This is a genomic window from Microbacterium sp. zg.B48, from assembly GCF_024623505.1.
In the GTDB taxonomy this organism is placed as follows: domain Bacteria; phylum Actinomycetota; class Actinomycetes; order Actinomycetales; family Microbacteriaceae; genus Microbacterium.
The window spans coordinates 113,744-169,287 of the sequence record NZ_JANJFE010000005.1 but is presented as its reverse complement, the minus strand read 5'-3'; the positions used below and the strand labels follow the sequence as shown (position 1 = coordinate 169,287).

Annotated in this window: 55 protein-coding genes and 1 pseudogene (2 of these 56 running past the window's edge); 12 read left to right on the top strand and 44 right to left on the bottom strand. The window is 69.5% G+C overall.

Translation table 11 applies throughout. The features are described from left to right. The 3 genes from NQ152_RS04780 to NQ152_RS04770 all read right to left on the bottom strand — a co-directional run. Positions 1-1,368 carry the 5' portion of a sugar ABC transporter ATP-binding protein gene (locus NQ152_RS04780; protein ID WP_257501032.1) on the bottom strand. Its footprint begins 150 nt before the window's first position, so only the first 1,368 of its 1,518 coding nucleotides appear in the window; the start codon lies at positions 1,366-1,368; its stop codon lies off the left edge, out of view. Further along, entirely contained in the window at positions 1,365-2,366 is a 1,002-nt protein-coding gene (locus tag NQ152_RS04775) for an ABC transporter permease (protein WP_257501031.1), read from the bottom strand. The genes NQ152_RS04780 and NQ152_RS04775 overlap by 4 nt, the downstream gene beginning before the upstream one ends. Before the next feature lie 73 nt (positions 2,367-2,439). Continuing rightward, positions 2,440-3,531 (bottom strand): sugar ABC transporter substrate-binding protein, encoded by a 1,092-nt coding sequence (locus NQ152_RS04770; RefSeq protein WP_257523181.1) that lies wholly within the window; start codon positions 3,529-3,531, stop codon positions 2,440-2,442. A 223-nt stretch (positions 3,532-3,754) separates the two neighbouring features. Between NQ152_RS04770 and NQ152_RS04765 the strand changes: the two genes are divergently transcribed. Then, the gene (locus tag NQ152_RS04765) at positions 3,755-4,795 is read left to right on the top strand and encodes a zinc-binding dehydrogenase (RefSeq protein ID WP_257523180.1); all 1,041 of its coding nucleotides are present in this window, start codon (positions 3,755-3,757) and stop codon (positions 4,793-4,795) included. Between the two features lie 58 nt (positions 4,796-4,853). Here NQ152_RS04765 and NQ152_RS04760 read toward each other — a convergent pair whose 3' ends face one another. Together NQ152_RS04760 and NQ152_RS04755 are read right to left on the bottom strand one after the other, a co-directional pair. Then, positions 4,854-5,768, bottom strand: a complete 915-nt coding sequence (locus NQ152_RS04760) for a MurR/RpiR family transcriptional regulator (RefSeq protein ID WP_257501028.1) — start codon at positions 5,766-5,768, stop codon at positions 4,854-4,856. 58 nt (positions 5,769-5,826) lie between these two features. Further along, complete coding sequence (locus NQ152_RS04755) at positions 5,827-6,465, bottom strand: glucose-6-phosphate isomerase family protein (protein ID WP_257523179.1); 639 nt, start codon at positions 6,463-6,465, stop codon at positions 5,827-5,829. Between the two features lie 120 nt (positions 6,466-6,585). Between NQ152_RS04755 and NQ152_RS04750 the strand changes: the two genes are divergently transcribed. Beyond that, positions 6,586-7,614, top strand: a complete 1,029-nt coding sequence (locus NQ152_RS04750) for a zinc-dependent alcohol dehydrogenase family protein (RefSeq protein WP_257523178.1) — start codon at positions 6,586-6,588, stop codon at positions 7,612-7,614. Positions 7,615-7,616: 2 nt separating this feature from the next. After that, on the top strand, positions 7,617-8,132 hold the full coding sequence (locus NQ152_RS04745) for a VOC family protein (RefSeq protein WP_257523177.1): 516 nt from the start codon (positions 7,617-7,619) through the stop codon (positions 8,130-8,132). Positions 8,133-8,234: 102 nt separating this feature from the next. Here NQ152_RS04745 and NQ152_RS04740 read toward each other — a convergent pair whose 3' ends face one another. The 4 genes from NQ152_RS04740 to NQ152_RS04725 form a co-directional block, all read right to left on the bottom strand. Beyond that, positions 8,235-9,887 carry a thiamine pyrophosphate-binding protein gene (locus NQ152_RS04740; RefSeq protein ID WP_257523176.1) on the bottom strand — a complete coding sequence of 551 codons (1,653 nt, stop codon included), beginning with the start codon at positions 9,885-9,887 and terminating at the stop codon, positions 8,235-8,237. Positions 9,888-10,060: 173 nt separating this feature from the next. Continuing rightward, on the bottom strand, positions 10,061-10,900 hold the full coding sequence (locus NQ152_RS04735; RefSeq protein WP_257501019.1) for a class II glutamine amidotransferase: 840 nt from the start codon (positions 10,898-10,900) through the stop codon (positions 10,061-10,063). 140 nt (positions 10,901-11,040) lie between these two features. Continuing rightward, positions 11,041-11,997: a DMT family transporter gene (locus tag NQ152_RS04730; protein WP_257501141.1), complete on the bottom strand. Its 957-nt coding sequence runs from the start codon at positions 11,995-11,997 to the stop codon at positions 11,041-11,043. A gap of 10 nt (positions 11,998-12,007) precedes the next feature. Then, a complete protein-coding gene (locus tag NQ152_RS04725) occupies positions 12,008-13,300 on the bottom strand; it encodes a serine hydrolase (RefSeq protein ID WP_257523175.1) in 1,293 nt (430 codons plus the stop codon). A gap of 79 nt (positions 13,301-13,379) precedes the next feature. Between NQ152_RS04725 and NQ152_RS04720 the strand changes: the two genes are divergently transcribed. After that, positions 13,380-13,691, top strand: coding sequence for a DUF2470 domain-containing protein (locus NQ152_RS04720; RefSeq protein ID WP_257523174.1), 312 nt, complete (start codon positions 13,380-13,382; stop codon positions 13,689-13,691). A gap of 66 nt (positions 13,692-13,757) precedes the next feature. Next, on the top strand, positions 13,758-14,414 hold the full coding sequence (locus NQ152_RS04715) for a heme oxygenase (biliverdin-producing) (protein ID WP_257523173.1): 657 nt from the start codon (positions 13,758-13,760) through the stop codon (positions 14,412-14,414). A gap of 126 nt (positions 14,415-14,540) precedes the next feature. Here NQ152_RS04715 and NQ152_RS04710 read toward each other — a convergent pair whose 3' ends face one another. Next, positions 14,541-15,899, bottom strand: a complete 1,359-nt coding sequence (locus NQ152_RS04710; RefSeq protein ID WP_257523172.1) for a DEAD/DEAH box helicase — start codon at positions 15,897-15,899, stop codon at positions 14,541-14,543. 9 nt (positions 15,900-15,908) lie between these two features. Beyond that, on the bottom strand, positions 15,909-16,397 hold the full coding sequence (locus NQ152_RS04705; protein WP_257501014.1) for a MerR family transcriptional regulator: 489 nt from the start codon (positions 16,395-16,397) through the stop codon (positions 15,909-15,911). Between the two features lie 6 nt (positions 16,398-16,403). Between NQ152_RS04705 and NQ152_RS04700 the strand changes: the two genes are divergently transcribed. Together NQ152_RS04700 and NQ152_RS04695 are read left to right on the top strand one after the other, a co-directional pair. Beyond that, entirely contained in the window at positions 16,404-17,303 is a 900-nt protein-coding gene (locus tag NQ152_RS04700) for an NAD(P)/FAD-dependent oxidoreductase (protein ID WP_257523171.1), read from the top strand. A 72-nt stretch (positions 17,304-17,375) separates the two neighbouring features. After that, complete coding sequence (locus NQ152_RS04695; RefSeq protein WP_374113560.1) at positions 17,376-18,503, top strand: hypothetical protein; 1,128 nt, start codon at positions 17,376-17,378, stop codon at positions 18,501-18,503. 25 nt (positions 18,504-18,528) lie between these two features. Here NQ152_RS04695 and NQ152_RS04690 read toward each other — a convergent pair whose 3' ends face one another. The 17 genes from NQ152_RS04690 to NQ152_RS04610 form a co-directional block, all read right to left on the bottom strand. After that, on the bottom strand, positions 18,529-20,511 hold the full coding sequence (locus NQ152_RS04690) for a bifunctional copper resistance protein CopD/cytochrome c oxidase assembly protein (protein ID WP_257523243.1): 1,983 nt from the start codon (positions 20,509-20,511) through the stop codon (positions 18,529-18,531). A 155-nt stretch (positions 20,512-20,666) separates the two neighbouring features. After that, on the bottom strand, positions 20,667-20,954 hold the full coding sequence (locus NQ152_RS04685) for an HU family DNA-binding protein (RefSeq protein WP_257501011.1): 288 nt from the start codon (positions 20,952-20,954) through the stop codon (positions 20,667-20,669). Between the two features lie 338 nt (positions 20,955-21,292). After that, a complete protein-coding gene (gene rpsN / locus NQ152_RS04680) occupies positions 21,293-21,598 on the bottom strand; it encodes a 30S ribosomal protein S14 (RefSeq protein ID WP_257501010.1) in 306 nt (101 codons plus the stop codon). Between the two features lie 3 nt (positions 21,599-21,601). Next, a complete protein-coding gene (gene rpmG / locus NQ152_RS04675; protein ID WP_005051772.1) occupies positions 21,602-21,772 on the bottom strand; it encodes a 50S ribosomal protein L33 in 171 nt (56 codons plus the stop codon). Next, the gene (rpmB, locus tag NQ152_RS04670) at positions 21,772-22,008 is read right to left on the bottom strand and encodes a 50S ribosomal protein L28 (RefSeq protein WP_257501009.1); all 237 of its coding nucleotides are present in this window, start codon (positions 22,006-22,008) and stop codon (positions 21,772-21,774) included. The genes rpmG and rpmB overlap by 1 nt, the downstream gene beginning before the upstream one ends. Positions 22,009-22,184: 176 nt before the next feature. Then, on the bottom strand, positions 22,185-22,880 hold the full coding sequence (locus NQ152_RS04665; protein WP_257523170.1) for a DNA-3-methyladenine glycosylase: 696 nt from the start codon (positions 22,878-22,880) through the stop codon (positions 22,185-22,187). Beyond that, complete coding sequence (locus NQ152_RS04660; RefSeq protein ID WP_257523169.1) at positions 22,877-24,289, bottom strand: hypothetical protein; 1,413 nt, start codon at positions 24,287-24,289, stop codon at positions 22,877-22,879. The genes NQ152_RS04665 and NQ152_RS04660 overlap by 4 nt, the downstream gene beginning before the upstream one ends. Continuing rightward, positions 24,279-25,136 carry a TIGR03943 family protein gene (locus NQ152_RS04655; RefSeq protein ID WP_257523168.1) on the bottom strand — a complete coding sequence of 286 codons (858 nt, stop codon included), beginning with the start codon at positions 25,134-25,136 and terminating at the stop codon, positions 24,279-24,281. The genes NQ152_RS04660 and NQ152_RS04655 overlap by 11 nt, the downstream gene beginning before the upstream one ends. Next, on the bottom strand, positions 25,129-26,073 hold the full coding sequence (locus tag NQ152_RS04650; protein WP_257523242.1) for a permease: 945 nt from the start codon (positions 26,071-26,073) through the stop codon (positions 25,129-25,131). The genes NQ152_RS04655 and NQ152_RS04650 overlap by 8 nt, the downstream gene beginning before the upstream one ends. A gap of 127 nt (positions 26,074-26,200) precedes the next feature. After that, positions 26,201-26,614: a Fur family transcriptional regulator gene (locus NQ152_RS04645; RefSeq protein ID WP_257501005.1), complete on the bottom strand. Its 414-nt coding sequence runs from the start codon at positions 26,612-26,614 to the stop codon at positions 26,201-26,203. Positions 26,615-26,761: 147 nt separating this feature from the next. Next, complete coding sequence (locus NQ152_RS04640) at positions 26,762-27,622, bottom strand: metal ABC transporter permease (protein WP_257523167.1); 861 nt, start codon at positions 27,620-27,622, stop codon at positions 26,762-26,764. Next, entirely contained in the window at positions 27,619-28,425 is an 807-nt protein-coding gene (locus NQ152_RS04635) for a metal ABC transporter ATP-binding protein (protein WP_257523166.1), read from the bottom strand. The genes NQ152_RS04640 and NQ152_RS04635 overlap by 4 nt, the downstream gene beginning before the upstream one ends. Then, positions 28,422-29,417: a metal ABC transporter solute-binding protein, Zn/Mn family gene (locus NQ152_RS04630; protein WP_257523165.1), complete on the bottom strand. Its 996-nt coding sequence runs from the start codon at positions 29,415-29,417 to the stop codon at positions 28,422-28,424. The genes NQ152_RS04635 and NQ152_RS04630 overlap by 4 nt, the downstream gene beginning before the upstream one ends. Before the next feature lie 128 nt (positions 29,418-29,545). Beyond that, entirely contained in the window at positions 29,546-30,901 is a 1,356-nt protein-coding gene (locus tag NQ152_RS04625; RefSeq protein WP_257523164.1) for a dihydrolipoamide acetyltransferase family protein, read from the bottom strand. A 46-nt stretch (positions 30,902-30,947) separates the two neighbouring features. Next, complete coding sequence (locus tag NQ152_RS04620; RefSeq protein WP_257523241.1) at positions 30,948-31,913, bottom strand: alpha-ketoacid dehydrogenase subunit beta; 966 nt, start codon at positions 31,911-31,913, stop codon at positions 30,948-30,950. A gap of 50 nt (positions 31,914-31,963) precedes the next feature. Then, positions 31,964-33,106: a thiamine pyrophosphate-dependent dehydrogenase E1 component subunit alpha gene (locus NQ152_RS04615; RefSeq protein WP_257501137.1), complete on the bottom strand. Its 1,143-nt coding sequence runs from the start codon at positions 33,104-33,106 to the stop codon at positions 31,964-31,966. 2 nt (positions 33,107-33,108) lie between these two features. Beyond that, the gene (locus NQ152_RS04610) at positions 33,109-34,248 is read right to left on the bottom strand and encodes a histidinol-phosphate transaminase (RefSeq protein WP_257501000.1); all 1,140 of its coding nucleotides are present in this window, start codon (positions 34,246-34,248) and stop codon (positions 33,109-33,111) included. A 136-nt stretch (positions 34,249-34,384) separates the two neighbouring features. Here NQ152_RS04610 and NQ152_RS04605 point away from each other — a divergent pair, with 136 nt between their 5' ends. Continuing rightward, positions 34,385-34,777: a phage holin family protein gene (locus NQ152_RS04605; protein WP_257500999.1), complete on the top strand. Its 393-nt coding sequence runs from the start codon at positions 34,385-34,387 to the stop codon at positions 34,775-34,777. Here NQ152_RS04605 and NQ152_RS04600 read toward each other — a convergent pair. Next, positions 34,749-36,122, bottom strand: a complete 1,374-nt coding sequence (locus NQ152_RS04600; RefSeq protein ID WP_257523163.1) for a hypothetical protein — start codon at positions 36,120-36,122, stop codon at positions 34,749-34,751. The two genes, NQ152_RS04605 and NQ152_RS04600, sit on opposite strands and share 29 nt — an antisense overlap. Further along, entirely contained in the window at positions 36,119-36,403 is a 285-nt protein-coding gene (locus tag NQ152_RS04595; protein ID WP_257523162.1) for a hypothetical protein, read from the bottom strand. The genes NQ152_RS04600 and NQ152_RS04595 overlap by 4 nt, the downstream gene beginning before the upstream one ends. A gap of 114 nt (positions 36,404-36,517) precedes the next feature. Between NQ152_RS04595 and NQ152_RS04590 the strand changes: the two genes are divergently transcribed. Continuing rightward, positions 36,518-37,033 (top strand): low molecular weight protein-tyrosine-phosphatase, encoded by a 516-nt coding sequence (locus tag NQ152_RS04590; RefSeq protein ID WP_257500996.1) that lies wholly within the window; start codon positions 36,518-36,520, stop codon positions 37,031-37,033. Here NQ152_RS04590 and NQ152_RS04585 read toward each other — a convergent pair. Then, complete coding sequence (locus tag NQ152_RS04585) at positions 36,985-39,765, bottom strand: ExeM/NucH family extracellular endonuclease (protein WP_257523161.1); 2,781 nt, start codon at positions 39,763-39,765, stop codon at positions 36,985-36,987. The genes NQ152_RS04590 and NQ152_RS04585 overlap by 49 nt on opposite strands. 276 nt (positions 39,766-40,041) lie before the next feature. Here NQ152_RS04585 and purB point away from each other — a divergent pair, with 276 nt between their 5' ends. Next, complete coding sequence (purB, locus tag NQ152_RS04580; RefSeq protein WP_257500994.1) at positions 40,042-41,421, top strand: adenylosuccinate lyase; 1,380 nt, start codon at positions 40,042-40,044, stop codon at positions 41,419-41,421. A 14-nt stretch (positions 41,422-41,435) separates the two neighbouring features. Here the strand turns inward: purB and NQ152_RS04575 are convergent, their stop codons facing one another. The 3 genes from NQ152_RS04575 to NQ152_RS17230 form a co-directional block, all read right to left on the bottom strand. Continuing rightward, complete coding sequence (locus tag NQ152_RS04575) at positions 41,436-41,798, bottom strand: amino acid transporter (RefSeq protein ID WP_257523160.1); 363 nt, start codon at positions 41,796-41,798, stop codon at positions 41,436-41,438. After that, a complete protein-coding gene (locus NQ152_RS17235; RefSeq protein WP_257500992.1) occupies positions 41,795-42,511 on the bottom strand; it encodes an acyl-CoA synthetase in 717 nt (238 codons plus the stop codon). The genes NQ152_RS04575 and NQ152_RS17235 overlap by 4 nt, the downstream gene beginning before the upstream one ends. A 144-nt stretch (positions 42,512-42,655) precedes the next feature. Then, on the bottom strand, positions 42,656-44,011 hold the full coding sequence (locus NQ152_RS17230; protein ID WP_257523159.1) for a hypothetical protein: 1,356 nt from the start codon (positions 44,009-44,011) through the stop codon (positions 42,656-42,658). Positions 44,012-44,230: 219 nt separating this feature from the next. Here NQ152_RS17230 and NQ152_RS17225 point away from each other — a divergent pair. After that, positions 44,231-45,088, top strand: a pseudogene (locus tag NQ152_RS17225) (aldo/keto reductase). A 44-nt stretch (positions 45,089-45,132) separates the two neighbouring features. Here NQ152_RS17225 and NQ152_RS04555 read toward each other — a convergent pair. From NQ152_RS04555 to rpsF, 7 genes are all read right to left on the bottom strand, one after another. Next, the gene (locus tag NQ152_RS04555; protein WP_257523158.1) at positions 45,133-46,497 is read right to left on the bottom strand and encodes a S9 family peptidase; all 1,365 of its coding nucleotides are present in this window, start codon (positions 46,495-46,497) and stop codon (positions 45,133-45,135) included. A gap of 241 nt (positions 46,498-46,738) precedes the next feature. Continuing rightward, complete coding sequence (locus NQ152_RS04550; RefSeq protein ID WP_257523157.1) at positions 46,739-47,275, bottom strand: DUF1697 domain-containing protein; 537 nt, start codon at positions 47,273-47,275, stop codon at positions 46,739-46,741. 116 nt (positions 47,276-47,391) lie between these two features. Next, positions 47,392-48,759, bottom strand: coding sequence for a replicative DNA helicase (gene dnaB, locus NQ152_RS04545; protein ID WP_257500987.1), 1,368 nt, complete (start codon positions 48,757-48,759; stop codon positions 47,392-47,394). A gap of 658 nt (positions 48,760-49,417) precedes the next feature. Then, positions 49,418-49,870, bottom strand: coding sequence for a 50S ribosomal protein L9 (gene rplI / locus NQ152_RS04540; protein ID WP_257523156.1), 453 nt, complete (start codon positions 49,868-49,870; stop codon positions 49,418-49,420). A 12-nt stretch (positions 49,871-49,882) separates the two neighbouring features. After that, entirely contained in the window at positions 49,883-50,137 is a 255-nt protein-coding gene (gene rpsR / locus NQ152_RS04535) for a 30S ribosomal protein S18 (RefSeq protein ID WP_257500985.1), read from the bottom strand. A 145-nt stretch (positions 50,138-50,282) separates the two neighbouring features. Then, complete coding sequence (locus NQ152_RS04530; RefSeq protein WP_257500984.1) at positions 50,283-50,798, bottom strand: single-stranded DNA-binding protein; 516 nt, start codon at positions 50,796-50,798, stop codon at positions 50,283-50,285. Positions 50,799-50,803: 5 nt separating this feature from the next. Beyond that, on the bottom strand, positions 50,804-51,187 hold the full coding sequence (gene rpsF / locus NQ152_RS04525; RefSeq protein ID WP_257500983.1) for a 30S ribosomal protein S6: 384 nt from the start codon (positions 51,185-51,187) through the stop codon (positions 50,804-50,806). 257 nt (positions 51,188-51,444) lie between these two features. Between rpsF and NQ152_RS04520 the strand changes: the two genes are divergently transcribed. After that, positions 51,445-52,659, top strand: a complete 1,215-nt coding sequence (locus tag NQ152_RS04520; protein ID WP_257523155.1) for a hypothetical protein — start codon at positions 51,445-51,447, stop codon at positions 52,657-52,659. A gap of 25 nt (positions 52,660-52,684) precedes the next feature. Here NQ152_RS04520 and NQ152_RS04515 read toward each other — a convergent pair whose 3' ends face one another. The 3 genes from NQ152_RS04515 to NQ152_RS04505 form a co-directional block, all read right to left on the bottom strand. Continuing rightward, complete coding sequence (locus NQ152_RS04515) at positions 52,685-53,314, bottom strand: TMEM175 family protein (protein ID WP_257523154.1); 630 nt, start codon at positions 53,312-53,314, stop codon at positions 52,685-52,687. A 97-nt stretch (positions 53,315-53,411) separates the two neighbouring features. Continuing rightward, on the bottom strand, positions 53,412-54,857 hold the full coding sequence (locus NQ152_RS04510) for a CCA tRNA nucleotidyltransferase (protein WP_257523153.1): 1,446 nt from the start codon (positions 54,855-54,857) through the stop codon (positions 53,412-53,414). A 115-nt stretch (positions 54,858-54,972) separates the two neighbouring features. Next, on the bottom strand, positions 54,973-55,544 hold the end of the coding sequence (locus tag NQ152_RS04505) for a methyltransferase (RefSeq protein WP_257523152.1). The gene runs 955 nt beyond the window's last position; only the last 572 of its 1,527 coding nucleotides appear in the window; its start codon lies off the right edge, out of view; it ends in the stop codon at positions 54,973-54,975.

Below are 55,544 nucleotides of genomic sequence, written 5' to 3'. Positions count from 1 at the left end.
CATGCCCTTCGCGCACTGTTCGCGCACGAACGTGTAGACGTCTTCCTTGGCGCCGACGTCAAGTCCGCGTGTGGGGTGATCCAGGATCAGCAGGCGGAGTTTCGGCGAGTTCAGCCATTTGGCCAGCACCACCTTCTGCTGGTTGCCGCCGCTGAGGTTGCCGATGTTCGCCCGGCCATCGGGGGTGCGCACCCGCAGCCGCGCGATCCACTCCTTCGCGGACTTTCTTGCCGCGCGGTGCTTGAGGAACGGCCCCCAGCTGACCGGACCGGGGTCGACGAGGAAGATGTTCTCCTCCACGCTCATGCCGTCGGCGATTCCCTCGATGCGGCGCTCGGCGGGGATGTAGCCGATGCCTGCTGCGACGGCATCCACCGGCGAACGGAACCGAGTGGTCTTGCCGTCGTAGACGATGCGGCCCGAGGTGGACGGCTCGGCGCCGAAGAGGACCCGGCTGAGCTCTTCGCGGCCGGAGCCGAGAACGCCGGCGATTCCGAGCACCTCGCCCGCCCGGACCTCGAAGGACACGTCTTCGAAGGCGCCGCGTTTGCCCAGGCCGTCGACGGAGAGGATGACGGGGTTGCCCGCGACGGGGAGCTGCTCGTCCTCGTGATAGAACTCCGCGGAGCTGGCGCGCCCGACCATCAAGTGGTGCAGAGCGTCAACGTCGGCGTCGGCGGCGGCCATCTCGCCGACGGAGTGACCGTCTTTGAGGACGTACACGCGGTCGGAGACACGCAGCACCTCGTCGAGCCGATGCGAGACGAACACGACCGAGGCGAACGCGCGGAGCCGCTCGATCTCCTCGAAGAGCGTCTCCAGTTCGGCACCCTCGAGCACGCTGGTGGGCTCGTCCAGGACGATGACGGGCTCGATGCTCGCCACCTCCTCGACGTACAGCGCCTTGGCCAGCTCGACCATCTGCCGCTCGGCGAAACTCAGGGTCTCGACGATGGCGGTGGGCGAGATCGGCGAAGAGATCTTGTCGAGCTGGCGCTGCGCGATCGCGTTCAGGCGCGGCCAGTTGTAGATGCCGAAGCGGACGGCATCGCCCTCTGCGCCGAGCAGGATGTTCTCGGCGACGGTCACCGTGGGGATCAGCGACTGCTCCTGATGCACCATCCCGATGCCCGCTGCTGCGGACTGGCTGGGCGTGCGGAACGTCACGACGTTGCCCGAGCGCAGGATCTCTCCCTCGTCCGGCTGGTACACGCCGGCGAGGATCTTCAGCAGCGTCGACTTTCCTGCGCCGTTCTCGCCGATGAGGCCGACGACTTCGTGCCGCCGCACTTCGAAGCTCACGCTGTCGAGCGCAACCACGCCGCGGAAGCGCTTGGTGACGTTTCTGATTTCCAGTGCGGCACTCATTTGATGACCCTCACCCGTGTGCGTAGGCGCCATCCGGTCGCAATGACGGCGGCGATGATGACGAGTCCCTGGACGGCGATCTGGACGTAGGAGTCGACGCCCATGAGGATCAGGCCGTTGCCGAGGACGATGATGATGGCCACGCCGACCAGGCTGCGGATCACGCCGCCTCGGCCGCCGGTCAGCAGCGTTCCGCCCAGCACGACGGCGGTGATCGAGGTGAACAGGAAGCCCTGGCTGATCGTCGGAGAGCCCACACCGAGCTGGGCTCCCACGAGCACGCCGGCGATGCCCGCGGTCGTCCCGCCGATCGCAAACGCGGCGATCTTGTAGCGCGAGACCTTTACGCCGGAGAGCTTGGCGATGCCCTCGTCCCCGCCGATGACGTAGCCGTAACGGCCGATCTTGGTGAAGCGCTGGATGAGGTAGCCGATGGCCAGGACGATGACCGCGATCAGGAAGATGTTCGCGATCCCGAAGGTGTTGCCGGTGCCGATCGACTTGAGCGCGGGATCGAGCAACCGGGGTGAGCGCCCGCCGAACAGCACGGTGGCGATTCCGATGCCGATCGCGCCCATGCCGAGGGTGACCATGAAGGAGGGGATGCCGAAGCGCACGTTGAGCACGCCGTTGGCCGTTCCCATGGCGGTGCCGGCCAGGATGCCGAGGACGACGGCGCCGACGCCGAGCGAGATGTCGTTGCGATCGTTCGCCGCGGTGAGGACGAAGACCAGGGAGGAGGTCGCCATGACTCCCTCGATCGACAGGTCGATTCCGCCGAGCAGGATCACGAAGGTCAGCCCGGTCGCGATGACGAGGGGGATGGCCAACTGCGAGAGCAGGATGCCCATGTTCCCGGGGCTCAGGAACGCCGGATTCCCGACGGCGAAGATGAGGATCAGGGCGACGAGCGCGACGAGCGGCCCGCCGTCGAGCAGTCGACGCTTCCAGGCGGCCGCGAAGCGCGGCGCCGTCGGCGGTGCGGCGGTGTGAGTCATGGGGCTTCCTGGTGCGGGGGTGGGAGCCACCGTCGGCTGCCCGCGATGCGCGGACAGCCGACGGTGAGGGGTTCTACTTGATGGCGCCCTGGCTGCGCAGCCAGGGGTTCTCGAAGTCCGGAACGAGCTTGTCCAGCGGCGGCGCCTGCAGGTAGTCGGCGACGTTCTTGACCGTCACGACCGTCTGGCTGCCGTAGAAGGCACGCTGCTCGTGCGAGAGCTTGGCGACGTCGATCTCGCCCGTCGCAGCCTGATAGGCGATCGCCAGTCCGGCGCCGCCCTGCCACCACGGGTCCGTCGAGACGGTCGCGATGTAGCCGGACGCGGGGTCTTCGATCGCCTCGAGCGCCTCGGGGACGGCATCGAAGCCGACCACCGGGATCTGACCTTCGAGGCCCGCGGCACGCAGTGCCTCGATCGCGCCGAGCGCCATCTCGTCGTTGGCCGCCCAGATGCCGTCGATCTGTCCGCCGTGCTTGGCGAGCAGCGTCTGGGTGACGGTGAGCGCCTCGGAACGGCTGTAGTTGGCCGTCTGTTCCTCGAGGAGGGTGATGCCCGGCGCGTCCGCCAGTGCGTTCTGGAGGCCTTCGAAGCGCTGCTTGGCCGGCACGTTGTCCAGGATTCCCTGCAGCGCGATGATGTTGCCTTCGCCGCCGATCTCGTCGAACAGCGCCTCGGAGACCTCTTGGCCGCTGGTGCGGCCATCGAAGCTGATGTGGGCGACCCAGTTGTCGCTGACGTCCCACGGGAACAGGTCGTCGGGCTTGTTCCACTGCGTGACGACGAAGCCGCCGGCATCCGTGACCGCGTTGACGATCGCCTCGGTGTCGGAGGACGTGTTCGGGTCGACGTTGAGTGCGAAGACCTTGCCGGACGCGCCGAGGGCGCGCACCTGCGAGAGCTGGCGCTGCGAGTCGGACTCGTCGGTGATCGTGATGACCTCGAGGTCGGCGAACTCACCGAAGAGGTCTCCGCCGTCCACCCAGTTCGCGTGGTACGCGTTGGAGAGACTGCGAACCCCCTGGATAAGCTCGACATCCGACGATGTGACGGGGGCGGCGTTTCCTGCGTCCTCCGCGGCAGAGGAGCAGCCGGTCAGGGCAGCTCCCGCCATGAGGGCCGCGATACCCGCGCCGATGATGCGTTGATTGGATTTCCGGATCATTCCTGAAATCTCCTCACTCCGTTGTGCATTGCTGCTGCTGATGATGCCGACGGGACACTCGGCTTCGTAGCGATACTACACATGCAGGCCCGAAGTCGGCCAATTTGACCCCGTCGCTCCCGACCTGGTGGCTAAATTCGTAGTTGCACTACATCTATAATCAAGACAAACCAGCGGGGTTTGCGTTCGCGACCCCTGCCGCAACGCGAAGGAGCAGGCCATCATGACCACCACTTCCTCGGATCAGCGCTGGCGGATCCTCGTGTCGGCGCCGGGCGTCGTTGATGTCGTCACCGAACCCGCCGTCGAGCTCGGCGCAGGTGAGGCGCTGGTCTCGATGCGCATCGCCGGGGTCTGCGGTTCGGACACGCACGCGCTCCACGGCAAGCACCCTCAGATGAAGCCCCCGTACTACCCCGGCCACGAGGTCGTCGGAGTCGTCGAAGCGGTCGCCTCCGACGTGACGGGCCTTGCCGTCGGCACGCGCGTGACGCCCGAGCCGACCCTCCCCTGCGGGGAGTGCAAGGTCTGTCGGGCGGGCAACGTGAACGTGTGCGAGAATCTCGGATTCTTCGGATGCGGTTACCGTGAGGGCGGCATGGCGCAGACCTTCAGCATCCCCGCAGACCGGCTTCGCGTCGTTCCGGAGGACTTCTCCGACGACCAGGCGATCCTGATCGAGCCCTTGGCGACGCCCGTTCACGCCGCGGGTCTGACCGGGGACCTGCAGGGCAAGGCAGTGCTCATCCACGGCTGCGGCACGATCGGCCTGCTCATGCTCGCCGCCGCCCGTGCCGCCGGTGCGCGCAGGATCGTGGTGAGCGATCTGCTCGGCTCCAAGCGCGAGATCGCGCTGCGGCTGGGTGCGGATGCCGCGGTCGACGCCGCCGACGCCGACTTCGTCGGCACCGTGGCCGCCGCGCTGGGCGAGTCGGCCGACGTCGTCTTCGACTGCGTCTCGGTGCAGACGACGGTGGACGTATCGGTCCGCGTGGTCGCCCAGGGCGGCGCGGTCGTCATCGTCGGAGTGCCCTCGCGCCCGGTGACGGTCGATCTGCCCACAGTGCAGGACCGGCAGATCCGCATCCAGGGCGCGGCGACCTATGTGACCGCCGACTACGAGCGCGCGATCGAGATCATCCGCTCCGGTGCGGTCGATCCCACCGTCATGCTCACCAGCCGGTTCGACTACGCACGCGCGGCGGACGCGTTCGATCTGGCCAGCACCGGCACCGAGATCAAGGTCGTCATCACCGTCGACTGAATCGGCACACGTGCGAAGGGCCCCCGGATCGGTTCCGGTGGCCCTTCGTGCCTCTCGGCTATGGCTGACTTCGGAACTCGAGCAGGCTCGCCTTCATCGCCCGGAACCCTTCGTGGTGCTGGTCCCCGCGCCGGATGGCGAGCGCGGCGGCGATGATGTCGACGACCGCCAGGCCGGCGATCCTGCTCACGGCCGGCGTGTAGACGTCGGTGTTCTCGAACGTGCGGACGACGATCGGCACGTCCGCCACTGCGGACAGGGGTGTGTCGTCGCTTCCGGTGATGGCGATGACCGGCAGCGATCGGGACTTCGCCACCTCGGCGAGCCGGATCGCGTCGGTGGTGCGCCCGGAGTTGGAGATCGCCACGACGACCGACGGCGGCGGGACCGTCGCGATGGCCATGAACGCCTGATGCGGATCGCTCGGAGCGAGCAGGGGCCGGCCGAACACCGGGATCTTCTGCGCGGCATCCAGGGCGATGATGCTGGAGGCGCCGAAGCCGACGAACACCACGGTCGGGGCGGCGAGGATCAACTCGACGGAGCGCTCGATCGCGCTGACATCCAGAGCGTGGCGAGCCTTGTCGAGACTCGTGATGGTGTGATCGAAGACCTTCCGGGCGATGTCGGCGACCGAGTCGGTGTCGTTGATCGCCGAGAAGGTGACCGGCATGCCCAGGGCCACCGCCTGCGCGAGGGCCATCTTCAACGACTGGAAGCCGTCGCAGCCGAGCGAGAGCGCCAGCCGCATGACGGTCGGCTCGCTCACTCCGGCGGCTCCGGCTGCGCGAGCCATCGTCATCGTGGTGAACGCCACCGGGTCCAGCAGGATCAGATCGGCGACCTTGCGCTCGGAGGGACTGATCTCGTCCAGGTGCTGCGAGATGCGGTCCAGCAGCGAATTCTGCGGGTCGCCGGAGTGGTGCTCGCGGTCGTGCGGTGACACTATCCCGTGCCCTTTGTCTGCCGCCATGGTTCCGCTCCGGTCTCGTGCAACACTGCCCGCATCGAGACTAGGGCCTTTCGCCGCTTCACTCCGAGGCCGTGGAAGCGCGGTAACCCGTGTGCTGGGGGTTGGGGACTGCCGCCCACCCGCCGAGGCCATCGTCGATGACGAGCTGACTCATGCCCCCGGCGTCGGCGATGATCTCGTAGTCCTGGCCCGAGTCGGAGTTGTAGCAGAACAGCGTCACGAAGGGCTCGGCGCCGACGTTGACACTGCGGTGAATCCACCCCCCGGGCACGTGCACGGCCTTGCCCGGTGTCAGCTCGATCGCGCTGGCCCGGCCGTCGACGGTGTCCATGAGCATCACTCCGCGTCCGGAGAGGCAGTAGTACAGCTCCGCTCTGTCCGCTCGCCGGTGCAGGTGGCCGCGCGTGAGTGCGTACTCGAGCCCGATCTTGCCCGGCTCGAGCCGGCTCGTGCCGATCGTCAGAGAGCCCGGACCGTCGGCATAGGAATGCGAGCGCACCGAGTACACCTCGGCGTCGGCTCCCACCCGGTCGGTCTCGGCGCGGTAGGCGGCGGAGTCGGAGTACACGCCGTCGAGCCGTCCGAGCGGCACCCGGTAGATGTCGGGCGTGCCCTCCAGGCCGCCGTCGGCGATGACGGTGAGCAGCGCCGGAGTGATGTGAGGTTCTGCCGTGGGCTCGGCGTTGAGTGAATCCATGTAGTAATACTACTCAAACTTGGCACCTATGACCGGCGCAGACGGTCCGGCCCGCCCGATCAAGTAGTCTTACTACCATAGACAGATGTTGCATTGAGGCAACCGACGGAGGTAGTGAGTATGAAGGCGATTGTTTTCCGTGAGGGATCGCAGTGGGCTGTCGAGGATGTCCCGACCCCGGAGCCGGCGCGCGGCGAGGTGCTGCTCGAGGTGATCAGGACGGGCGTCTGCGGCACGGACGAGCACCTCCTTCACGGTGGGTTCATCGCGAAGCTGCCGCTCATCCCCGGCCACGAGATCCTGGGCCGGGTCGTCGCCCTCGGCGAGGGGGTCACCTCTCCGGCGGTCGGCACCGTCGTCACGGTCGACAACACCATCCACTGCGGCGAGTGCGGACCCTGCCTGACCGGCAGGGCGCTGTTCTGCGAGAACTTCGTCTCCCTGGGCTGCAACGAGGCAGGCGGCTTCGCCGAGTACGTCGCCGTCCGCGCCGCGAAGACCTTCTCCGCGGATGGGCTCGATGTGGCGACCGCCGGTCTGGCGGAACCGACGGCGTGCGCCATGCACGGCGCGGACATGCTGGCCCTCAAGCCGGGCTCCGAGGTCCTGATCTTCGGCGCGGGACCGACCGGCCTGATCCTCGCTCAGCTGCTCAAAACGACGGGCGCCGCGCGCGTGGTCGTCGCTGCGCCGACGGCCAGCAAACTCGCCCTCGCCAAGGAGTTCGGTGCGGACGAGACCGTCCAGATGGATCGCGGAAACGCCGACGCGGCAGAGGCTGCGCTGCGTGCGCTTGCGCCCAACGGCTTCGACGCCGTCGTCGAGGCGACCGGATCCACCGCCGTGCTCGAGCTCGGCATCCGTCTGACCGCGACGGGAGGCACCGTGCTCGTCTACGGTCTGGCCGGCGAGGACGCGACCGCGAGTATCCGGCCGTATGAGATCTTCAGCCGCGAGCTGACGATCAAGGGCTCGTTCGCGCAGGCGTTCACGATGCAGCGATCCATGACCGCGCTGCGATCGGGAGCGATCAAGACCGAGGGCATCGTGACGGATGTCGTCGGCTTCGACGACTTCTCGCGCGCCCTCTCCAACCTGGGCGACTCCTCCCAGGTCAAGACCGTATTCGAGCCCGGAAAGGGGCTGTGACCATGACCGCTGACGCACCATTGATCCACCACATCGGCTTCCTGGTCGCAGACCTGGAAGCGGCCATCGCCCACTGGTCGAAGGTCACGGGGTACACCTTCAGCCCCATCGCCCGCTATCGCACCGAGCGGTATGCGGACGCCAGCAACCCGGAGCCGCACTGGCACGACGCGCGCATCTCGTTCAGCCTCGAGGGGCCGCCGCACATCGAGCTGATGGAGTTCCACGGCGCCGGCACCCACGCCGTCACGGAAGGCGAGGGCTTCCATCACCTCGGCTTCATGAACACGCCCGACATCGAGGCCAGGATGGCCCAGATGCAGGCCATGGGGTTCACCGTGAACGGACAGTCGATCGACGAGAACGGCCACGTCGTGCTGTGGTTCACCGACAAGGCCGATCTGGGCAACGTGCGCTTGGAGTACGTCAGCGCGGACCCGCAGCCGATCGTGGACGACTCGGGCGCGCTGCTCAAGCTCGATTCCGACGGCAAGCCCGATCTCTGGTCTGCACGGTAGATCGATCGGCGCCCTGCGTGGCGCCGCAGAACGCCCGGTTTGCGAGCACGCGGCTCGCATACCGGGCGTTCTGTGTGGGGGGTCGGACCGGATTCGCGCCGACTAGTGGCCCTCTTCCCTGGCCATGAGCCAGGAAGGACGACCGGTGATCTTCGCGTCGATCACCAGAGGGCGCTCTTGATCGGACTCGAGCCAGGCCGACACGCCGCCGAGATCTTCGAGCGACCTCACGGTGATCGCGTCGCACCCGTAGCCGCGGGCGATCGCCGCGATGTCGGTGTCCGGGAATCGGACGATCTCCTGCTCCTGGGCTGTGGAGTCCGGGAAGAGATGGATCTCGGCACCATAGGCGCTGTCATTGAACGCGATGATCAGCAGCTTGAGGCGCAGGCGCACCGCCGTCTCCAGCTCCACGGCCCCCATCAGCAGCGACCCGTCGCCGGTGCCCAGCACGGCGAGGCGATCCGGACGTGCGACGGCAGCGCCGATCACACTGGCCAGCCCGAGGCCGATGGACTGGAACGACAGCGGCAGCACGTAACCCTCGTCGTCGGGCACGCGCAGGTGCGCCCCCGGATACGCGTTCACGTTGCCACCGTCGACGACCACGACGCGTTCGTCGGGCAGCATCGCGTCGAGGGCGTTCGTCAGCGCTGCAGGGTCGACGAAGCCGGGTTCTTCGACCGCGTCCACCGACTGCTCGGACCAGTATCGGGCGGCGCGGACGCGCTCGGCCACCTCGGGTGTGCGGTAGCCCGGGCGGGGCGGGCCCATGGCCTCGAGCGCCTCGCACGCGGCCCGTGCCACAGCGGCGGTGTCGCCGACGATGCCCAGATCCACCAGACGGTGCTTGCCGATCGCCTCGACGCGGTCGTCGACCTGGACCAGGGTCGCCTTCTCAAGGAGGGTCCCTCCGCGCGTCGTCCAGTCATTGAGTGCGACCCCGAATGCGACGATGAGGTCGGCGTCGCGAACGAGCTCTGCGGCGCTGTCCGTCGCGAATCCTCCGACGACATCGAGCGCCCATTCGTCGCCCTCGAAGATCCCACGGCCGCCTCCCGAGGCGATCAGGAGGGCACCCGAAGCTGCGGCGAGTTCCCGCAGACCGCCCTTTGCGCCTCGCGCGCCTCGGCCGCCGATGATGACCGGCCGATCCGCATGCGCGAGCAGTTCCACCAGGGCCGCGGCATCCGAGCCAGAGACGAGCGGCGTCGGCACGTGCACGTTCGAGGCGGGGCGGGTTCCCGGATACGAGATCGTGCGGTCCTGGATGTCGATCGGCAATGACAGGACGACCGTGGTCCGCTCGATCTGCGCGACTCGAAACGCCCGCGCCGCGTCCGCCAGCGCAGTCTCGGCCGAATGGATGCGCATCGGCGTGGCACCGACCGCCATCACCGCGGCATCCTGGTCGATATAGAAGTTCGAGGTGACATCACCTACCGCGGTGTCCGCGGCGAGGACGAGCAGCGGTGTGTGGCACTTGGCCGCTTCGGTCACCCCGGTCAGCGCGTTGGTGAGTCCGCAGCCCTGATGCAGGCTCAGTGCGCTGACTTGCCCGGTGATGCGCGAGAACGCGTCGGCCATGGACGCCGCACCCGCCTCATGGCGCGCCGCGACGAAATTCGCTCCGGCCGCCACCAGCGCATTGGTCAGCCGGAAGTTGCCGCTGCCCACCACCCCGAACACCTGCGATACACCCAGCTCGGCCAGCATGCGGCCGAGCGCATCGGCCACCCTCATCGTCTGCGACATTGCATTGATCCGTTTCTGAGGTCGTCGGCGTCCTGATCCACACGGTACGGAGAATCGAGATCGTCGTCCAATGAATGAGGCGCATCCGCGATATTCCGTTGCTGCATAACGACATCGATGCCGCGATCACCGGTTCGCCGGTGGCCGGCCCGACCTGATGGCCGGCCGCGCGCTCACGCAGCAGCCAGGAACGGCCGGTGGTGGTAACCATCGGCACCCAGGATGTGCACGGTGGCCTCCGGCACCTCCACGAACGAGCCGGGCAGATCGTTCAGCGGCTCGGAGACCACGACGTGCGCGTTGTCGTCGAAGATCCGGAACCGTTCGATGTCCGGGTACAGCTCGCGCAGCGTGGGGATGTCCGCTGAGTGGAACAGCGAGCGCGACCGCCCCTGCGACGAGTACCGGAACGCCCAGAGGGTCTGCCCGTCCGAGACGGCCAGAGTCCCCTGCATGGGATACGCCACGCCGTGCTCTCGACCGACCGACTCGACGCGTCGGATGGCCTGCTCCATCGCCGCCACCGGGTCCTGCTGCAGACCATAGGTCAGGGCGAGGTGAAACAGCACCTCGGAGTCGGTCGTCCCGCGGACGTGCGGGTACAGCGAGGGGTCGATCGCGAAGGTCAGATCGCGTTTGACCCGGCCGAACTCCGACAGGAAGCCGTTGTGCATGAACAGCCAGTTCTCGTAGCGGAACGGGTGGCAGTTGGTCTGCTGAATCGGCGGGCCGCCGGCCGCGCGGACATGCCCGAAGAACAGCGGGCTGCGCACCGCCCGGCTGATCTCGCGCAGGTTCTGGTCGTACCACGCCGGCTCGATGCTGCGGAAGACGGCCGGGATGCCGCCGGCCTCTGCCTCGGCGGGATACCAGCCGAGGCCGAACCCGTCGCCGTTGACGGTCTCTGCCCCCAGCGGCGAGTTCAAGGACTGGGCGACGAGCGAGTGCTGCGCGTCCAGGATGAGCAGGGAGGGCTGCAGGGGCGCCCCTCGATACGCGAGCCAGCGACACATGCGGTGCGTCCTCTCCGAGTGCCCGGGCGGCCGGGAGCGGAGGCCCTCGCGACACTCGCGACCAGGCTACGCGCGCGACTCGCGCCCCGGCATCCCCCCTCGGCACCGCTGCGCCGGGTGCCTCCGGCGGCACCGCATCGTCACGCCAGCGGCTCAGCGAACGGCGTCTCGGGCTCTCGGCCGGGGTTCCGGTCGGACAGCCGGTCGGATCGGTCGGCTGCGGCATCCCGTGCCGATGCGGCTGCGCGCCCCGCCCTGCTCGAGGAGCGCACGGCCCCGATGCTGGCGGCGATGACCAGGGCGATGCCGAGGATCTCCAGCCAGACCAGCTCCTGCCCGAGCAGCAGCCAGCCGGCCAGTGATGCGGTGGCCGGCGCGAGCGACATCAGGATCGCGAACGCCGCGGCGGGGAGCCGCCGCAGGGCGATCAGCTCGAAGGCGTACGGAATGGTGGAGGAGAGGATGGCGACCGCGGCTCCGAGCGCGAGCAGATCCGGACGCAGGAGCGCCGTGCCTGCCGAGGCGATGCCGAAGGGAAGGGCGATGAGGGCGCCGACGGTCATCGCAAGCGCAAGCCCGTCCAGCTTCGGGAACTCCCTCCCCACCCGTGCCGATCCCAGGATGTAGAACACCCAGCTCGCTGCCGCACCGAGGGCGAAGATGACGCCGATCGGATCCAGCCGCTCCCATCCGCCGCCGCCGAGCGCGACGACACCGAGCAGTGCGAGCAGCGCCCACAGCCAGGCCGACAGCCGCCTGCTGGCGACGATGGACAGGACCAGCGGACCCAGCACCTCGATCGTCACGGTGACGCCGAGGGGGAGGCGCTCGAGCGCGAGGTAGAACAGTCCGTTCATCACGGCGAGCACGACGCCGAAGCCCACGACGGCGAGCCAGCCGTCGCGTGAATGACCGCGGAGCCCCGGCCGGGCGATCAGCAGCAGCAGCGCGGCCGAGAAGACCAGGCGGAGCATGACCATGCCGAGCGGACCCACCTGCGGGAACAGCAGCATCGCCAGGGATGCGCCCACTTCCTGACAGGCCAAGCCGACCAGGACCAGGACGACCGCGGGCGTGGTGCCCGCTCGGGACGTCACCACGCCGGGCTCACCCAGCGGGTGCGGAGCAGATCGCGGAGGCCGCGATCAGTTCGTGGTACTGCTGCGCAGTCCACGGCAGCCCGGCATCGGGGGCGGTCGCCCCTGCCGCTGCCGGAGCCTTCGAGGCGATCGCTGCCAGCTCCCATGCCAGATACTGGGTGAACCCGCCACCGACGGCCGAGTTGTTCAGCACCACGGCGACCGTCAGCCCTGATTTGGGGTCTGAGAAGGCGGCCGTGGCATATCCGGGGACCGAGCCGGACTGACCGACGAGGGAGCCGGCCTGGATCGCTCCACCGCGGGTCGTGTACCAGGAGGGCGCGTCGGCGTAGACGGCGAGGGGCTGTTCGAAGCGGTCCGCACCCTCGGGCAGGAGCGCGCCGGTGGCCAGGCCCTGCACGTAGCGGCCGATGTCGTCGATGTCGGTGACCACACCCGAATCGGTGAAGCCGCTGCTTGCCGAGAGCGAGGTCATCTCGAGCGGCTCGGCGCAGTTCATGGTGCCGGCACCATCGCGCAGGGAATGATGACCGGTCAGCACCGGGCCGGTCGACGGCGGAGCGGCGACCGCGCCCGGCAGGCGGGTCTCGGTCAGATCCAGCGGATCGAACACGTACTCGGTGAGCAGTTGCGCGGCGCTGCGCCCGGTGGCGCGTTCCAGAGCCACGCCGAGGATCACGTACCCGGCGTCGGAGTCGCGGTATGCGGCACCGGGCTCGCCCCCGCGGGGCTGTCCGATGCCGTAGCTGGCCAGCTCGCGCGGGTTCCACACGCGGCCCGGGTTGGACAGGAACATGCCGGCCAGCTGCGAGCTGTACGAGCCGATGCCGGAGGTGCTGTCGCACAGCTGATCCAGCGTGATGTCGGTGAGGTCCGGGAACCCGGAGACCCACTCGGCGACCGCGTCGTCCAGTCGGACGGTGCCCTCGTCGGCGACCGCGTACAGGACGTCGCAGATCATCGGACGGGTCAGCTGGGCCGCGCGGAACTGCATTTCCGCGCTGACCGGCTGATCGCCTCCGGGCGATTCCACGCCCAGTCCGGTGACGAATTCGCCGCTCCACGGCGCCCACACGCCGACGATCGCTCCGGATGCGCCGGCGGCGGTCATGGCATGGGTGACGGCATCCTGCAGCTGCTGTACGGTCTCGTCCGGGAGCGCCGCGGCGGTCTGAGGGGGCACATCGATCTCGACGTGTGCATCGGGAGCGCAGGCCGTCGCGACCAGCGAGAGCGCGACGATGGACGCGAACGCGAACGCGAACGTCGCACGTCGTCGTCTTGTCGGTCGAGCCCGCATTCTTCACCCCCCGGTCTCTGCAATGAATTCAAACACACCGCGGCCGCGTGGCCGTCAACGCCATCGGTAGGCTGGGCGGATGAGGCACGGATTCGACGACGCCGCGGTCGCGGGCGTCCTCGCCCATATGAACGGCGATCACGACGACGACAATCTTCTCATTGCCCGGGCCTACGCTCCGGACGCCGACATCGTCGCCGCGACGATGATCGGCTTCGACGGAGCGGGCGGCGAATGGCGGGCCACGCTGGCCACCGGGGAAGAGACGTTCGTGCGGGTGCCGTGGCCGGGCGGATCGATCACGGAGCGGCGGGAGGTGCGCCGCGAGATCGTCGCCCTCTACGACGAATCGTGCCGGAGGCTGGGGATCGCACCCCGCCCCCACGACTGAGGCCGGTCACGAGCGCACCACGCGGCGGAAGTTAGGCGAGCCTTACTTGCCCCTAGAATGTGGATCATGAGCGATCTGATCCCGTTTTCCGCCGCGCTGCGCGAGCGTTCCAGTTCGGCGCATTCCAGCAGTGAGGGTGCGGGCTTCATGTCCGACCTCATGAAGGGCGACGGGACGCGCGCGGACTACATCGCACTCGTCGCTCAGCACTGGTTCATGTACGACGCTCTGGAACGTGCCGCAGAGCGGATGCGCCGGGACCCCATCGCATCCGTGTTCATCAGCGACCGGCTGACGCGGCTGCCCGCACTCGAGGCGGACCTGGAGTTCCTGCTCGGCGGGGGCTGGCGGGACGAGATCTCACCGCTGCCCACGACCCGGCGCTATGTCGATCGGATCGAGCTGGTGGGCAGGACGTGGGCGGGCGGGTTCGTCGCCCACCACTACACCCGCTACCTGGGAGATCTGTCCGGTGGTCAGTTCATCGGCCGGCTGATGGCCCGCCGCTTCGGCTTCGAGACCAACGGCATCGGCTTCTACGTCTTCGACGACATCGCCGACCCCAGTGCGTTCAAGGACGTCTACCGTCGGCAGTTGGATGCCGCGCCGTGGGATGCCGAGGAGCAGGCGCGCGTCATCGACGAAGTGCTGCTTGCGTACCGGATGAACACCGAGGTGTTCGAGGACCTCGCCGCCGCGAAGGCGCAGTCGCAGGTCGCCTGACCCGACCACCCCCACCCCCACCCCACCCCACCGCACCGCACCGCGAGACTGCAGAGGCGCCGCGAAACAGGGTCGAACGCCCTCAGTCTCGAGGCGCCTATGCAGTCTCGCGGGTGGAGAGGGCACTCAGGATGCCGCGGCACGAACCCCGGCCATGAACCGCTGCACATCCGGATCCACCCGGATGTCGCTCGGCCGCAGCGGTCGGGTCAGATACAGCCCCTCGAGCGAGGTCAGCCGGCTGAGGGCGACGTACGTCTGCCCCGGGGCGAACGCACCCGAGCCGAGATCCACCACCGCCCGCTCGTACGTCTTGCCCTGCGACTTGTGGATTGTGACGGCCCACGCCAGCCGCAGCGGGAACTGCGTGAACTCCGCGACGATCTCGCGGGTGAGCGACTTCGAGCCGGCATCGTAGGCGTACCGGAACCTCTCCCACACGGCGGGCTCGACGTCGAATTCCTTCCCTTCCACCTCGACCCGCACGGTGCCGCCGGCGATCCGCGTGACCGTCCCGATCGTCCCGTTCACCCACCGCGGTGGGTCGCCGTACGAGCCGGTGTCGTTGCGCAGGAACATCACCTGCGCGCCGACCTTGAGTTTCAGGTCCACGTCGGCCGGGTACGAGGCATCCCCCCGCCCGAAGTCCCCGCTGATCTCGGCGCTGGCCGTCTGCTCGCGACCGATCAGCTCGGCCAGGTGCCGCCGGTTGATGTTGTTCACGATGTCGTTGCGGGTGGCCAGCGTGATGACGGGATGCTCACCGTCGGCGGGGTGCGGCGGAGTACGGGCTCCGGTGTCGTTGAGAACCTGCGCGATGTCGGCGGTCACGCGGCCGTAGCGGACCGCGTTGAGCATCGCCTTGAAGGCCGGATCGGCTTGACGGTGGATCTCGATCAGCTCGCGGATGTGCAGGTCGGCGCCGTACGCGCCGATGTCCATGATCCCGTCGCCGCCGACGCTGCCGACCCACACCTTCGCGTCGAAGAACCAGAACGATCGGTAGTGGTCGCGGATGTAATGCGCCTCGTCCCCGCGCGGCGGCACCGGGGCCAGCTGGTAGGGGTCGCCGAACATGACGATCTGCACGCCGCCGAACGGCTCGGCCCGCCGGCCGCGAGCCTGGCGCAGCGACCGGTCGATCGCATCCATCAGGTCGGCGTTGACCATGGATATCTCGTCGATGACCAGCGTGTCGATCGCGTTGAGGATCTTGCGGGTCGCGTCGGTCTGCTCGATCTGGCTGCCCGCGATCAGGCCGATGGGCAGCCGGAACAGCGAGTGGATGGTCTGGCCCTCGACATTCAGCGCCGCCACCCCGGTGGGCGCGCAGACGGCGATCTGCTTGCTGGTGTTCCAGGCGAGGTGCTGCAGCAGGGTCGACTTGCCGGTACCGGCGCGTCCGGTCACGAAAACGTGCTCTCGGGTGTCCTCGATCAGGCGGAAGAGCGCCTCCTGCTCGGGCGAGAGCGGAGGTGTGATCACCGGTTCATGCTAACCAGTGGATGCTGTGACCCGGCGCACATGGGCATGCCCGGTGGACAGCGGCTGCGGGATCTCCGCATCATGCGGGTCCAGCGACCACGACGCGGTCCCTTCGATCACTCCCCCGACGATCGTGCGGAACCGGGGGCAGGTCGAGATGTCGTGGGACCGGCAGTTCAGCGCATGCAGGGTCATTTCGCGGGAGCGTTCCATCTCCGCCATCCGCCGACTCAGGTCCTCGATGTGCTGCTCGAGAACCCTGTGCCGCGAGGGCGCCTGCTCATCCAGCAGCACCCCGATCTGCTCGAGGGTCATGCCTGCGGCCTTGCTGCGCAGGATCACCGCGATGCGGACGAGGTCCCTGTCCCCGTAGCGCCGGCGTCCCGCGGCATCCCGGTCGGGTCGGAGCAGTCCGACGTCCTCCCAGTGCCGCAGGACGTGCGTGTCTAGGCCGAAGCGGGCCGCCGCCACGCCGATCGGGATGGGACTTGACTTCATGTTGACATGAAGTCACAGAATCGCTGTGGACGCAACCAGAGGGGAGAGATCATGTACGACACGATCGTCATCGGGGGCGGCCCGGCCGGCCTGCAGGCCGCCCTGACGCTGGGCAGGATGCACCGGCAGGTCCTGCTGCTGGACTCGGGCGAGTACCGCAACGGCATGGTCGAGCACGCGCAGAACCTCATCACGCACGACGGACGGCCACCGGCGCAGCTGCGCGCGCTGGCTCGCGCAGACATCGCCGCGTACGACACGGTCGAGATCCGGGATGCCGCGGCGCAGGCGGTCGCGCCGGCAGCCGGGGGTTTCGTGGTCGACGTCGAAGGCGCTGCGGTGGGCACGCGGACCGTTCTGCTGGCCACCGGGCTGCGCGACGAACTGCCCGACGTCCCCGGACTGGCCGCGGTCTGGGGCCGCGGGGCCGCCAGCTGTCCGTTCTGTCACGGGCACGAGCTGAGCGGAAAGCGCATCGCGATCCTGGGCGGCGGCGCCCACGCTGACATGCAGTCGGCGATGCTCGGCCGCATCGCGTCGGAACTGGTGGTGCTCGACCCGGCGCAGGTCGCCGCCGTAGAACCGGCCGCAACGGGTCTCACGCTGCGGCTCAGCGACGGCTCGCTCCTCGAGGTCGGCGGGGTCTTCCTCGCCCCGGCGGCGACACAGCGCGCGCCGTTCGCGGCGCAACTGGGCGTGCGGATGCTGGAGTCGGGGTGCGTGGCGATCGACCTGATGGGACAGACGAGCATGCCCGGGGTCTTCGCGGCCGGCGACATGGCGCACTCCCCCGACGCTCCGGGTCCGCTGGCCTCGCTCGCGGCCGCGACGAGCGCGGGGCAGTTGGCGGCGGTGGGATGCGTCCGGCTGCTGATCGCCGGGGGGCCGGCCGGCTCCGCGGCGTAGCCGGAGCGCCGGCCGCGGAGCCGGGTTGACGGCATCCGGCTTCTCCCAGCCGCGGCTTCCTAGACTGAGGGCGTGGACACGGACGCAGGCGGCACGGCGACCAAGCCCGGTGCCGCTGCATCAGCGGCGCCGGCCGGCGCGCCGGGCCGTGCCGCGCCGCCGCGCCGGCGTTCCCGCCTCGCGGTCGATCTCCTGCTGCTCGGGATGGTCGGCGTTCTGCTGGTGACGGCGGTCATCGCGGCATCCGCATCGCTGTACCGCGAGTTCTACAGTCCTACGGCGTTCGTGGAGCGCTATCTGGGGATGCTTGCGGAGGGCAGCGCCGCGGACGCCCTGGCCGTGCCGGGGGTCGCGGTCGATTCGGCCCAGCTCGAAGCCGCGGGGCTGCCTGCCGCCGCCTCGGACGCGCTGCTGCGCCGCAACGCGCTGGCCACGCTGACGGACATCGAGATCGTGTCGGAGGAGACGCGTGCCGACGGCGTGGTCCTGGTGACCGTGCAGTACCGCGCGGGCGCGTACCCGGGCACCACCACCTTCGAAGTGCAGCCCGTCGACGCCCTCGGCCTGCCGACCTGGCGGTTCGCGACGAGTCCGCTCGCGCTGATGGACCTGTCCGTCCAGGGGTCGATGACCTTCGACGTGAACGGGTTCACCATCGACAAGCGCCAGATCTCACCCGACGGCGTCGAGGCGGACCCCCAGGCGCCGATGTCGCTGTTGGTCTTCTCCCCGGGCATCTACTCCGTGTCGGTCGACACCGCGATCTCTGCGACCCGGGGCGTGGCCGTCCTCTCCGACAGCCCGTTCGCGAGGGTGCCGGTGGATGTCCAGGCCCAGGCGACGCCGGAGTTCGTGCAGATCGTCCAGGAGAAGGTCGAGGAATTCCTCTCCGGGTGCGCGACGCAGGACGTGCTGCAGCCCACTGGGTGCCCGTTCGGCTTCATCGTGCAGGATCGCATCGTCTCGCCCCCGACCTGGTCCATCGCCGCCCAGCCCACCGTCACGGTCGTTCCCGACGGCGCCGGATGGGCGATACCCGCCGCCGACGCCGTCGCTCACATCGAGGTCGAGATCCGCTCTCTGTTCGACGGCTCGGTGCGCGACGTGGCCGAAGACGTCCCGTTCGTCGTCACGGGGACCATCACGGTCCAGCCGGACGGTTCCGCCTCGATCACGGTGACCGCCCCCGGCACCCCGTGAGGGATGCCGCGGCGCGGCGGCCGGTTCAGCCGCGTGCGTCCCGCTCGGCGAGCGCGGCGAGCTGGGCGTTGTAGGCCTCGAGCTCGGCGTCGCCCGTGCGGTCGGCATGCCGGTCCGCGCTGCGCTGCGCACGCTCATCGCTGCGACTCCACTGGATGGCCACCGTGATCGCCAGGATCAGCGTGGGCAGCTCGCCGATCGACCAGGCAACACCGCCGCCGATGTACTGATCCTCCAGCGGTGACGCGCCCCACGTGCGGCCCATCGCACCGAACCACTCCGCGACCATCAGACCCGACTGCATCATGATCGCGATGCCGAAGAACGCATGGATCGCCATCACGGCGATCAGTGTCACCAGCCGGCCCGCGTACGGCAGCCGGTACGCGACGGGATCGATCCCGATCAGCGAGAGGACGAACAGGTACCCGGTGATCAGGAAGTGCGCCGTCATCCACTCGTGCCCGAGGTGGTCATACAGCGACCAGCGGAAGAGGTCGGTGAAATAGAACACCCAGAGGGATCCGACGAACAAGCCGGCGGCGACGAAGGGATGGGTGAGCACGCGCGCAACCGGCGTGTGCACGGCCCACAGGATCCACTCTCGTCCGCCGCGGGTGCCGTCGTCGCGCTTGCGGATCGCGCGCGCGGCGAGGGTGACCGGTGCCCCCGCGACCAGGAGGACCGGTATCGCCATGGTCAGCAGCATGTGCCCCACCATGTGCACGCTGAACAGATACTCACCGTAGGCATTGATCGGCCCGCAGGTGACCCAGAACAGCAGCACGAGCCCGGTGATCCACAGCACCGTGCGGTAGATCGGCCAGGCATCGCCGCGGCGGCGCAGGCGCAGCGCCCCGGCGACGTAGAGGAAGATGCCGAATCCGGCCGCGAACGCCCACAGCAGGTCCAGGTTCCACGAAGTGAACCAGCGATCCAGCGTCAGCTCCGGCGGCAGGGGCGACCCGGTGAGGATCTCCGCGGGTGTGCGCACGGCCGGCAGGTTGGACGTCGTCGGAGGTGCGGTGCGGGCCAGGGCCACCGCCGCGCCGCTGGCCAGCCCCATGAAGGCCAGCTCGAGGGCGATGAGCCCCCAGAAGCGACGCGAGGCGGGATCCTCCCGCATTCTGCCGATCAGTCGCTTGCGGTACCAGGCGCCGAGGATGCCCAGAACCAGCAGCGCGCCGATCTTGGCCAGCAGGATGACCCCGTACGGCGAAGCGAGATTCTGCCACGCACCGACTCCGATCACCGCCCGGACGGTGCCCGAGATCGCGACCACCACGAACGCCGCCAGCGCGAAGGTCGAGTAGCGCGCCATGGCGTCGGCGAGGGTCTGCCGGTCGGTGAGCGGCCGGATCACCACCATCAGCAGCAGACCGCCGAGCCACACCGCGGCGGCGATGATGTGCAGCACGAGCGCCATGACGGCGGCGCTGTGGTTCGCCTCCTCGCCGGAGTGGCCCTGCGTGCCCATCGGGACGAGTGCGGCGATGGCCAGGATGGCCACGAAGAGGGTCGGGGTCCATGAGCGCACCGCGAACGTCAGCACGGTGATCGCAGCGCCGGCGATCGCGGTGATCAGCCAGGTGCGCCCGGCTTCGGTCTCGATCAGGAACCGACCCAGCTGTGCCCCGAACTCAGGACCCAGCCCCCACGCCGGGTTGAAGGTGTTCACGAACGTCAGGAACCCGGTGGATGCCGCCGCCACAGTGAAGATCGCCGCCGAGACCGAAGCCAGATCCAGCGCGGCATCGAACTCCCGCTCACCCGCCTTCAGCGCGAACAGCGCCGTCACCAGCGCGCCGACCATGCCGGCGGCGCAGAGGTTGACGACCAGCGTCGCGGCGGGCAGGCCCCATCTGACCAGTGGGCCCGGGTCGCCGATCGCGAAGGGCGCGGCACCGCCGCCGACGATCAGACCCCAGATCATCGCGGTCACGGCGGACACGACCAGGATCACGGGTCCGGCGGCCCGCAGCAAACGCGCCGCGTCTCCGCGCGGCATGGTGCCGCGGACAGGAGCGGTGGTGGAGGTCACGGGTTAAGCCTAGGCGGCATGCAGAAGGGGGACGCCGCGTGATGCGGCATCCCCCTCTCGTGCTCGGCCTGGACGTCGCGACATGCCGCCTGCGGCGGCTGGCCGTCCTCGAGCCGAAGGCTCTACTTGACGGCGGCCTTCAGCTTGGAGCCGGCGGTGACCTTGACGCGCTGGCCGGCCGGGATCTTGATCTCGGCACCGGTCTGCGGGTTGCGACCCGTGCGTGCCGACGTCTCGACCCGCTCGAACGAGAGCCAGCCGGGAATCGACACCTTGCTGCCCTTGGCGACCGCCTCCGAGACGGTGGAGAAGAGGGAGTCGAGCACGCCCGACACGGCGGACTGGCTCTGCCCCGTCGCGCTGGCGATGCTCGCAACGAGTTCGGTCTTAGTGATGGACTTGTCAGCCATGTGGTTGTCCTCCAAGGCGGCGGATGCGCCGACTTTCATTGCTCGGACCGGACGGGCGAAACCCTCCGGCTGGTCGGATCGACCGCCCCCGAATATACCCACTTTCCGCGGAATTCCGCGGATCTGCGAGCGCCTTGACGTAATCCGTCGGCGTGTTGGTGGTGCAGATGTGACTGATGGGGCAGTTGTGGCTGACGAGCAGTCGATCTTCGCGTTGCCGCTCACACCCGCCTCCGACCGCGCAGCGAGTGGTCCCGCCCGGGTACGGGCATAGTCCGGGCAACGAGAAGAGGCGGACCCGAGCGGGTCCGCCTCTTCTGAGGTGCTGGTGGTGCTGCTTACCAGGACGACTTGGTCACACCGGGCAGCTCGCCACGGTGCGCCATGTCGCGGAAGCGGACACGCGAGATGCCGAACTTCGTCAGGACACCGCGGGGGCGTCCGTCGATGACGTCGCGGCTGCGAACGCGCACCGGGGAGGCGTTGCGGGGAAGCTTCTGCAGGCCCACGCGTGCGGCCTCGCGCTGCTCGTCGGTCGAGGTCGGGTCGACCAGGGCCTTCTTCAGTTCGGCGCGCTTGGCGGCGTAGCGCTCGACGACGACCTTGCGCTGCTCGTTGCGCGCGATCTTGCTCTTCTTAGCCATTGATCAACGCTCCTCTCGGAATTCGACGTGCTTGCGGATGACCGGGTCGTACTTCTTGAGCACGATGCGGTCGGGGTTGTTGCGGCGGTTCTTGCGTGTCACGTAGGTGTACCCCGTGCCCGCGGTCGAACGCAGCTTGATGATCGGACGTACGTCCTGAGCCTTCTTGGCCATTAGAGCTTCACACCCCTCGCCTGCATGTCACGGACGACGGACTCGATGCCGCGGGCGTCGATGACCTTGATGCCCTTCGCCGACACGTTGAGCTTGATGTTGCGACCCAGCGACGGAACGAAGTAAGTCTTCTTCTGCACGTTCGGATCGAAGCGGCGCTTCGTCCGGCGGTGCGAGTGCGAGATGCTGTGACCGAAGCCGGGAACCGCTCCGGTCACCTGGCACACTGCTGCCATGGTTTCAACTCCTTAATACCGTGGAACCGGACGGCTCCACCCAAGATCCCTTGTCTGCACCCGCCAGGACAGCGACCGTTTCGGGCCGGGATCACGGGGAGGGTACGAACTGCGTGCTGGAGTGCGCGCAGACAAGGAGTCAGTTTAGCATGTGCCGGCGCGCCTCCTTGCGCTGGTCAGGAGGGTCTTGCCCCGCGCCCCCACCGAAAGGCGGAGACGGTGCGGTCGCCGGCGATCCAGAAGCGCCACGGGAAGAGGTCCGTCCCCGCAACGCCGGCCACCCCGACGCGGGGTCCGGTCGCGACCGCGTCCAGGGGTTCGGTGCGCAGCTCCAGTCGGGCCACCGCGCCGGCACGTTCGACACCGGTCACCGCATCGATGCCGTCGTGCATCGGGTCACGCAGACCGACCGCGTCCCCCAGCCGTCCCGGTCCGCCGGCCAGGTCGCGGTTCGAGCGCACGACGCCCCGGCGTTCGAGGCGACGCCGGGTCGCGGCATCCCGCCCCTCCAGCACCTCACCGGCCCGCAGCAGCACTCCCCCGGCGATACCGTCCGGGCCGCACACCACGTTCACGCACGAATGGATGCCGTGGCTCAGGTACACGTACAGGTGCCCGGGTTCGCCCCACATGGTGGCGTTGCGGACAGTGCGGCCCATGCGCGCATGCGACCCCGGGTCGGGAATGTCGCCGGTGCCGGCACCGTGGTATGCCTCCACCTCGGTCAGCCGGACGGCCACCGTCTGCCCGTCCACGACGGTGGTCAGCACTCCGCCCAGCAGACGCGGTGCGACCTCGAGGGGCAGTCCCGCCAAGGCATGGCGCGTCGCGGGCCGCAGGGTCGGCAGGACAGGTCCGATCGGATCGGTCATCGCGGCGGCACCTGGCACCAGGAGATGTCGAAGCCGTTGATGGCCAGGACCTGTTCGCCGCCGGCGATCTCGACGATCCGCGTCTGCACCTTCTTGGGCATCGGAAGCCGGTAAAGGTCGTACCGATTGGTCACCGCATCCGGTGCCACCACCAGCGCGGCGTATCTGCCGCTCGGCGAGACGCAGGTCTGCAGCGCGACGTCCGTCGACGGCAGCTCCATGAGCACGGTGGTGCTCCCGTCGTCCGTCGCCGCCGCGACGGTGGTGCCGATCGGGATGCCTGCGGCGTCGGTCGGCGCCCCCAGCCGGATCGTGCCGCCGCCCGGCACCGGCGTGACCGCGCCGAGCAGGCCCAGATCGACGTCGGCGGGGGCGAGCGCTGCCTCGCTCGCGTCGGCGAGGTCGATGGTCACCATGCCGCCGCCGCGCAGGACGACAGCCTGGGACGATCCGCGGGCGATGCCCTCGATCGCCAGCGCGGTGCCCAGGGCGGTGGCCGTCTCGCCCTTCGGGTCGGTCACGAGAAGCGAGCCGTCGAAGGTCAGCAGGAGGATGTTGTCCGTGTCGGGGACGAAGCGCCATTCCGCGACCCGCGGCTCGGCGCCGGTCACCACGACGGGGGCGGGCTCGGCGTGTGCCGCGCTCTGCTTCAGGGACACCGTGAACAGCGCGCTTTCCAGGCCGCCGGTCTCATCCAGATCGGCATCCGAGAAGGTGTAGCCGATCAGTTCGCTGCGGTCGGCGCTCTGCAGATTCGTGACGAAGCCGTCGCCGGGGAGGGCGAGATCGCGTTCCGCGCCGCCCTCCAGATCGGTCACCACCAGGCGAGCCCGGTCGCCCTCGCGCACCGACATCACGAGATGGCTGGAGGTCGCCCGGAAATCCTCGATGTGCTCGTGGCTGAACACGGGCACCGCCTCTTCGCCGGTCAGATCGGTGCGGAAGACGGTGTCGCCGCTCTCGGTGCGCTGCAGGATGAACACCTCCGCCGGCGGCGTGCGGAACGTGTGCGTGAGCGTCGCGCCGGGGCCGCCGCCCACCCCGCGCACATCGTCGAAGCGGACGCGGTACTCCGTCTCGTCGTGCAGCGGCAGGCCGAATCGCACGCCCACGCTCCGCCCGGACGTGTCCACCGAGAAGGGCACCGCAGGCGTGACCGTCACCTGATCGGCCCGGACAGTCTCCAACGACTGCGAGGTGGTCACGATCAGCCGCGACCCGGATGCCGCGGCCGCAGCGGCGGGATCGACGTGCACCTCGGTCACCCGCGGCCCCTGCGCGACGCCGGCGGCCGCGCCGACCAGCCCGACCGCTCCCAGAACGGCGGCGACGATCGCGAACGACACGGCGAACGCGCGAGTGCGGCGGGTGCGGGTGCGGCCGCGGCGGGTGCCGGCCTCAGTATTCATACGGGTCCCCGGGCTCGGTGATCGGCTCGATCGCCGTCGCGTCGATCTCGAGGCGCCCGTCGGTGGTCGAGCCGATCGTGCCGGTGATCGTCACCCACTGCCCGGTGTCGGGAGCCGGGTCGGATCCGGCGACGTGCACGCTGGCGGGCTGCGCATCGATGACGCAGTGCGTGATCACCAGGCGCGTGAGGTCGAAGCCGCCATGGTCGCCGGGCGTGACGAAGCCGGTGAGGGTGACGGCGTCCCCCGCGAAGGCATCCGGATCGGTGGCGGTCGCGAAGACGGTCGCCCACTCGCCGATCCCGAACGAGGACGTGTCGCCGGTCGCGGCGAGGGTGACGGCATCCGCACCGGCGAAGAGCGGCGGCGCGCCGACATCGCGGGCCATCGCAAGCTCTGCGGACAGGGCGGCGGGCGGCAGGACCAGGGCCAGGAGCACGACTCCGGATGCCGTCACTGCGCCGACCGCGCTCGCCGCGAGCGCCGCCGGGTGCGCGGGCCGCGCTGCGCGCACCCGGTCCCTCGCGGGCCGTTCCGGCAGGGCGCTCGCGGCAGCGGTCGGAGATGGAGCGGCGGCGGCGGAGACGAGTACCTGGTCCGCGTGCGGGTGCGGACGGTCGTGTCCATGCTCGTGTCCGTGGTCGGCCTCGGCGCCGAGCGGAAGCGTGAAACTCAGCGCGGTGCCCGCCAGCGTGAGCACCGCCATCGTCACTGCGAACCACGCCGATTCCGGGTTGATGTACAGCCCGAGGCGTCCGGTCAGTGCCAGCCCGAGCGTGATCACGGCGAGCACCGACGCCAGGCCTACGCCCAGCCAGCGGGTGCTCAGAAGTCCCGGCCTACGCAACGAGGTTCACCACCGTCCCGATCGCGAACGCCGACAGCACCACGATGACCACCAGCCCCGCGAGGGTGCGGGTGGTGAAGGTCGTGCGCATCAGCGCGAGCATCTTGACATCCACGAGCGGACCGACCAGGAGGAACGCGACGATCGACCCCGGGGTGAAGGTCGAGGCGAACGACAGGGCGAAGAACGAGTCCACGTTCGAGCAGATGGCCACCACCATGGCCAGGGCCATCATCGCCACGATCGACAGCGCCGGGTTCGAGCCGATGGCCAGCAGCGCATCGCGCGGGATGAGCACCTGCACCGCTCCGGCCAGCGCCGAGCCGATGATCAGCGCCGGCATGACAGCGCGCAGCTCGACGACGAACTGCGCCAGACTGCGCCGCCCGCGTCCGCCCCGCTCCCCCTCGACCAGCTCGCACGTCTCGCGGAAGCGGTCGGTCAGCAGGGCATCCGGGTTGGGGTGCCGGCTGTACAGCCAGCCGATCAGGTTCGCGATCGCGTAGCCGCCGAGAAGGCGCGCGATCAGGATGCCGTCACTGGATCCGAACGCCTGGTGGGTGGTCAGGATCACGATCGGGTTGACGATCGGCGCGGCGATCAGGAAGGTCAGCGTCTCGGGCACCGTGAAGCCGCGGATCAGCAGTCCCCGCGCGAAGGGCACGTTGCCGCACTCGCACACCGGCACGATCATGCCCAGCAACGAGAGCACTGCGCGCCGCGCCCAGGCCCGGCGCGGCATCCACCGCTCGATCACGCCCGGCGGCACCCACACCTGCACGACGATGGAAAGCAGGACCCCGAGGGCGACGAACGGCAGCGACTCGATGAGCACGCTGATCGCGAGGGTCAGCCCGTCCTGCGCGCGGGTGGGCAGAGGTGCCGCGAACAGGGCCGGCGCGAAGGCGTCGATCAGGAACAGCGCCGCGATCACCAGAACACCGGCCGCGACCGCCACCACCGGCCGGCCGGGACGTCCGCCGCGCACCGCCCCCAGCTCTCCGGCCCGCGCCGCCGCCGGGGCTCTGCCGCCCCGGATCCCCGGCTCGCTGGCGCGCGGCCGGTCAGTCCCCAGCACGTTCAGGCGCTCTGGCCTGCGCGCACGGCGTGCACAGGCCGAAGATGTCCACGACGTGCTCGGCCTCACTGAACCCGTGCAGCGCGGCGGTGCGGCGCGCCCACTGCTCGACGTCGGTGGCCGCGATCTCGATCGTCAGACCGCAGGATCGGCAGATGAGGTGATGGTGGTGGCCGGGCGAGGTGCACGCGCGGTAGAGGCTCTCGCCCTCCGGGCTCTGCAGCGAGTCGGCCTCCCCCTGCGCGGCAAGCCCTGCCAGGGCGCGGTAGACGGTGGCCAGCCCGATCCCGGTGTTCTCCTCGCGCAGAGTGGCGTGCAGGCTCTGCGCGCTGACGAATCCGCTGGCGTCGCCGAGCGCCTCGCGCACCCGATCGCGCTGCCACGTGTTCCGCTGAGCCATATGCCGGATTCTACCGATCGCCCCTGAGCGAGAGCCTGGGTGTGGTGGGATTGCGGGCCTCTGCGGAGGTCCCGGTGAAAGCGCGGGGTGGATTCGCCGAAGCGGGCACATCGTTCCCCCGCGCGGCGCCGGTTTCTCCCCGGCTTCTCACGCGGCCCTCGTCACACGGTCGCGCCTGCTCCCCACGCCGCGGCACACGAGGTAGATCAGGAACGAGATCGTCGTGATGTAGGGGCTGACCGGCAGCGTCCCCGCGATGGCCAGGAGGATGCCGCCGACGGCCGACACGAATCCGAACACCGCCGCCAGCACCGGAACGGCGATCGGTCCCGTCGCGACGCGCATGGCGGCCGCGGCCGGGGTCACCAGCAGCGCCATGACCAGGAGCGCACCGATGATGTGCACGCTGACCGCGACGATCAGGCCCAGCAGCAGCATGAAGGCCAGGGAGACCGCGGTGGTCGGCACCCCGCGCGCGGCCGCGGACTGCGGGTCGAGGGAATCGAACCGGAGGGGGCGCCAGATGAGCAGGATGCCGAGGAGGACGACCGCGCTGATCGCGATCAGCCACCCCAGCTGTCCGCTCTGCACCGACACGATCTGACCGGTGAGCAGGCTGAACCGGTTGGCGCTGCGACCGTCGTACAGGGACAGGAAGAGGATGCCCAGGCCCAGGCCGAACGGCATCAGCACGCCGATGATCGAGTTGCGGTCGCGGGCGCGGGCGCCCAGGACGCCGATGATGGCCGCCGCGACGAGCGAGCCGACGATGGATCCGGTCACCACGTCGAAGCCGACCAGGAGTGCGAACGCCGCGCCGGCGAAGGACAGTTCGCTGATGCCGTGCACGGCGAATGCCATGTCGCGCTGCATCACGAAGACGCCGACGAGACCGCCGACCAGGCCCAGCACCGCCCCGGCGATGACGGAGTTGGAGACAAGGGCGAGGATGTCGCCGTAGTCGGCGAGGCCACCGAACATGGCGTCGGCGATGTCCGGCCAGTTCACTCGCGGACCTCGTCGTGGTGGTGGTGGGACTCCTCGGCATCGGGGGCTCCCACCACGACCAGCCGGTCGCCGGCACGGAGGACGTATACCTCGGCGCCGTAGAGCTCGGTCAGCACGCTGGAGCGCAGCACCTCGTCGGGCGAGCCGAGCGTGAACCGGCCGTTGGCGATGTACAGGATGCGGTCGACCTTCCCCAGCAGGGGGTTGATGTCGTGCGTGACCAGCAGCACCGCCGCTCCGGTCTGCTTGCGGTGTCGATCGATCAGACCGACGACGGCTTGCTGATTGGCCAGGTCCAGACTGGTGAGCGGCTCGTCGCACAGCAGCAGGCGCGGCTCGTCCGCCAGCGCCTGACCGACCCGCAGCCGCTGCTGTTCACCACCGGACAGCAGCCCCACGGGGCGGTCGGCGAACTCCCGCGCGCCCACGGCGTCGATCAGGGCCTCCACGCGCGCCCGGTCGCTGCGACGCGGGAATGGCAGGCCGAAGCGGTGACCGTCCACGCCCAGACCGACCAGGTCGCGGCCGCGCAGCGCTGCGTCGCGGGGCAGCGGGCGCTGCTGCGGGATGTAGCCGATGCGGCGATTGCCGCGGGCGCGGACCGGCGCGCCGAGCGCCTCGATGCTTCCCGAGCTGAGGCGGTCCAGTCCGAGGATCGCGCGTAGCAGTGTCGTCTTGCCCGATCCGCTCGGACCGAGCACCGCGATCAGCTCGCCGGGCTTGACGGTCAGATCCAGCCCGCTCCACAGTTCTCGGTTTCCGCGGCGCAGCGCGGCGTCGCGGATCTGCAGCGGCGCGGTCACGGTTGGAGGGCGCCCGCCAGCGCCTCGATGTTCGCCTTCATCCACGAGAGGTAAGTCTGGCCGTCCGGGAGCGTTTCGGAGAACTCGATGACGGGGATCGACAGTGATTCCGCCTCGGCGATCACCTCGGTCGTCTCCGCCCCGCCTGTCTGCGAGTTGGCGATGACGGCCCGCACGTCCCCGGAGCGCAGCAGTTTGAGGGACTCCAGGAGCGTCGCGGGTGCGACGTCCTGTCCCTCCTCCACGGCCTCGGTGAAGGCCTCCGGGCTGACGTTGTGCAGGCTCGCGGCCTGCACGAGGGGCAACGCGACCGGCTCGGTGACGAAGACGTCGACACCCGCGGAGGCGGTGCCGATCGCGGTGAGCGACACCTCGAGGTCGCCGATGCCCTCCGCGAACGCGGCTGCGCGCTCCTCGATCGCCCCACTCTGGGCCGGCAGGAGCGCGATCAGCTCGTCGGCGATCGCCTCGGCCACGTGCTCGATGGTGTGCGGGTCGTACCAGACGTGTTCGTTGAATCCCGCGACGTGCTCGTGTTCGCCGTGCTCGTGCACGTTCTGTTCGCCGGGCTCGTCCGCGGCCTCCGTGTTCGCGGCCTCGTCGTGGCCGGGGTTGTCCGGCCAGTCGTGGGAGAACTCCGCGGCCGTGATCACCGGCGCCGTCGACCCGCTCGCGTCGATGAGCGCGTCCACGAATGCGTCGTATCCGACGCCGTTCTCGATGATCAGATCGGCTCGTTGAACGGCGAGCTGGTCACGCGCGCTGGGTTCGAACGAGTGCGGATCCTGCGCCGTCGAGGACACGATCGCGGTCGCATCCACCAGGTCGCCGCCGATCTCGGAGGCCAGCTGCGCGTAGACGTTCGTGCTGGCCACGACGCGCAGGCGCCCCTCCCCCTCTGCCGCGGAACCGGTCGACGCGCATCCCGCGAGCGCGAGGGCACCCGTCACGGTCAGAGCAAGCAGGGCGAGGGCGTGGCTACGACGGGGCATGCCCCCACCCTAAGGCTATTGATAATCATTCTCAAACCCGACTCCGGACGCGATCTCCGGGACGACCGTCGCGGGCCGAACCCCAGGGGAGCGGCCGCACGCGCGCGAGCGCTGTCCGCCCGGCCCGCTCAATCCAGCAGCAGGGCCGGTTCCTCCAGGATGGAGGCGATGTCGGCGATGAACCGGGACACCCCGTCGCCATCCACGACGCGGTGGTCGAACGAGCCCGAGACGGTGGTGACCCAGCGGGGCCGGACCTCTCCGTCCACGACCCAAGGCTTCTGGCGGATGGTGCCGAGTGCGACGATCCCGACTTCGCCGGGATTGATGATCGGCGTACCGGCATCCATTCCGAAGACGCCGATGTTCGTGATGGTGATCGTGCCGCCGGTCTGGTCCGCGGGGGTCGATTTGCCCTCGCGTGCCGTCACGGTGAGCTTCTCCAGGGCGCGGGCCAGATCGCGCATGTTCAGCTCCTGGGCGTCCTTGATGTTCGGCACCAGCAGACCGCGGGGGGTGGCGGCGGCGATGCCGAGATTCACGTAGTGACGCACCCGGATCTGGGCGCCACCGCCCTCGGGGTCGTCGATCCACGCCGCGTTGACCATCGGCGTGCGCCGCACGGCCCAGATCACCGCGCGGGCCATGATCAGCAGCGGCGAGACCCGGACGTCCGCGAAGTCCGGCGAGGCCTTGAGCCGCTTGACCAGCTCCATGGTGCGGCTCGCATCGACGTCGGTCCAGACCGACACGTGCGGCGCGGTGTAGGCGCTGCGGACCATTCCGCTGGCCACCGCCTTGCGCACGCCCCGGACCGGGATGGACTCCTCGCGCCCGGCGGCATCCGGCGCAGGAGCCGGGACGGCCGGCACCTGCGCGGCGACCGGGGGAGTGCCGACGGCGATCGTCTCTTCGCGCACCGCTCCCCATTCCGGGGTCTGGATGTTTCGGAAGACGCTGGCCTGCGACGCCTGCTTCATCACATCGTCACGCGTCACCTCGCCCCCCGGGCCACTGGGTGCGATGTCGGTCAGGTCGACGTTCAGGTCGCGCGCCAGCTTGCGGATCGGCGGCTTGGCGATGACCCCCACGGATGCCGCTGCCGGGCGGCCGGCCGGCTTGCGGCGGCGCGACTGGACGTGACCCGCGCTGCCGTACCCGACCAGGACGGCACCGCCGGCATCCGGTTCGTGCGCCTCGCCGTGCTCGCTCTGACCCGCCGTGGCCGGCGGTGCGGACGCGTCCGCGCTCGCGATCGTGATGATCGCCGCCCCGACCGCGACCGTGTCGCCCTCGGCGACGAGCACGTCGCCGACGACGCCGGCGAACGGGGAGGGCAGTTCGACCAGCGACTTCGCGGTCTCGATTTCGACGAGGACGTCATTGACTTCGACCCGGTCGCCGGGGGAGACCCGCCAGGACACGATCTCGGCCTCGGTGAGGCCCTCGCCAACGTCGGGGAGGAGGAAGGTCTGTGTGCTCATCCGTTGTCCTTTCCGGCCGCCCTCTGACCGGGAGAGTCGGGGGTCATCAATACGCCAGCGTACGGTCGACGGCCTCGAGGATGCGGTCCGCGTCCGGGAGGAAGGTTCCTTCGAGCTTGGCCGGAGGGAACGGAGCGTCGAAGCCGGAGACGCGCAGCACCGGCGCCTCGAGCGCGTAGAACGCCTTCTCCATGACCGTCGCCGCCACCTCGCTGCCGAGACTGGTGAAGCCCGGCGCCTCCTGCGCGTAGACCATGCGTCCGGTGCGGCGCACCGAGTCCAGGATCGGGCCGTAGTCGACGGGGGACAGGGAGCGCAGGTCGATCACCTCGCAGCTGGTGCCCTCGGACTCCGCGAGCGCAGCAGCCTGCAGCAGCGTCGCGACCATGGCGCCGTGACCGACCAGCGTGACATCCGTGCCGCGGCGGACCAGGCGGCTGGCGTGCAGCGGCAGAGCCCGGGCAGCGGCATCCACCTCGCCCTTCTGCCAGTACCTGCTCTTCGGCTCGAGGAAGATCACCGGATCGGTCGAGGTGATCGCGTCCTGGATCATCCAGTACGCGTCGTTCGGGGTGGATGGGCTCACCACGCGAAGACCGGGCGTGTGGGTGAAGTACACCTCGGGGCTCTCCTGGTGGTGCTCCACCGCGCCGATGTGGCCGCCGTAGGGGATGCGGATCACCACCGGCATGCTCAGCGCACCCTCGTGCCGATTCGTGATCTTCGCCAGCTGCGAGGTGATCTGGTCGAACGCCGGGAACACGAACCCGTCGAACTGGATCTCGCACACGGGCCGGAATCCGGCCATCGCGAGTCCGATCGCGGTGCCGACGATGCCCGATTCGGCCAGCGGGGTGTCCAGCACCCGCTGCTCGCCGAACTCTGCCTGCAGGCCCTCGGTGACACGGAAGACCCCGCCCAGCCGACCGATGTCCTCGCCCATCAGGATCACCCGGTCGTTCTCGGTCATCGCCCGCCGCAGTCCGGCGTTGAGCGCGCGGCTGAACGGCATGGTCTCGATCGACGACGTCCGCGCGTCGGCGGGTGCGGCCTTGAGGTCGGTCACGACGGCTCCTCCTCGAACGATGCCTCATAGCCGGCGAGCCACGCGCGCTGCTCGTCGATCAGAGGATGCGGTTCGGTGTAGACGTGGTCGAACATGAGATCGGTCGGGATGCCGCCGAGCGCGGCGGTGCGGACGCGGGCGTCCTCGGCCACCGCGGCGGCTTGCGCCTCGACTTCGGCGAAGAACGCGTCCGACGCTCCGCGCCCCCGCAGATAGGCGCGCATGCGCGCGATCGGGTCCCGGCGCGCCCAGGACTCTTCCTCGTCGGCGGTGCGGTACTTCGTGGGGTCGTCACTGGTGGTGTGCGCTCCCATGCGGTACGTCATGGCCTCGATGGCGCGCGGGCCCGCGCCGGCGCGCGCCTCGTCGAGGGCGACCCGGGTGACCGCGTAGCTGGCCAGCACGTCGTTGCCGTCGATGGGGATGCTCGGGATGCCGTATCCGGCGCCGCGGCGGTACAGCGGCGACCGGGACTGGGTGGCGACGGGGACCGAGATGGCCCACTGGTTGTTCTGCAGGAAGAACACCTCGGGGGTGCGGTAGCTGGCGGCGAAGACCATCGCCTCGTGCACATCGCCCTGACTGGATGCGCCGTCTCCGTAGTAGACGATGACGGCCTCGTCGGTCTGAGGGTCCCCGGAGCCGGACTTGCCGTCCAGCGTGAGGCCCATGGCCAGTCCGGTCGCGTGCAGCGTCTGGGACCCGAGGACCAGCGTGTAGATGTGCGTGTTCCCGTTCTTCGGATCGGCCGGGTTCCAGCCGCCGTGCGTGAGACCGCGCATCACGCGGATGATGTCCACCGGGTCGACGCCGCGGATCATGCACACGACGTGCTCGCGGTAGGACGGGAAGAGGTGGTCCTGGGGGCGCGCGGCGCGGGCCGAGCCGACCTGTGCCGCCTCCTGGCCGAAGCTCGGCGGCCACAGCGCGAGCTGGCCCTGGCGCTGCAGGTTCGTGGCCTGCTGGTCGAAGGCGCGCACGACGAACATGTCGCGGTAGAAGCCTTCGAGCTCCGCGTCCGTGAGCGCATCGATGAGTTCGAGGTACGGTTCGGCTGCCGGAGTCGGCGCGACCGACCCGTCCGCCGCGAGCACGCGGACGAGTTCCGGCGCGTCGTCCGGCCCGGTGTTCTGGTGCAGAGTCACCGTTCTACGCTAGCCCGCGACCCCGGATGGTCCTCTGGGAGGTCTTTCACAACGGATTCCGCGATCGATAGGACCTTGTCGACAGAGTCCTCCTCGCCGACACTGACCCGCAGACCGTCGCCGGCGAACGGACGCACGATCAGACCGGCCGCATCGAAGGCGCTTGCGATCTGCATCGTCTCGGCACCGCCGGGCAGCCAGAGGAAGTTGCCCTGCGCTTCGGGCACGCGCCACCCGGCATCGCGGAGGGCTGCGGCGAGCCGGTCGCGCCGCGCGGCGATCGTCCGCACGCGTTCCAGCAGCGCGTCCTCCGCGTCCAGGCTCGCCAGGGCGGCGACCTCGGCGTGCGCCGTGACGGACAGCGGGATGCTGGTGCTGCGGGCGGCATCCAGGATGCGCGGGTGCCCGATGGCGTAGCCGATGCGCAGCCCGGCCAGACCGAACGCCTTGGAGAACGTGCGCAGCGCGACCACGTTCGGGTGGCCCTGCGTGCCCAGCACGCGCAGACCGTCCACGGCCGCCGGGTCGGTGATGAACTCGGCATACGCCTCGTCCAGAATGACCAGGACATCACGGGGGACCAGAGCCAGGAACGCGTCGAACTCGGCCTGGGTGACGATCGGGCCGGTGGGGTTGTTGGGGCTGCAGACGATGATCGCCCTGGTGCGCGGGGTGACCGCCGCGGCCATCGCCGGGAGGTCGTGGCGGGCATCGTCGGTCAGCGGCACCTGCACGGGGGTGGCACCGGCGACGATCGCGAGCCACGGATAAGCCTCGAAGGAGCGCCACGCGAAGATCACCTCGTCGCCGGGACCAGACGTGGCGAGCACGAGCTGCGTGAGGATCGAGACACTGCCCGCGCCGATATGCACCGACGAGGGCGAAACGCCGAACCGGTCGGCCAGCCGCTCGCGCAACCGTCCGGCGGTCGCGTCCGGGTACCGGTTCAGCTCCGTCGCGGCACGCACCGCTTCGAGGACCCCGGGAAGCGGGTCGAACGGGTTCTCGTTGCTGGACAGCTTGAACGCGTCCGCACCGGCCTGCTTGCCCTGCTGGTAGGGCGGCAGCGCGGCGATCTCGGGCCGGACCCGGACCGGGATCTGCGCGTCATCGAACGGAATCGGAGCGTCGGTCACCCTGCCGAGTCTATGGGTCCGCTCTCGGCCGTCGGGGTGCGCTGCCGCGGTCGCGATCGGGCCGTTCGCCCGTGCCCCGCCCGGGTTTCGCGTGGATCCGGGGCCAGGAAGTACCCGCATGGCAGACTGACGAACTATGGGCTTCCTCATCCGTGTCGTCGTCAACGCGTTCGCCATCTGGATCGTCACACTGATCCCCGCGCTCATGGTCTCGGTCATCCCGTTCCCACCGGGGGAGACGCTGCAATTCGTGCTCACGCTGCTGATCGTGGCCGCCATCTTCGCGCTGGTGAACACCATCATCGGCACCGTCATCAAGATCCTCGCGTTCCCGCTCTACATCCTGACGCTGGGCCTGATCGGGTTGATCATCAATGCGTTCCTGCTCTGGCTGACCGCATGGATCACCGGCTTCTGGAGCTGGGGTCTTCGCGTCGAAGATTTCTGGTGGGGCGTCTTGGCGGCGATCGTCATCTCGCTCATCAACTGGATCTTCGGCATCATCCTGCGCCCGAAGAGGACGGATTGACCTCACCGGGCACAGGTCCGGGACTGGGATCCGGCAGCGGCAGGATCCGTTCCGCGGCGTACTCGGTGACCTGCACGGATGCCGCGGATGCGAGGTCCGCGAACACCTGCCGCACCGCCGCCATGCGCGGATCGGCGGAGGTGTCCAGCATCCGCGCGGTCGCGGTGTAGCTGTCCAGGGCATGCGCGGGCAGGCCGAAGTCGTGCAGGCCGGCACGCGGGTCGGCGGTGCGTTCCGCGACGAAGCTGCCGGGCGCACCCACAGTCCCCGCATGACCGCCGCCGGCCAGCGCGGCGACCGGGTCATCGGCGTGGCGCACCGAGACGCTGAGCGTGCCCTCGCCGAGATCGGCCTCGACGGGCGAGCCGAACGAGACGAGCGTCTGCGTGTCGTAGTCGCCCTCCAGCGCCAGGTGCGCGGCGACCATGGCGCCCTGCGAGTGGCCGAAGGCGTGCACGATATCGCCTGGCCGCGCACCGGACTCGCGGAGCGCGAGCTCGGTGGCCTCATAGGAGGCCGCGCGTGCACCCGTGTACAGCTCGATGTTGGCGTCCATGTCGAACGGTTCCGTCGTCCGGGGGGCGATCGTCTGCGTGCCGGTCACGTAGACGGCGAACCGGCGGGAGCCGTCGGGCATCGAGTACCGCTCCACCCTGACCCGGGCTTGGCCACCGGTCGGTATGCGCTCTGCGGCGCCGGCCAGTGAGGTGGGGGCCGTGGCCGGTGCCGGCGGGGCGACCGGCGAGAGGACGAGGTCGCCGGGCTGACCGCGCAGCCGGGCGGTGGTCGGCACTGTGCCGGAGCCCAGCGCGCCGACGGCACGCTGAAGCGCCCACGCCGTCGGCACGGCGAGCAGGTGGAAGCCCGGACTCAGCCACCAGAGCGCTCCGAGAGCCTGACGTGCCAGTTCGCCGGGCCAGCTGACCCAGTGCCCGAGGGCGGCGAGGGTTGCCTGCGCGTCGGCGTCCGGGTGCTCGATGGCCAGCGCCGCCAGCCGGGAGTCGATCCGCCGCACCGCACCGGCATCGCCCGCGGCATCCGCCGCCGCCCGTTCGGTGCGCAGCTCGACGATCTCGTAGACGGCCGCGGCAGCGCGCAGCGCCCGACTCAGCTCGCCCGCGGCCTCGACCACCTCTTGGATCCGCCGGCTTGCGCAGGACATCGTGTGCGCGACGTCCCACATCGCCCGGGTCGTGCCGGCCAGGTGCATCGAGGACGACCCGATCCTGGCGGCGATGTCCTCGAGCTCCCCGGCCGCCACCTGGAAGGCGTCGGCGGCCGTGCGCAGCGTGACGGTGTCCACAGCGACCGCCCCGCCGCCGCGGATGTCCAGGTCGTCGCTCATAGTCCGTGCCGCCACGCGTCCGCTTCCAACCGTGCCCGAGCCAGAGCCAGAGCATCCCGCGCGTCCTCGACGAGTGGGATGAGGGCCGCCACATCCCGCCGCCACGAGTCGGCGGTCGAATGAAACACCGTCGCGGCATCGGTGCACCAGCGGGTCTGGTCGGCCAGTCCGGCGGATCGAGCGGACACCTGCCGCAGCCGATCGATCGCATCGCCGAGCTGACGCCGGACGAGGTCCAGGACATCCAGGTCCTCCGCCGCCAGGCCGGATGGGGTCGACATCCCGCCACTCTGGCGCGCACCGGCGGCCGGGAAGCGGCGGGCCGCAGAGGTGGGGGACAACCGGCGCCCGCGGCGCGTTGTGCAGGAGTGGTCCGGTCGTCGCAGAATGTATCCATGACTGCGAGCGCGCTGGAGCCGTTCCGCGTCGTCTTCGTGTGCACCGGTAACATCTGCCGCTCACCCATGGCCGACGTGGTGCTGCGTGCGTTCGCGGATGCCGGCAGCGTGGGTGAACGGGTCAGCTCGACCAGCGCCGGAACCGGCGACTGGCACGTCGGCGAGCGCGCGGATCAACGCACCCTGGAGGCGCTGGATCGCCGCGGGTACGACGGGACCCGGCACCGCGCGCGGCAGTTCACGCACGCCGACTTCGCGCGCAACGACCTCGTCGTGGCCCTGGACCGCAGCCATGAGCGCATTCTGCACGGCTGGGCGCGTTCGGATGCGGACTCGGACAAGATCGCGCTGCTGATGTCCTTCGACTCCTCCGCTCGCACGCTCGACGTTCCCGATCCGTATTACGCCGGGCCGGGCATGTTCGATGACGTCCTGCTGATGATCGAGAGCGCGAGCCATGCGCTCTACCGGCAGATCGAGCCTGCGATCCGGTCAACGATCCGACACAGGTAGGCAAGCAGGCGTCTCGGCGTCGGCTCCACCGACACCGTGTCAGTGGCCGTCGTGGTGTTTCCTGCGGCATCCCTCGCCTCGTACGTGAAGGAGTAGGTCGCGCCGACGACCGCTTTCACGGCGAAGCTGCGGTCGGAGAGCTGACGCACGACCGCCTTCTTGCTGCCCTCCGCGGTGGCGGACAGGAGCCGGACCGTCACCTCGCCGCTGTCGTCGGCCGCGTCGGCCGTCACCGTCACCGTGCGGGTCTTGCCGTTGGGCGGAAAGAGGAACGCCGGATCTGCCGTCACGGTCAGCGCCGGCGCCACCGTGTCCGGCGGGCTCAGGTCCACGCCCACGATCACCGGGTCGTGGTCGCTGGAGCGGTACGGGTCCGGCGCGAACAGGGCATCCTGCGCGGGCGCCTTGAACGACATGTCGTAGTCGATGAGGCTCGGCTCGTCCGCGTTGATGTGCCACGCCGCCGCTCCGGTCACATCGGCGACCAGAGCCGGTCCGGCGAGCGCGTAGTCGAGGTAGCCGAGCTGGCCGTCGAACACGTAGGAGTACGCGCCCTCGCCCTGGTATCGGGCGAGCAGGTCGGTGAACCCGCTCGTCAGCAGCGCGGCGATCGGCGCCTCCTTGTCGTACGAGTTGAGGTCTCCGATGATCAGCTCGCGGCCGGCGCCCTGTCCGGTCGGATCGGTGGCCAGCCAGTCGCCGAGCGCGGCGGCGGCCTGCGTCCGCGTGATGTTGCAGTTTCCGGCGCCGTCGCCGGCATCGGGGTCGCCGACGGCGTTGCAGTCGGACCCCTTGGATTTGAGGTGGTTCACCACGACCGTGATCGTGCCGCCCTCCGCGTCGGCGAAGGTCTGGGTCAGCCCCGGCCGGTTGTATTCGTCCAACCAGCGCGGGTCCTTGCTCTCGTCCATCAGCGCGAAGTCCCCGACGGGGGTGAGCACGGCCGGCTTGTAGATCAGAGCGGTGGTGATCACGTCCGAGCCGATCGGTCCGGTCTCGATGAGGTCGTAGACGTCCGCCCCGAGGTACTCGTTCAGCGCCGCGGTCAGCGTGGCCAGTGCGGTCCCGTTGTTCTCGATCTCGATCAAGCCGAACACGTCCGCGTCGATCTGCGCGAGCGCCGCGACGATCTTGGCCTCCTGCCGCTCGAACTCGACCGGGTCGTTCGCGCCGCGCGCGTCCGGCCCGGTCAGGGTGGTGAAGTAGTTCAGCACGTTGAAGCTGGACACGGTGACGCGCCCGCCGACCTCCGGCGGCGCGGTGCGTGGGTTCGCCGGCGCGTGGTCGGCCCCGTGGGTCGGCTGCAGCGCCCACGTGTCGTCGCGGTAGTCCAGGACGCCGGTCGCGTCGGTGAGGAGGTCTCCGCCGCGGAAGGTGTTGACCAGCGTGAACACGTCGCCGTCGGGGTGGATCGCAGGATCGGGGTTCTGCACCGCGCGGCCGTCGTCGATCGTGATGCGCTCGGCGAGGTTCTGCTGCGCGAGGGCGGCCGCCTCCGCCGATCCCGGCGGGTACACCGCCGTCGGCGTCATCTGGCGGTCCAGGCCGACGTCGATCCTGCCGAACCGGCCGTACTCGAAGTACTCGAGGATCGTCAGTGTCTGCGGGAGCGTCACGTACATGCCCTCCACCGCTTCGCGCTGCTGGGCCGTGGCCGGCAACGTGAGCGGAGCGGCATCCGGCAGCACCGCGCCCACGGCGCAGATCTCGGCGTCGGCGGCGTCGATGCCGGTCATCTGGTCGGCAGCTCCGGCCGTCCCGAATTCGCGCGCCACGCCGGTCACGTTCACGACGTCGCCGACCGCGACATCCGTCCCGGTCGGCGCGGAGACGAAGATGCCGTCCGAGGATGCCGGGTCACCGTCACCGGCGTCCTGCACGTAGTAGCCGCCGAAGCCGCCGGCTTCCTGGAAGTCGCCGACGACCGTGCCCTCGACGCGCACTGCGGTCCCGGCCGCCGGCGAGAGCGCCCCTGTTCCCTGCAGCGAGCCGATCGACGCGACCTCGAGATCGCACCCCGCCTCCCCGGGCGCAGGACCGACGGGCGGCACCGTCAGCGAGTTGGCCGAGCCGGGGGTGTTGGCGGCCTCGCCGTCGATCAGCGTGCCGGGGATGCCGGGGGTGCCGGCGAGGTCGAAGTCGTTGCGCACCCAGTCGCCGACCGCGTCGCTGTCGGCGCCGTCCGGGATGCGGGAGGCGGCGCCGGGGGCGAACGGCAGACCGTCATAGGAGACGCCGAGGACAACGCCGCCGTAGGCCTGGTCGCCCGCACCGCCGTCGTGGACCGCGACCGCGTCGAGCACCGCGAACCCCAGACCGTCGTCGATGACGCCGTCGTCGTCCGCGTCGATGTCCGAGCCGGCAGCGGGGACCGTGCCGGTGACCAGCAGCAGGCTGACGGTGCCGTTCTCGAGGGCGTTGGCCGGGAGGGTCGCCAGCGAGCGGCCGGACGCGTCCGGTGCCGGGAAGGCGATGACCTCGTCCACGACACCGAGCGCGGGCATCGCGCCGCCTGCGTCGCCCTCGACCTCGAGCACGCGGGTGCCGGAGGAGTCGGCGTCGGCCGGGACCAGCAGTTCCACGTACTCGACGTCGGTGCCGGCGGTGCTGGCCGAGAACTCGTTGATCGCGGGGCCGCCGTCGGCGGCGCCTGGGGCGGAGCTCACCCCGGACAGTCCGGCGATGAGCACAGCGGTGAGGAGGGATGCCGGGAGGACAGCGGGACGGCGCACAGCGCACTCCGATCCGGGGGGTCGTCGGAAGTTGCCGCCAGGGTATGCGAATCCCCCGACACGCAACAGCCCCGGCCAGGCGCCCGCCGGGCACACCTGGCCGTGATCGCCGGGGCGGATCCGACAACCCGTCGGCGCCCCGATCCGGGAAGCGACCGGAAGCCCCTCGGTATGATCGGACTGCGCGCCGGGTGCACCGCCCGGCAGTCCTCACTCCGTGCTCCGCCCCGCGATTGACCGTCGCCCGCGGTCGGAACGCGTCCCGACGGGAGTCCCGTGTCTTCTCTTCCCCCCCAGCCGCTGAGCCCGCTCGACGGTCGCTACTTCGCCGCGGTCGGCGACCTCGCCGACTACCTCTCCGAGGCCGGGCTGAATCGTGCACGCGTCGAGGTCGAGGTCGAGTGGCTGCTCACCCTCACCGACCGGTCGCTGTTCGGCACGACGCCCCTCGCCGAGACGGACAAGCAGCAGCTGCGCGCCCTGTACCGCGACTTCGGCCAGGTCGAGATCGACTGGCTCGCCGAGAAGGAGGCCGTGACCCGGCACGACGTGAAGGCGGTCGAGTACCTGGTGCGGGACCGCCTGGCCAGCCTCGGCCTGGACGGGATCGCCGAGCTGACCCACTTCGCGTGCACGAGCGAGGACATCAACTCGGCCTCCTACGCGCTGACCGTCCAGCGCGCCGTCACGACGGTGTGGCTGCCCAAGCTGCGCGCGGTGATCGACGCGCTGCGCATGCTGGCTCAGCAGCATCGGGATGCCGCGATGCTCGCGCGCACGCACGGTCAGCCCGCCACGCCCACCACGATGGGCAAGGAGATCGCAGTCTTCGTCTGGCGCCTGGAGCGGGTCGCGGCGCAGGTGGCGGCATCCGAGTATCTGGCCAAGTTCTCCGGCGCGACCGGCACCTGGTCCGCGCACCTCGCCGCCGATCCCGACGTGGACTGGCCGGCACTGACCCGCGCCTTCATCGAAGGTCTGGGGATCGGCTTCAACCCGCTGACCACCCAGATCGAGTCGCACGACTGGCAGGTGGAGCTCTACGACCGGGTCCGGCATGCCGGCGGCATCCTGCACAACCTCGCAACGGACGTGTGGACGTACATCTCGCTCGGCTACTTCTCGCAGATCCCGGTCGCGGGCGCCACCGGGTCATCGACGATGCCGCACAAGATCAACCCGATCCGCTTCGAGAACGCCGAGGCGAATCTCGAGATCGCCGGCGGACTGCTCACCACTCTGGCCGCCACGCTCGTGACATCGCGGCTGCAGCGCGACCTGACCGACTCCACCACGCAGCGCAACATCGGCGTCGCGCTCGGGCACTCGCTGCTCGCGCTGGACAACCTGCAGCGCGGTCTCGGCGAGATCTCGCTGGCCCAGCCGGTGCTGGATGCCGACCTCGACGCGAACTGGGAGGTCCTGGCCGAGGCGATCCAGACGGTGGTGCGGGCGGAGATCGCCGCCGGACGCTCCCAGATCACCGACCCCTACGCGCTGCTGAAGGACCTCACCCGCGGCCGCCGCGTGGGCGGCGCCCAGCTGGCCGAGTTCGTTGCGGGCCTGGACATCGGCGCGGCCGCCAAGCAGCGGCTTCTCGCGCTGACTCCCGCGACGTATGTCGGGCTCGCGTCGCAGCTGGTCGACCGGATCTAGTCGACCCCGATCCGTCAGATGCGCGTTCCGCCGGATGCCGCGGCATCCGGATCCGTGCCGTTCGCGTCCGTGCCGCCCGCCGAGCCGTTCGGCTTGTCGCGCGGAAGCAGGACAGGGCCGTCGATCGTCTTGTGCACCTGAGCCGGGTCGATCGCCAGCAGCAGCAGGGAGACCACCAGCAGGACCACGATGAAGGTGACGCCGGCGAAGATGAGCGCCAGCTGCAGCGCGGCGGGGGCCTGCTCGGGGCTGCGCTGCTGGAAGAACCCCATGGCGACGAGGGTGACCACGCCGGCGAACACGGCCGCGCCGAAGGCGAGGCCGAGCAGCTGCAGCGGCTTCATCAGGTCTCGGCGGGTGGGCTTGTCGTCGCTCATGAGACGCCCCTTTCGTCGTTCGTCGTGGGCGAGGCATCGGCGACCCGCAGTGCCGTGGGCGCGGTCGCGTCCGGATTCTGGGCGGTGATCGGCTGCGGTTTCCGCGGTGAGAATCCGGCGATCCCGAGGTAGACCGCGACGATCGCGGCGTAGGCGCCGAAGATGCCGACGGCGAGGATGATGCCGGTGAGCGTGAAGGTCGTGTCCGCCTCCTCCACCCGGTACTGCAGCGCGTACTGCGCCGGAACCAGCAGCAGCGCCAGGCCCAGCACGAGGGTCAGGATGCCGATCACCAGCGCATCGCGCGACTCGGTCCGGTCTGCGTCGCCCGACTGCTGGCGACGAGCATGGCGAACACCACGCGCGCCGGCGATCGTCTCGACCAGACCGGTGGACAGCGCCCAGACGATCACGAGCACGAAGAAGGTCGCCACCGAGCGCAGCGGGACGACTCCGCCGGCCATTCCGGTCAGCACCGAGAGCACCCCGAGAAGCACCGCCGGCCAGCGCCGACCCGCGGGATAGACCAGCCAGGCCGAGACCAGCAGGATCAGCGCGTTCACCAGCACGAAGCCGCTGAAGATGGACAGGCCGACCGCCGCGGAATGATCCGGCGAGAAGGTCACCATCAGAGCGGCGATGGCCGCGCTGGCAGCTCTCGCGATCTGCACGTGCCGCGCATCGAAGGTGCGGGCGGCGGAGGTTGTGGTCACGGGCATTCCTGGCGCGGAGCGGTTCCTGCGTTCACAGGACGGACACTCCAGTCTAGTTCGTGCGCGGATGTGGACCCGCTGGGGGTGACGCACCCTCGGAGCGGCTCGCCGCCCGGCGAGGACGTGCAACGAGCCCCTCTGCCGCTACGGGGCGGCGGCGAGCCGGTCGAAGAATCCGGCGATCTGCGCCTCGACGGTGCCGACGGCGTCCGCTTGGTCACGCCCCTCGACGGTGAACGAGCTCTCGATGACCAGCAGCACATCCCCACCCGAGGCCGCCCCCCGGATATCGAACCGCGGGTCGCCGATGCGACCGTCGAGATGGACGAATCGGGCCTCGAACAGCTTGAGCCGACCCGTCCAGCCCTCACCCGCGATGTCGATGATCTCGCCGCGGCCCTTCACACCGTAGTCGTAGCCGTAATCGGTCTTCGTCGCGGGGGTGTCAAGCTCCCCGACCAGCGCATCGGCTGCACCCGTGCGCTCGGCGGCCGCTGCCTGCGCCGCCGCTTCGTCGGACTGGATATACGCCCGCAGCCAGAAGTTCTCGCTCCACTCGCCGCCCTGGACCCTGAAACGATCGGGGCCGTCACCCTGTGGGGTGACGCCCGCGGGCAGGGCGAGGTCGACGCTCAGCGAGGCGTCCTGATCCTGGCGCTCATCCTCGCACTCGGGGTCTCCGGGGCACCGAACCGACACCTCGTGTCCCGCCGGGAGGTCGCCCTCGGCCGGCAGGGCCGCGGCGAGTCGACTCACGGTGGTGACTCGGGGTGCGTCGGCGGGATCGATCGCGGCAAGGCGCTCGAGGTAGTCGGCGACGGCCTCCGCGCAGTCGGCTTCCGCGACGGCCCCGGCGTCGACGGCGTAACGCTGCGCGCTGCAGGCGATGAGCGCAGCGTCGTGGACGATCGCGATGAGCGCCGAGTGGCGCTCGGCGCTCGGGTCGCCGTCCGGCGCGGTGAGCACCGACGTCCACAGACCCTGCACGCCCTCCCAGCCTGCGATCTCGATGTCGCCGGACTCGCCCGTTCCTGTCTCGCCGGCGGTGAAGCCGTCCTCGAGCGTCCCGGGAGCGATGTCGAAGTCTCCAGTCCTCTCGGCGGCCCGGTCTCGCTCGCCCGCAAGCGCCTCCTGCGCCGCCTCGGCGTCCGAGTACACGGCGACGCGGAAGGTGAAGTAGGTTCCGCCCCAGACTTCCGGCTCGACCACCTCGGGCGGGACCGGCATCGAGGCGAGCAGCATGACCTCGTCGTGGTCGGATATCGGGCCGCAATACTCCCCGCCGGGACAGCGGCGTTCCATCACGAAACCGGCAGGCAGCTCATCGGCGCTCGGGAGCGCCGCGACACCATGGTCGAAGGATGCGAGCGCGGGCACCACGTCATCACCGGTGGGGCCATCACCCTCTGCCGGGCCAACGCCTGGCGCGCTGCATCCCACGAGCGCCATCGCCAGCATCCCGAGCAGTGCCGCGGCCCGCCGCTTCCTCGTCGTGATCACGGTCATGTCCTCCCGGTCGGTGCCGGGAGAGCCGACCTTCCCCACGTTAAAGGTGCGACTTCACGGAACACAATTTCGCGGACCCCATGGGGATGCCTGTTTTCACTCGACGCGCAAGGGCCTCGCGCGCCGCCCCACGGCGGCGTTGAGTGGACGGCGTGTTCGACGAGGTGTGGGGGCGCGAAGTCCTCCCCCCATCACGCAGAAGCGGAGCGACGCATGAGCATCCTGAACGAGACATACGCCCTGTCAAACGGGGTCCAGATCCCGAAGCTGGGCCTGGGCACCTGGTTCATCGACGACGACAGGGCCGGGCAGGCGGTGCGGGATGCCGTGGAGATCGGCTACCGGAACATCGACACCGCGCAGGCGTACGGCAATGAACGGGGCGTCGGCGACGGCATCCGTACCTCCGGCATTCCCCGTTCGGAACTCTTCGTATCCACGAAGGTCGCGGCCGAGATCAAGGACTATGACGCCGCGCTCGCCTCGATCGACACCTCGCTGGGGCGTCTCGGACTCGAGTAAGTCGATCTGATGCTGATCCACAGTCCGCAGCCGTGGGCGGACTTCCGCGGCGGTGACTACGCCGACGGGAATCTCGCGGCATGGCGTGCTCTGGAGAACGCGCACACCGACGGGAGGCTCCGCGCCATCGGCGTCTCGAACTTCCTTGAAGCAGACCTTGAGAACATCATCGACCGGGGCACCATCCGACCCCATGTCAACCAACTCCTCGTGCACGTCGGCAACACGCCCATCGATCTGCTCGCGTTCTGCACGGACCGCAGCATCCTCGTGCAGGCATACTCGCCGATCGCGCACGGGCAGATGCTCAAGAACGATTTCGTGGCCGGGATGGCCGAGACCTACGGCGTCACAGTGCCGCAGCTGTGCATCCGCTACACGCTGCAGCTGAACACCGTATCGCTGCCGAAGACCGCCAATCCGGAACACATGCGTGCCAACGCCGAGGTCGACTTCGCCATCTCGGACGAGGACATGGACGTGCTGAGGAATCTGAAAGCCCGCGACTACGGCGAGGACAGCAGATTCCCCGTCTACAGCGGAAGGTGAGGGCGAGCACTCAATGGATGCCGCCCTCGGTGAATCGACTGCCGTCAGCGGCTCCCCTCGCGGTCACCGAGGAACTCGCCGGGCTGGGTCGCGACGAATGCCGAGCCGCTGTCGTCGAGCGACGCGGCGAGCCGGTTCATCACCGTCGCCGAGTTGCCCGACCAGTGCCCGGATTCCACGCGCTGCTGGAGCACCTCGATGCCTGCGGCGATCTCGGCCGGGGTGAAGTTGCAGTGTCCGACGTGATCGACGAAGAACTGGCGCAGCAGGTTGGCGTCGTGTGCACCGCGGACGTCCTCGGCATACTCCTGCTCGACCTGCACCGGGGCCAGCACATCGTCGAGGGTGTGCATGCTGACCACGGGCATCTGCAGGTCGCCGGTGAGAGTGGATGACGCGCGGAGGGTCTCGACGGATCCCGGGTCGGCCGCGATGTCGGCGGTCTGCGTCAGCGTCTCAAGATCAGCCTTGAGGTCGAGCCCGGCCTCGCGGTACAGCTTGGCGACCAGAGCGCGATCCTCTGACTGCGCGAACAGCTTGCCGTAGTCCACCCCGACGTTCCACGTCGCGTTGCCTCCGGCGGTCGATTCGATGTCGAAACGACCGGGCGTGACGAAGCCGATCGTGCCGAGCAGCTGCGTGTACAGCGACTCCTGCTGCACCGCGGTGTCTTTCGTCGCCTCCGCAGCCGGAACGCCGTCGGAGAGGTGGAACAGCGCCGCGGCGAGCGCCACGCGCGCGCGGCCTTCGGGCGTCTTCTGACCCTCCTGCACGGCTGCGCTCAGCGCAGCCGACGTCGCGAACGCCTCGTCCAGCGAGGCGTAGCCCTCGATCTTCAGCTCCTGGCCGGCCAGGAGCTGCTCGATCGCGTGGGATCCATCGAGCTGATAGTTGTTCAGGTCGACCGCACCCTCCATCAGCCCGCACGTGGGCATGGCGCCGTCGATGACATCACCCGCCGACTCGGCGATGCGCCCGGTGACCAGACCACCCATCGACGTGCCGTAGGCCATGATGTGGTCCGGCTCGAGCCCGGTCTGATCGAGCATCGCGTCGAGCGACTGCAGCTGGTCGTCGACGGCCGTCGGAACGGCCCAGCCGCTGGCGGCGTACGACGAGCCCACGAGGGCGTAGCCACGTTCGAGCAGCAGCGCCTTCGTGGCGTCGTCCGGAGCAACCGACGCCGGGTTCCCGGGCACGAACGACGGATGGTAGCCGTGGCTGTACAGCAGCACGGTGCCGTTCCAGTCCGACGGCACCGACGCGAGCCACGTCGTGCCGTTGGAGAGCGAGCCGGCGTAGTCGGCGCCGGCATCGGCCATCGCCGGCGGAGCCACGAGGGCGACCGAGAGGGCGGCGCCTGCGGCTGCGGCGACCGCCAGCGAACGAGTGCGAACGCGTGGAGACATGGCGGTGGGTCCTTCCATTGTCATCATCGACAGATGGCGCCGCATGGGCAGCACTAGGACCAATTATCAAATCTCCTGATGGTTAGTCAACGGGTGCGCCGGCTCCTCGAGCGCGTGCGTCGCATCTTGCCGCCGCCGGTTCGTGCGCGGATGTGCACCCGCTGGGGGTGTGGGCCCCATCCGCGGCCCGATCCACCGGGCGACCAGCATCCCGGTGCCGTTCTGCCCAGCCTCCGCCCACTCAGCACCACCGCTGCGCGATGGCGCGGATCACGGTCGCGTTGCGGTTCGTGGACACCCCGAGCTGCGTGGCGAATTTCGCGGTGGCCGCTCCACCCAGCGGCGCCGTGGCGGACAAGAAGGTGTGCACCGCCCGCCCGCGCACCACGACGTGCACGTCCTGTGTCGTCGCGGACTCCAGCTGCGCGGCCACCGCCGGCGTCAGTGCGGTTCGCAGCAGCTCGACGTAGTGTCGGGTGGCGCCGGCGTGGTCGACGGGGAGGCTGTGGGCATCCGCGGCCACAGCGCGGAACTCGTCGAGGCCGAAGACGATCGTCAGCACCTCGAAGCCCCGGTCTCGGCGGAACTCCGCTTCCAACGCGGTCTCGATCCGCGGAATCGACCTCATCCGTGACGAGAAGCGGACATTGCCGGTGTTGATGTGGGTTTCGACGTCATCGAATCCGATCGACTCCACGGCCCGGCGGATGCGGTCCTTGGGGAACTGGCGCGTGGCGCCGAGGTTGATGGCACGAAGGAACGCGAGATAGGTCGGCATCCCCACAGTCTGCGACCCGGCAGGTGTCCCTCTCCAGTGGTGTAGCAGAGCCGATCGGCGACCGAGACGTTCAGCTGCGGACACGACGACTCGAGCGGAGCCGCCACCAGTCGCCGCTACAGCCCCACGGCCATGTCGGTGAAGCGGGAGAAGTGACCCTGGAAGGCCACGGTGATGGTGTCGGTCGGGCCGTTACGGTGCTTGGCGACGATCAGGTCGGCCTCGCCGGCGCGCGGGCTGTCCTTCTCGTAAGCGGACTCGCGGTGCAGCAGCACCACCATGTCGGCATCCTGCTCGATCGAGCCGGATTCACGCAGGTCCGACAGGGCCGGCTTCTTGTCGGCGCGCTGCTCGGGACCACGGTTCAGCTGCGAGAGCGCGATCACCGGAACCTGCAGCTCCTTGGCGAGCAGCTTGAGCGCACGCGAGAACTCGCTGACCTCCTGCTGACGCGACTCGACCCGCTTGCCGCTGGTCATCAGCTGCAGGTAGTCGATGATCACCATCTTCAGGCCGTGGCGCTGCTTGAGTCGACGGCACTTCGCGCGGATCTCGACCAGCGTCATGTTCGGGCTGTCGTCGATGTAGAGCGGGGCGTCGTTGATGCGGCCGCGCGTGGAGGCGATCGTGGTCCAGTCGCGCGAGTCCAGGGTGCCCTTGCGCATGCTCTGCAGCGGCACCGAGCCCTCGGCGCTCATCAGGCGCATCGCGATCTCGCTGCGGCCCATCTCGAGCGAGAAGACGATCGTCGGGAACCCGTGCTTGATCGCCGCGGAGCGGGCGAAGTCCAGCGCCAGCGTGGACTTACCCATCGCCGGACGAGCGGCGATGATGATCATCTGGCCGGCGTGCAGGCCGTTGGTGAGCTGGTCCAGACCGGAGAAGCCGGTCGGGATGCCGGTCATCTGACCGTCGCGGCCGCGCGCGGCCTCGATCTCATCGACGGCCGCGCTGACGGCGACCTCGAGCGGCACATAGTCCTCGGCGGTGTCGGCCCCGGTGACGCCGTAGATCTCGGCCTGCGCGTTGTTGACCAGGTCCAGTGCTTCGCCCTGACCGGAGTAGCCCATCTGCACGATGCGCGTGCCGGCGTCCACGAGGCGGCGCAGCAGCGCGCGCTCCGCGACGATCGAGGCGTAGTAGCCCGCGTTGGCCGCGGTCGGCACGATCGAGGTCAGGGTGTGCAGGTAGTCCGCACCGCCGGCGCGCTGCAGTTCGCCGGTCTTGATCAGCTCGTCGGTGACCGCGACGACGTCGGTGGGCTCGCCGTGCGAGTAGAGGGTGAGGATCGCCTCGAAGATCAGCTCATGCTTGGGAACGTAGAAGTCGACGCCGCGCAGGCTCTCGATGACGTCGGCCACGGCATCCTTGGACAGCAGCATGCCGCCCAGGGCGCTCTGTTCGGCGAGCAGGTCGTGCGGGGGGGTGCGCTCGTGCTCCCGGCGGCCACCGAGGCGTTCCTCCGAGATGTCGGCAATCGACATATGCACTGTCCTCCACGTTTCTGGCCATGCGGGACCCGACTCGGACCGCGCCGGGCACGACGCACGTCAGCGGGACGATATGGGATGCCACCGGCATCCCTCATCGGTTCAGCAGATCACGAACCCCTGACAGCCGTCTGCACCGACGGCGGTTCGTCATCCCCCTGGGCGCACCCCACGCTAGGCAGGGGTCCGACCGCATGCAACAAGCCCTGTGGATAAGTCTGTGGAGAGGTTGCGCGAAACGCCGCCCAGCCTGTGTACAACGCCTGTGGAGAACTTTCTCGTTCAGCCGATTCCGAGAATCTTTTTCGACGCTGGCCAGGGCTTTTATCTGAACACTGCTGTGGAAACAGATGTGCCTGAAGTACGAGTTGAAGGTTGAGATGTGCATGGGTGACCTGTGCACAATTCCGACGCCGTATGCACGAACCGGACTGTCTCCCCGGGTTACCGCACCGCCCGAGACGCAGTCGGGCGGGGCCTGGGCCGCGCCAGGGCCATCGGGGCCGCAAGCCTCGTCCCGCGGTTCCCGCGCGTGCGTGCGGTCGCGAAAAAGGCGGATGCCGCAGACCGAGCCCTCGCGAGAGGGAGTCTGCGGCATCCGCCGTCTTCGGATTGCGGGTCGGCCCTGAGGCCGGCTCGACCACCGATGTGACTACTTGGCGGCGACCACCAGGAGGGTGATCACGGCGGTGAGGTCATCACGCAGGCGGATCGTCGCCTCGTGCTCGCCCACCGACTTGATCGGAGAGGTGATCTGGATCTTGCGCTTGTCCAGATCGCCCAGGCCCGCGGCCTTGACGGCATCCGCGACATCGCCGGTCTTGACCGAGCCGAACAGACGTCCTTCGGCACCGGCCTTCACGGCCAGCTTGACCTTGGTGGACTCGAGGGCGTCCTTGAGGGCCACGGCCTCTTCGTGGTCGTGGATCGCGCGGGATTCGCGGCCGGCCCGAATGGACGCGACCTGCTTCTCGCCACCGCGGGTCCAGGCCACGGCAAAGCCCTGGGGGATGAGGTAGTTGCGGGCGTACCCGTTCTTGACCTCGACGACGTCGCCGGCGCTACCGAGCCCGGTGACCTCGTTCGTGAGAATCAGCTTCGACATATCCGGGTTCCCCTACCTGCCGGCGCCGGCGTAAGGCAGGAGCGCCATTTCGCGCGCGTTCTTGATCGCACGGGCGATCAGACGCTGCTCCTGCACCGAGACACCGGTGATGCGACGGGCGCGGATTTTTCCACGCTCCGAGATGAACTTGCGAAGAGTGGCGACATCCTTGTAGTCGATGAGGCCAACGCGGGTCGGCTTCGCCGGGGCTGCGTTCTTCGCGCCCTTCCGCGGCTTGCGGCGATCGCCGCTTGACTTTCCAGCCATGTTGTTTCCTTACTTGACAGAGATTCGGATGCCTCGTCAGAAGCTTCCGGGAAATGAAGGTCTCGATACGCCCGCTTCGCGGGCTACTCGACCTTGAGTCGCAGTCACATCAACGCCGCGCTTCGTGGCATTGATCCGACTCGACTCAAAACGGGGTGTCGTCGCCGTAGGCGCCAGGAGCGGCCCACGAGTCGCCGCCGCCCGCTGCGGCACCGGCGGCCGGAGCGGCCGGGGTGCCAGGGGTCGACCACGGCTCGTTGGAGACCTGGCCGCGGGACTGCTGTCCGCCGCCCGTGGAGGCTGCGCGCGTGACCTGCGCGGTCGCATAACGCAGCGAAGGACCGATCTCGTCGACCTCGAGCTCGATGGAAGTGCGCTTCTCGCCTTCCTTCGTCTCGTAGGAACGCTGCTTCAGGCGGCCGGTCGCGATGACACGGGAACCCTTCGTGAGCGATCCTGCGACGTGCTCGGCGAACTCGCGCCAGACCGACGCGCGGAGGAACAGCGCTTCGCCGTCCTTCCACTCGTTCGCCTGACGGTCGAAGTTGCGCGGCGTCGACGCGATCGTGAAGTTCGCGACGGGGAGTCCACCCTGCGTGTAGCGCAGCTCGGGATCGGCCGTGAGGTTTCCCACGACGGTGATGATCGTCTCGCCGGCCATCGTCGCTACGCGTCCTGCTTGACGGGCTTCGCCGGGCGCGCCGCCTTGCGGGCCGCCTTCTCGTCGGCGCGCTGCTTCTCGGAGGCGATCATCGCGATCGCTTCCTCGGCGCGGAGGACCTTGGTGCGCATGATCTGCTCACTCAGGCCCAGCTGACGGTCGAGTTCCTGCGTGGCTGCGCTCGTCGCGGTGAAGCTGACGACGGCGTAGACGCCTTCGGTCTTCTTCTGGATCTCATACGCGAGACGACGGCGACCCCAAATGTCGACGTTGTCGATCGAGCCACCGTCTGCGGTGATGACCTTCAGGAACTTGTCGAGACTCGGAGCGACCATGCGCTCGTCGATCTCGGGCTGGAAGATGACCATGAGTTCGTACTGGTGCGTCACTGACCCACCTCCTTCGGACTAGAACGGCTGCCGGGCATTTCCCGACAGCAGGAGGGTGTGTGCACGTGTCTCGGGCTTCCGCGCACTGGGGCGCCGCCGGACAACCTTCACAGTGTAGCGGATCGACGGAGCGATCCTGAATCCGGACCCGCGGCGATGCGCGCGGACGCCGTGGTCGCGCCGCCTCGGCTGGCTGGCAGCAGCGCGCCCGGTAGCGTGAACGCCATGGACACGACGCCCTGCGCCGGATCGAACCGATGAGCACACCGCGGGCATCGCTGTCATTCGACCCAGGCCCCCTGGTGGAGCCGGTCGACGGAAACGCCGTGCGCGCACACGCGCAGCGGCTCGCGCACAGCGGCAGCGGGAGCGGTTCCGGGGCGCTCATCCCGGTCGTGATCGGCGGCGCCTTCGTCTTGATCTTCGGCAGCGTCTTCCTGACGGTGATCGGAACCATCGTCGGCTCGCTCGGATCCACCGGCAGCGAGGCCCCGTTCCTGATCTCGGCTTTCGTCGGCGTGCTGCCGACCATCCTCGTGCTGGCCGCGGCGGCGGTCGTGATCGTCCTGCTGGTGCGCGGTGGTCGGCGACGGAAGGAGCGCCGGTACCGCCTGGACCGCTTCGCGACCGCGAACGGGATGAGCTACCTGCCGACGCTGGCCGCACCCGCCCTGCCGGGCATGATCTTCGGGGTCGGCAGAGCACGATCGGCCAGCGACCTGGTGCGCGGCGAGAGGCCGCGGTTCGTCGAGTTCGCGAACTACCAGTACACGACCGGGTCGGGCAAGAACCGCACCACCCACCGATGGGGATACGTCGCGATCAAGCTCGACGTGCCCCTGCCGCACATCGTGCTGGATGCCACGAGCAACAACGGGCTGTTCGGCTCCAACCTGCCGGCGACCTTCGACAAGGACCAGCGGCTGAGCCTGGAAGGCGACTTCGACCGGCACTTCTCGCTGTACTGCCCCGAGGGGTACGAACGCGACGCGCTGTACCTGTTCACGCCCGACATCATGGCGCGGTTCATCGACAACGCCGCCGCGCTGGACGTCGAGATCGTCGATGACTGGCTGTTCCTGTACGGCAAGCGCGAGTTCTCCGGTCTGGACCCGGCCACATGGGCATGGCTGTTCTCGGTGGTCGGGGCGCTGCTGGACAAATTCGCGCAGTGGGCGCGATGGCGCGACGAAAGGCTGCGAGCGGATGCCGCGGGCTCGGCGCCGGGCGCGTTCCCGCGCGCGGCCGGTGGCTTCGCCGAATCGTCGAGTCCGACCGCGGCATCCGCCGGTCCTGGCGCGCTGCCGTTCGCCCCGCCTGGCGGGCTGCTGCGTCCGCCGCCGGGCGTCGCCGCCCCCGGCCGACGGCTGACCCGCGGCGTCTCCTGGGTCTCGATCGTCGCTGTCGGCGGTGTGGTGCTGTTCTGGCTGCTCAGCCAGTCCGGAGTGCTGAGACTCTTGTTCTTCCGCTGAGGTGTGAGACCACGATCGCAGCCGGTCAGCGGCGCGTGCCCGCCAGCCATGCGCTGACCGGGCTGGTCAGCAGCACCAGGAACAGCGACCAGTAGCCGATCGCCGGAACGGTGACCGCCAGCACGAGCGCCGCGGCGAACAGCGTCGACATCGTCACGGCCCCGATCATGCCGGCGCGCTGGTGGTCCTCGGCGATGGCGTGCAGTTCCGGCCGACGCCGGATGTAGATCCGCGTGGCGAGCAGGACGAGGCTCGTCGCCAGCAGGGTGCCGATGTACAGCACCCTCTGAACCGGGTCGATCCCCAACTGGCCGACGACTGCCGTCGCCACCGGCAGCCAGACGATCGTGAGCATCCACACCAGCGACAGCCACAGCAGCGGGACCGTGACGTGCTGAACCCGGTCGAACAGGCGGTGATGGATGATCCAGAAGATCGCGGTCAGCACGAAGCTGAGCACGAAGCTGAACAGCTGCGGCCATTCGCCGACCAACCAGGTGCCGGCCGACATGCCGTCGTCGGACGCGTCGCCGATGCTCTCCATCAGCGGGAGGATCAGCAGGGTCATCGCGATCGCCACGACCGCGTCGGTGAAGCTCTTCAGCCGCTCGGCCGTCAACGGTTGACGCGGGGCATGACTGGTCTGGGCGCTCACTCGGCCATCCTGGCCGGAGGATGGCCGCTTCGCCAATCGCGCCGCTTCCCACACCGTCGGCGGACTGCGCCGACCCGACGGAACGCTCGCGAACCGATCAGTCCTGCTCGGCCCACCACGCGCGCAAGCGCTGTTCGGCTGCGCCCTCGTCCAGGACGCCTTCGTCCAGCCGAAGATCCAGCAGGTACCGGTACGCCTTGCCCACCTGGGGTCCGGGACGGATCCCGAGCACCTGCTGGATGCGATTGCCGTCCAGCGCCGGGCGCATCGCGTTGAGCTCTTCCTGCTCGGCGAGCTCGGAGATGCGCCGCTCGATGTCGTCGTAGGCTCCTGCCAGCCGCGCGGCCTTGCGCTTGTTGCGTGTTGTCACGTCGGCGCGAGTCAGGATGTGCAGCCGTTCGAGTTCCGGCCCGGCATCGCGGACGTACCGCCGCACCGCGGAGTCGGTCCAGGCGCCTTCGGCGTATCCGAAGAAGCGCAGGTGCTGCTCGATCAGCTGGGTGACCGAGCCGATCGTGTCGGAGTCGAACCGCAGCGCCTGCAAGCGCTTGCGGGCCAGGCGCGCGCCTTTCAGATCGTGGTGGTGGAAGGTCACGCCACCCCCGGCCTCGAGGCGCCGGGTCGCGGGTTTGCCGATGTCGTGCAGCAGCGCCGCCAGCCGCAGCGGCACATCGGGAGCGGCATCCGGAGTGCGCGCCCGCTCGAGGTCGATGGTCTGGCGCAGCACCGTCAGCGAGTGCTCGTAGACGTCCTTGTGGTGGTGGTGCTCGTCGATCTCCAGGCGCAGCGCGGGCACCTCGGGCAGGAACTGGTCCATCAGCCCGGTCTCCACCAGAAGGCGGATTCCGCGCACCGGGTCATCGGTCTGCAGCAGCCGCACCAACTCGCCCTGGATGCGCTCCGGGCTGACGATGGACAGCGTCTCGCGCAGCTGCGCCATCGCCTCGACCGTGGCCGGGTCCACGTCGAATCCGAGTTGCGCGGAGAAGCGCGCGGCGCGGAGCATGCGCAGCGGATCGTCCCCGAAGCTGACCTGCGGGTCGGCGGGCGTGCGCAGGCGGCGGGCCAAGAGATCCTCGACACCGCCGGTCGGGTCGACGAGCGTGCGCGCGGGGATGCGCAATGCCATCGCGTTGACGGTGAAGTCGCGGCGGGCGAGGTCGCCCTCCAGCGTGTCGCCGAACTCGACGGTGGGCTTGCGGGTGACCCCGTCGTAGCTGTCCGCGCGGTAAGTGGTGACTTCCACCTGCTCGACGACGCCCCTGCCCGGGTCGCGGACGCGTGCACCGATGGTGCCGAACTCGCGGCCGACGTCCCACTGCGCGGTGCTGATCGGCTTGATGATCCGGAGGATCTCGTCGGCGCGCGCATCCGTGGTGAAGTCGAGGTCGTGCGTCCGGCGGCCCAGCAGGGCGTCCCGGACCGGCCCGCCCACGATGGAAAGCTCATGACCGGCGTCCGCGAACGCCGCTCCGAGCGCCGCGACGACCGGCGACTCGGCGAGCGCACCCAGGCGCGCCACACCATCGGCCATGTTGAGCATGTATCGAGCCTAGAGCCGAGGCGGATCAATGCGTGCCCCCGCACGCGTTGATGCGCCTGCGGCTCTGGATCGAGTCTCGATACGCTCGCGCTGCTCGACGTGCGCGAGCGCGCCGCTAGTCACCGAAGCGCAGGAACCCCGTGAACAGCAGCTCGCGCACCGCGGGGAGCAGCTCGCTGCGCAGCTCGTCCGCGTCCACCTCGAGCAAGGATGCGATCGCGTCCACCAGCACGCCTACGGGCAGGTCGCCGTCGGAGGCGCCGACCAGGGCGGCGAGGCCGGGATCCACCGGCACGGTCCGCGCGAAACCGGCGCCCTGCCGCAGCTCCAGGACGCTCGGCGACTCGACGCCGGGAAGGTGATGGCGCGCTTCGGTGACATCCGAGGCGACGACCAGCACCGCTGCGGCGAGCCCGTCGTCGTCCAGGCGCACCAGCCGGTCATGGGCAGCCAGCGCGTCGGCGTAGTGCGACCCGAGCGCCGTGCGCGGGTCGAGCGCCTGCGGGATCCGCTCGTACCGGGCCAGCGTCGGATCGCCCGCCACCGGACGCCGGAGCAGGACGTACCCGAAGCCGACCTCGGTCACCCCGCGTGCGGCGAAGTCGTCCAGCCAGGCGTCCACGAGCGCCGCGAACGCCGGTGTGCCCGGCACCGTGCCTCCGTCTCGGATCCACAGCTCCGCGTACG

What these genes read in the sequence shown, in the direction of transcription:
- NQ152_RS04775 (WP_257501031.1), bottom strand. Translation starts at nt 2,366, where the DNA reads ATGACTCACACCGCCGCACCGCCGACGGCGCCGCGCTTCGCGGCCGCC.
- NQ152_RS04770 (WP_257523181.1), bottom strand. Translation starts at nt 3,531, where the DNA reads ATGATCCGGAAATCCAATCAACGCATCATCGGCGCGGGTATCGCGGCC.
- NQ152_RS04765 (WP_257523180.1), top strand. Translation starts at nt 3,755, where the DNA reads ATGACCACCACTTCCTCGGATCAGCGCTGGCGGATCCTCGTGTCGGCG.
- NQ152_RS04760 (WP_257501028.1), bottom strand. Translation starts at nt 5,768, where the DNA reads ATGGCGGCAGACAAAGGGCACGGGATAGTGTCACCGCACGACCGCGAG.
- NQ152_RS04755 (WP_257523179.1), bottom strand. Translation starts at nt 6,465, where the DNA reads ATGGATTCACTCAACGCCGAGCCCACGGCAGAACCTCACATCACTCCG.
- NQ152_RS04750 (WP_257523178.1), top strand. Translation starts at nt 6,586, where the DNA reads ATGAAGGCGATTGTTTTCCGTGAGGGATCGCAGTGGGCTGTCGAGGAT.
- NQ152_RS04745 (WP_257523177.1), top strand. Translation starts at nt 7,617, where the DNA reads ATGACCGCTGACGCACCATTGATCCACCACATCGGCTTCCTGGTCGCA.
- NQ152_RS04740 (WP_257523176.1), bottom strand. Translation starts at nt 9,887, where the DNA reads ATGTCGCAGACGATGAGGGTGGCCGATGCGCTCGGCCGCATGCTGGCC.
- NQ152_RS04735 (WP_257501019.1), bottom strand. Translation starts at nt 10,900, where the DNA reads ATGTGTCGCTGGCTCGCGTATCGAGGGGCGCCCCTGCAGCCCTCCCTG.
- NQ152_RS04725 (WP_257523175.1), bottom strand. Translation starts at nt 13,300, where the DNA reads ATGCGGGCTCGACCGACAAGACGACGACGTGCGACGTTCGCGTTCGCG.
- NQ152_RS04720 (WP_257523174.1), top strand. Translation starts at nt 13,380, where the DNA reads ATGAGGCACGGATTCGACGACGCCGCGGTCGCGGGCGTCCTCGCCCAT.
- NQ152_RS04715 (WP_257523173.1), top strand. Translation starts at nt 13,758, where the DNA reads ATGAGCGATCTGATCCCGTTTTCCGCCGCGCTGCGCGAGCGTTCCAGT.
- NQ152_RS04705 (WP_257501014.1), bottom strand. Translation starts at nt 16,397, where the DNA reads ATGAAGTCAAGTCCCATCCCGATCGGCGTGGCGGCGGCCCGCTTCGGC.
- NQ152_RS04700 (WP_257523171.1), top strand. Translation starts at nt 16,404, where the DNA reads ATGAAGTCACAGAATCGCTGTGGACGCAACCAGAGGGGAGAGATCATG.
- NQ152_RS04690 (WP_257523243.1), bottom strand. Translation starts at nt 20,511, where the DNA reads ATGCCGCGCGGAGACGCGGCGCGTTTGCTGCGGGCCGCCGGACCCGTG.
- NQ152_RS04685 (WP_257501011.1), bottom strand. Translation starts at nt 20,954, where the DNA reads ATGGCTGACAAGTCCATCACTAAGACCGAACTCGTTGCGAGCATCGCC.
- rpsN (WP_257501010.1), bottom strand. Translation starts at nt 21,598, where the DNA reads ATGGCTAAGAAGAGCAAGATCGCGCGCAACGAGCAGCGCAAGGTCGTC.
- rpmG (WP_005051772.1), bottom strand. Translation starts at nt 21,772, where the DNA reads ATGGCCAAGAAGGCTCAGGACGTACGTCCGATCATCAAGCTGCGTTCG.
- rpmB (WP_257501009.1), bottom strand. Translation starts at nt 22,008, where the DNA reads ATGGCAGCAGTGTGCCAGGTGACCGGAGCGGTTCCCGGCTTCGGTCAC.
- NQ152_RS04665 (WP_257523170.1), bottom strand. Translation starts at nt 22,880, where the DNA reads ATGACCGATCCGATCGGACCTGTCCTGCCGACCCTGCGGCCCGCGACG.
- NQ152_RS04660 (WP_257523169.1), bottom strand. Translation starts at nt 24,289, where the DNA reads ATGAATACTGAGGCCGGCACCCGCCGCGGCCGCACCCGCACCCGCCGC.
- NQ152_RS04645 (WP_257501005.1), bottom strand. Translation starts at nt 26,614, where the DNA reads ATGGCTCAGCGGAACACGTGGCAGCGCGATCGGGTGCGCGAGGCGCTC.
- NQ152_RS04630 (WP_257523165.1), bottom strand. Translation starts at nt 29,417, where the DNA reads ATGCCCCGTCGTAGCCACGCCCTCGCCCTGCTTGCTCTGACCGTGACG.
- NQ152_RS04625 (WP_257523164.1), bottom strand. Translation starts at nt 30,901, where the DNA reads ATGAGCACACAGACCTTCCTCCTCCCCGACGTTGGCGAGGGCCTCACC.
- NQ152_RS04620 (WP_257523241.1), bottom strand. Translation starts at nt 31,913, where the DNA reads ATGCCGTTCAGCCGCGCGCTCAACGCCGGACTGCGGCGGGCGATGACC.
- NQ152_RS04605 (WP_257500999.1), top strand. Translation starts at nt 34,385, where the DNA reads ATGGGCTTCCTCATCCGTGTCGTCGTCAACGCGTTCGCCATCTGGATC.
- NQ152_RS04600 (WP_257523163.1), bottom strand. Translation starts at nt 36,122, where the DNA reads ATGAGCGACGACCTGGACATCCGCGGCGGCGGGGCGGTCGCTGTGGAC.
- NQ152_RS04595 (WP_257523162.1), bottom strand. Translation starts at nt 36,403, where the DNA reads ATGTCGACCCCATCCGGCCTGGCGGCGGAGGACCTGGATGTCCTGGAC.
- NQ152_RS04590 (WP_257500996.1), top strand. Translation starts at nt 36,518, where the DNA reads ATGACTGCGAGCGCGCTGGAGCCGTTCCGCGTCGTCTTCGTGTGCACC.
- NQ152_RS04575 (WP_257523160.1), bottom strand. Translation starts at nt 41,798, where the DNA reads ATGAGCGACGACAAGCCCACCCGCCGAGACCTGATGAAGCCGCTGCAG.
- NQ152_RS04555 (WP_257523158.1), bottom strand. Translation starts at nt 46,497, where the DNA reads ATGTCTCCACGCGTTCGCACTCGTTCGCTGGCGGTCGCCGCAGCCGCA.
- NQ152_RS04550 (WP_257523157.1), bottom strand. Translation starts at nt 47,275, where the DNA reads ATGCCGACCTATCTCGCGTTCCTTCGTGCCATCAACCTCGGCGCCACG.
- dnaB (WP_257500987.1), bottom strand. Translation starts at nt 48,759, where the DNA reads ATGTCGATTGCCGACATCTCGGAGGAACGCCTCGGTGGCCGCCGGGAG.
- rplI (WP_257523156.1), bottom strand. Translation starts at nt 49,870, where the DNA reads ATGTCGAAGCTGATTCTCACGAACGAGGTCACCGGGCTCGGTAGCGCC.
- rpsR (WP_257500985.1), bottom strand. Translation starts at nt 50,137, where the DNA reads ATGGCTGGAAAGTCAAGCGGCGATCGCCGCAAGCCGCGGAAGGGCGCG.
- NQ152_RS04530 (WP_257500984.1), bottom strand. Translation starts at nt 50,798, where the DNA reads ATGGCCGGCGAGACGATCATCACCGTCGTGGGAAACCTCACGGCCGAT.
- NQ152_RS04520 (WP_257523155.1), top strand. Translation starts at nt 51,445, where the DNA reads ATGAGCACACCGCGGGCATCGCTGTCATTCGACCCAGGCCCCCTGGTG.
- NQ152_RS04510 (WP_257523153.1), bottom strand. Translation starts at nt 54,857, where the DNA reads ATGCTCAACATGGCCGATGGTGTGGCGCGCCTGGGTGCGCTCGCCGAG.